The organism is Bradyrhizobium sp. Mp27 (assembly GCF_029953005.1).
Lineage (GTDB): Bacteria > Pseudomonadota > Alphaproteobacteria > Rhizobiales > Xanthobacteraceae > Bradyrhizobium > Bradyrhizobium barranii.
Genome location: NZ_JASAUS010000034.1, coordinates 1 through 56,818 on the forward strand (window position 1 = coordinate 1; position 56,818 = coordinate 56,818).

Here is a 56,818-nt window from a genome sequence, read left to right on the forward strand (position 1 = left end):
AGCACGCCTCAAGCACCTTGCGATCTTTCCTCGAAAGGTGGACTTCTCTTGCTTCGGGTATCATCCCGACCTTGAATCACGACTCACGTTCCAAGAAAAGTGGGTACTAGCGAGGATTTCATGGACGACACGAGCACGGCTTCACGACACATCGCATCGCGACAAAGCACAGATGTCGACACGCTTGGGCTCGCAACCGCTGCAGCAGCGATTCGCAACGGCGACATTACCTCGGAGGCCTACACCGCGGCGCTTTTACAGCGCGCCCGAGCGCTTGCTGAGCTGAACGCCTTCATCACCATCGACGAGGCCGGGGTGCTGGCGGCCGCGAGGGCCGCAGACAAATCGCGTGCGGCCGGATCGGCGGCCCCGCTTCTTGGCGTGCCGCTTGGAGTGAAGGACAGTTATTTGACGAAAGGGCTACCTACCAGCCTGGGCGTTGAAGGTCTCGCTCGCTTCGTGCCGCGCGAAGATGCCGACGCTGTCCGGGCCATTAAGGGGGCGGGCGCTTTGGTCTTCGGCAAGAACAACCTCGTCGAGATGTCGTACGGCTTGACCGGTCATAACGCACGTTACGGCCAGGTGAAGAATCCGCACGCACGAGATCGCGTGTCGGGCGGCTCCTCGAGCGGCTCCGCCGCATCCGTGGCCGCTGGCCTCGTTCCCGCGTCCTTGGGCGGTGACACCGTCGGGTCCATCCGGGTACCCGCATCGTTCTGCGGGGTCGTGGGATTTAAGCCAACCACCGGGCGTTGGCCGCGCTACGGCGTTGCGCCGATCTCCCATACGCTCGACACGACGGGCGCATTCGCGCGTAGCGTTGAGGACTGCATTCTGGTGGATCAGGTCGTGACCGGCGAACAGGCAGCGGAGTCCTCCGACGGCGGCTACGGCCTGAAGGGTGTCAGGCTGGCCTTCGCGCCGCGACAGTTTCTGGATCTGGTGGATTCAGAAGTCGAGACCCGCTTCCGCGAGGTGGTTCGGCGCTTGCAGGACGCCGGCGCCGAGGTCGTTGAAGTAGACCTTGGCGACGATTTCAATTCCCTCGTCCAAACCGCAACATGGGGCATCTTCGCTCATGAGACGATGGGCGAAATTTCAGAGTTTCTTCGCCGCCATGACATTCCGACCACGTTCGAGGCCATTTACGAGGGCCTTAAGCCCCAACTTCGGCAGGCGTGGGGGCACATCGTACTGCCGGGTGGCGCAGGTGCTACCTCGGCAGAGGCCTATCAGACTGCGCTCGACGTGAGCCGGCCGGAAATCCAGCGCCGGCTCAACATGGCGTTCGTCTCTCATGGAGCGCTGGTCATTCTGCAACCGACCACGCCCTGCACGGCGCCTTTGATCGACGAGCAGGCGACCGTCCATATCGCGGGGCAGGAGGTTAGCTACCTCGCTTTGGCGAACCACACCGTGTCGGCAAGCAGCGTGGGGTTGCCCGGTGTCAGCCTTCCTGTTGGCTTGTCTCGCGCGGGGCTGCCGATCGGGCTTGAGCTGGATGCCCCCTTAGGGAGCGACCGGGGGCTTCTAAGCCTTGCCCGCGGCATCGAGGGCATCTTGGGCGCAGAGTCGAGTGCGATCTAACGTCGTGATCGACCAGCATCGGTTTTCAGTCGGTTTGGCAGCGATAATGTCGATCCAGTGGCCCAGCAACTTGATCGCGACTTCCAAGCTTTGCTGGAAGCGGCCGCAGCGTAAGGGCCGCGGGATATTGGTGGAGAGGAGAGAAGATGCGCTTCGAGAAAGGTCATAAGGCGGCGACGCGACGGCACATCATCGATGTGGCGTCGAAGTGCATGCGCCGGAACGGCATCTCCGCCACCGGGATCGCCGGGACCATGGACGAGGCCGGCCTGACCAAAGGCGCATTCTCTCCGCACTTCGAATCCAAAGACGCGCTCGTTCGCGAGGCGCTGGCGAGCGCGCTCGACGACCAGCAACATCGCCTCGATGAGGATCAGCGGAGAGGCCTGGACCTTGAGGGCGCGATCCGGAGCTACCTGAACCGCGCTCACCTCGAAGACCCGACGGGCGGATGCCCCTCGGCGGCGTTGCTCCCCGAAATCGCCCGACAGCCCCTGTCCACCAGGAAAGATTACGAGAAGGGGCTGCGAAGCTACGTTGCGACATTGGCCGCACTGCTCCTGACGCAGATGCATCAGCGAGCCGCCGCCGCGCGACCGCCATCTTCGGTCTCTTGGTGGGCACCCTTCAGTTCGCGCGGGCCGTGCCCAACGCTGCGCAGGCGGAGCAGATCCTGGAAGGCGGCGTTGAGGCCGCCTTGCACTTGGCACGAGCTCCCTCTCGCTAGATTAGGAAGCCGGGAGAGGCAGTCCCTCGAGGTCCGCTTCACCAAACAGAGCAGACACGGCGTCGCATTGTCCGCCCCGAGCAGCGAAGGGCGTCGCCGGCTCCGAGCGCAACGATTGGGCGATCTGATTCGCGCATTCAATCGCGCTTTGATGCTGCGTTGGTTTTGCTTCATGATGATTGGCAGGCCGCCAGTGCGGCTCAATAAGGGGGGTGTTGAAATGAGGAAGTTTTCGCTTGTATTGCTGTCGACAGTCGCTCTCGGCCCGATCACAGCCCAGGCTGCGGATCTGGCGCCGGTCCGTATGTCGTCGAAGGCTCCCGCTCAGGTGGGCAACTGGACGGGATTCTATATCGGCGGCAACGTTGGTTATGGCTGGGGCAGCTACGATGCGTCGAACGCCACTGGGACAATCGTGAACTCGAATGGCGGTTCGGGCATCTATGCCTTCAACCCCGTATCCGGCAACGGTAATGGCGTCACCGCCGGTATCCAAGCCGGCTACAACTGGCAGATTGAACAGACGGTGCTCGGCATTGAGGCTGATTGGCAGTATCTCAATTCAAAGGCCAGCACCGGCAACTCGGCTATTGCTGTTCCCGTCTTCATCGGCGGCAATTTCAGCGGCAGCACTTCCGTCAGCACCGATTGGTATGCGACCTTCCGTGGCCGAGTGGGTTATGCGTTTGGGCCGGCGTTGCTTTACGCGACTGGCGGTATTGCGTTGGCCGATACCAAGGTCAATGCGAACGCTACGGGCAGTATCGTCACTGCCCTCTTCCCGCCAACCCTGGGACCGCTGGGCTCCATGAGCGCTTCTGACAGCGCCGTCCTGATCGGCTACGCGGTTGGCGGCGGTTTCGAATATGCTCTGGGGGCAGGGTGGTCGGTCAAGGGCGAGTATCTGCACATGGGCTTCGGCACGAAAGGCTACAACTTGACCGGCTCGCTTCAATCGCCGGCCGGGTTGACGGGCGTCATCGCGACTCACGTCGATATCAAGCCGAGCTTCGACATCGCGCGCGTTGGTGTGAACTATCGCTTCTGATCAGCGGATCTGAAGACGTGAAGAAAGGGAGGCTTCAGGTCTCCCTTTCTCGCAATCGCAGGCCTTAGGCGTGCCTACTCGTCATCCTCGTCTTCGTCCTCATCCTCGTCGTGATCTTCCACTTCCAGGCGGTCGAGCGCGGCCAGCGGCAGCGTCTCGCGGAACAGATCGCCTTCCGAGCCCATCCAGAGGCAGAGGATGTCGTCGCCTTTCACCTCTGCGACGGTCAGCGGCTGGCCGCCGGATTTCAGCATCACGACGTCGCCGGTTTTCAGTTCCATGGATGGTCCTTTCGGGGTTGATCGACGAGAGGGGAGGCTAGCAAGCCGTCATGACAGGCCGATCACGGGCTATGGGACCCGTGAATTCGCCGCGGCTTGCGCAGACTGCCGAAACGTCGATGGCAGAGGTTCGAGTGGGGGATCGCTCGAGGTCACCAGGGGCTATTCCGTCCCAGGCCCGGCGATGATGGCATCATGCGCCTGTTTTGCCCGACGCGTCAAATGATTTCGTAAAATCAGCAATGAATTGCGTTTGCGGCAAGCTGTTGAAATTGCAGCAGCCGGCTACTGTGCATGGGGTTGTTTTCGATGTTTTGTTTTCGCCTGGGTTACGGCTGGTCCGGCACGAGTTCGGTCAGCGAGCGGATGATGCGGTCGGGCTTGACGGCCGAGCCTTTGGGCAGGCCGTCGCCATGCACGTCGATCCAGATCGAGTAGATGCCGAGGCGCTGCGGCGTCACGACTTCCCATTCCAGATTGTCGCCGATCATCCAGGTGTCTTTCGCGGTGACGCCGAGCGCCTCCATCGCGTGCAGATAGGCGCGCTCCTCGGGCTTGCCGAAACCGTGCTCGCCCTCGATCTGGATGTGATCGAAGCGATGAGTCAGCTCGAAGCGCTCGACCTTGGCGCGCTGCATGTCGGCGGCGCCGTTGGTGACCAGCGCGAGTTTGACGCCGCGTGCCTTGAACGCGTCGATCGCATCATGCGCGCCGGGGAACACGAAGATCGCTTCTTCGCGATAGGTCGTGAAGCGGTTGGCGAGGCGATCGGCGAGATCGTCGGAGAGGGCGCGGTGGCCGTCGGCGGCGAGCGCGGCGAAGCCGCCCCGCACCGTGAGCCGCCGCGCCTCGCCAAGCTTCATCCGCCACGCGGCTTCCGCGTTCGCCCAGAAGTTTCGTGCGAAGGCCAAAACTGCGGTCGCGACCTGCTGCGGCGGCAGCGGCGCGAGCTCGTCGGCAAATTCTTCTGCGATCGTATTCCAGGCGATCTCGGGCCGGCCGTAGGCCGACAGGATGGTGTCGTCCATGTCGATCAGCATGGCGCGCGGTAGCGGAGGCATCGCGGTGCTCATGGCCATTTCACCTCCGGCGGCAGCGACGATAGGATGGAGTCCACGTTGCCGCCGGTCTTGAGCCCGAAGATCGTGCCGCGGTCGTAGAGCAGGTTGAATTCGACATAGCGTCCGCGCCGGATCAATTGCTCCTCGCGATCCTCAGCGGTCCAGGCGCTCGCGAAATTGCGCCTGACGATGTCAGGGTAGATTTTCTGGAAGGCGCGGCCGACATCCTGGGTGAAGGCGAGGTCGGCGTCCCAGTCGCCGCTGTCGTGCCAGTCGTAGAAGATGCCGCCGATGCCGCGCGCCTCTTTCCGGTGTGGCAGGTAGAAATACTCGTCGCACCATTTCTTGTACTTGTCGTAGTCGGCAACGCCGTTCGGGCCCGTGCAGGCCTCCTTCATCGCGGCGTGGAAGGCGAGCGTGTCGGGATCGTCCTGCGTGCGCCGGCGGTCGAGCACCGGCGTGAGATCGGCGCCGCCGCCGAACCAGGCTTTTGTGGTGACGACGAAGCGGGTGTTCATGTGCACGGCGGGCACGTGCGGATTGCGCAGATGCGCGATCAGCGAGATGCCGGAGGCCCAGAACTTGGGGTCGTCTGCCGCGCCCGGGATCTGGGCGCGAAACTCGGGCGCGAATTCGCCGTGCACCGTCGAGCAGTGCACGCCGACCTTCTCGAACAGGCGGCCGGACATCATCGACATCACGCCGCCGCCACCGGGCGCGCCGGTATGATCGGTGCGCTGCCAGGGCGTGCGTTTGAAGCGCCCGGCCGCGCCCGGATAAAGGCTTTCCGGCGCGTCATCCTCCAGCCGCTCGAAGCTCGCGCAGATGTCGTCGCGCAAAGCTTCGAACCAGGCGCGGGCGCGCGTCTTGCGGTCTTCGATTGTTGAGGCGTCCATGTCCAATTCCAAAACCGGTCTCGTAGGGTGGGCAAAGGCGCTCTTGCGCCGTGCCCACCATCTTCACTGTCGTCCTGATTGGTGGGCACGCTTCGCTTTGCCCACCCTACGAATTTCACCCCTGCGGACCGTAATAGGTGCAGCTCTCGTTGCAACTGTCGCGGTGGATGCTGACGCGGGTGAGCTTGCCGATATGCTGGAGCCGCTCCCAGACGAAGCGCGAGAGGTTTTCCAGCGTCGGTGTGCCCAGCGCCTCGATCTTGTTGAGGTATTTGTGGTCCAGCGTGAGCCGCACGTCCTCGATGGCGCGCTGGACGAGGCCGAGATCGACCACCATGCCGGTCGCAGGGTCGGGCGTGCCGCGCAACGTCACCTCGGCGCGGAAGGAGTGGCCGTGGATCTCCTCGCTCGCGGCGCCAAAGGTCGTTCCCGACAATGAGTGCGCCGCCTCGAAGCGGAACGATTTCGTCAATTCCCACATCTGTTCGAAAACCAATCCTATCTGATGCCGAGCGATTTATGCGTCTGCACGCTCAGCCGCCATTGCGGATGGCGAAGGCAATAGTCGATCGCACGCACGGTGTTTTGGGCAACCTCGGGTCCGTCCATCGGCTGCAGCGAGAAGCGTTCGAAGGCGAGGCTCTCGAAGGTCTCGGGGGCGGCGAGGGCCTGCGGATAGACCAGCTTCAGCTCGTGGCCGCGGCGCTGGACGAGCTCGCTGCCGCCTTTGGGGCTGACACAGATCCAGTCGAGCCCCTCAGGCGCCGCAATCGTGCCATTGGTCTCGACGCCGATCTCGAAGCCGCGGGCGTGGAGGGCGTCGATCAGCGCGGCGTCGACCTGGAGCAGCGGCTCGCCGCCGGTGAGCACCACGTAGCGGTTGTTGTCGGTGGCAGCCGTCCATTGAGCGGCAATGGTGTCGGCGAGTTCCGCGGCCGAGGCATAGCGGCCGCCGAGCGTGCCGTCGGTGCCGACGAAGTCGGTGTCGCAGAATTTGCAGGTCGCGGCCTCGCGGTCGGCCTCGCGGCCGCTCCAGAGGTTGCAGCCGGCAAAACGGCAGAACACGGACGCGCGGCCGGCATGGGCGCCTTCGCCTTGCAGGGTCAGGAAGATTTCCTTGACCGCGTAACTCAATGATCTCTCCTCAACATATCAAACTTGCGGGTTCCGGAGCTGCCGCAGCGCCTCGCCTGCGGCCATCGCCGCGGTCATGGCGACATTGAGCGACCGCAGCCCCGCCGTGATCGGGATTACCAGCCGCGCATCCGCAGCCTCGACCACCGCGTCGGTGACGCCGGCGCTCTCGCGCCCGAATAGCAGGATGTCCGACGTCTGGTAATGAAAATCGCGGTAATCAGTGGCGGCCTTGGTGGTGAACAGCAGCAGGCGGTAGCCCTGTGTCGCACGCCAGTCCTCGAATTTCGACCAGGAGTCGTGGCGGGTCACGCTGACATGATCGAGGTAGTCCATTCCCGCCCGGCGGAACAAGCGGTCGGAGAACGGGAAGCCTGCCGGCTCGATGATGTGGGCGGCCATGCCCAGGCAGGCACAGAGCCTGAGAATCGTGCCGGTGTTCTGGGCAATGTCGGGTTGGAAAAGCGCGATCTGCATGGGCTGTATCGGGGTCGGTGCGGGCCGGAAATGTCTCAATAAAACATCGCTGGCCGCGGAATTCGTGCATTGCACGCCCCCACGCCGTTAGCGGGCTTGCGCTCGCCCGGCAAGGGTGCCAATAGAACGATTCTGGACTGCTGTTTTCGCCCTGTTTCGGTGGGGACAAGTGAAGTTCTGCCGCCGCGGGGGGCCGCGGGCGCCGGCATACTGTTTTGGGGACCTTGGGGGCTCCCGGAACGGTTCCGCCGGCAGCATAAGAAGAAAGGGTTGGAATCGTGACGACAGCGTCTTCGGCGGACCATCCGACACGCCGTGATTTCTTATTCGTTGCAACGGGGGCAGCTGCAGCAGTAGGGGGCGCAGCTGCGCTCTGGCCCTTCATCTCTCAAATGAATCCCGATGCGTCGACCATCGCCGCCGGTGCGCCGATCGAGGTCGATCTCAGCCCGATCGCCGAGGGGCAGGACATCAAGGTGTTCTGGCGCGGCAAGCCGATCTACGTCAGCCACCGCACCAAGAAGCAGATCGACGAGGCGCGCGCCGTCAACGTGGCGAGCCTGCCCGATCCGCAGTCCGACGAGGCCCGGGTCAAGCCGGGCCACGAGCAGTGGCTGGTCGTGATCGGCATCTGCACCCATCTCGGCTGCATTCCGATCGCTCATGAGGGCAATTACGACGGGTTCTTCTGCCCCTGCCATGGTTCGCAGTACGATTCGTCCGGCCGCATCCGCCAGGGGCCCGCGCCCGCGAACCTGCCGGTGCCGCCGTACCAGTTCGTTTCCGACACCAAAATCCAGATCGGCTGAGCTTCGGGCCTTCGCCCGAAGCTTCGCGCCGTCTCGTCGTTATATTTCCTCAGGATCGCATCATGAGCGGACCATCCGACTACCAGCCGAGCAATCCGGCCCTGCAATGGATCGAGCGACGTCTGCCGATCATCGGTCTCGTCCATTCCTCCTTCGTCGTCTATCCCACCCCGCGCAACCTGAACTACTGGTGGACCTTCGGCGCCATCCTCTCCTTCATGCTGGGGATGCAGATCCTGACCGGTGTTGTCCTGGCGATGCACTACACGCCGCATGCCGATCTCGCCTTCAAGTCGGTCGAGCTGATCGTCCGTGACGTCAATTACGGCTGGCTGCTGCGCAACATGCATGCCTGCGGCGCGTCGATGTTCTTCTTCGCGGTCTACGTCCACATGCTGCGCGGCCTCTATTACGGCTCCTACAAGGAGCCGCGCGAGGTGCTCTGGATCCTCGGCGTCATCATCTACCTCCTGATGATGGCGACCGGCTTCATGGGCTACGTGCTGCCGTGGGGCCAGATGAGCTTCTGGGGCGCCACCGTCATCACCAATCTGTTCTCCGCCATTCCCTATGTCGGCGAGAGCATCGTGACGCTGCTGTGGGGCGGCTATTCGGTCGGCAACCCGACGCTGAACCGCTTCTTCTCGCTGCACTATCTGCTGCCGTTCCTGATCGCGGGCGTCGTCGTGCTCCACGTCTGGGCGTTGCATGTCGCCGGCCAGAACAATCCTGACGGCGTCGAGCCGAAGACGGAAAAGGACACGGTGCCGTTCACGCCGCACGCGACCATCAAGGACGGGTTCGGTGTCGCCTGCTTCCTGCTGCTCTACGCCTGGTTCATCTTCTACATGCCGAACTATCTCGGCGACGCCGACAACTACATCCCGGCGAACCCGGGCGTGACGCCGCCGCACATCGTGCCGGAATGGTATTACCTGCCGTTCTACGCGATCCTGCGTTCGATCCCGAACAAGCTCGCGGGCGTGATCGGGATGTTCTCGGCGATCATCATCCTGTGCTTCCTGCCCTGGCTCGATGCCGCCAAGACCAGGTCGTCGAAGTACCGGCCGCTGGCCAAGCAGTTCTTCTGGATCTTCGTCGCGGTCTGCATCCTGCTCGGCTATCTCGGCGCGCAGCCGCCGGAAGGCATCTACGTGATCGCCGGCCGGGTCCTGACGGTCTGCTATTTCGCCTATTTCCTGATTGTGCTGCCGCTGCTCTCGCGCATCGAGACGCCGCGGCCGGTGCCGAACTCGATCTCGGAGGCGATCCTGGCCAAGGGCGGCAAGGCGGTGGCCTCGGTCGCCATCGCGCTCGTTGCTGCCGGCGCGCTGTTCCTCGGCAGCCTTCAGGACGCTCGCGCCTCCGAAGGCAGCGAGAGGCCGCCGGGCAACAAATGGTCGTTCTCCGGCCCTTTCGGTAAGTACGACCGCGGCGCGCTCCAGCGCGGCCTGAAGGTCTACAAGGAGGTCTGCTCGAGCTGCCATGGCCTGTCCTACATCGCCTTCCGCAACCTCGCGGAAGCCGGCGGCCCCGGCTATTCGGTGGCGCAGGCAGCGGCGTTTGCGTCCGACTACAAGGTCAAGGACGGCCCGAACGATGCGGGCGACATGTTCGAGCGCCCGGGCCGGCCGGCGGACTATTTCCCCTCGCCATTCCCGAACGAGCAGGCGGCCCGTGCGGCGAACGGCGGTGCGGCGCCGCCCGATTTGTCGCTGATCACCAAGGCGCGCTCCTACGGCCGCGGCTTCCCCTGGTTCATCTTCGACTTCTTCACCCAGTACCAGGAGCAGGGCCCGGACTATGTCGCAGCGGTGCTCCAGGGCTTTGAGGACAAGGTGCCTGAGGGCGTCACCATCCCGGAAGGCTCCTACTACAACAAGTACTTCCCGGGTCACGCCATCAAGATGCCGAAGCCGCTCAGCGACGGCCAGGTGACCTATGACGACGGCTCGCCGACCACGGTCGCGCAATATTCCAAGGACGTCACCACGTTCCTGATGTGGACCGCCGAACCCCACATGGAAGCTCGCAAGCGCCTCGGCTTCCAGGTGTTCGTGTTCCTGATCATCTTCGCGGGCCTGATGTACTTCACCAAGAAGAAGGTCTGGTCCGACTCCCACTGAGCGGATCGAGACGAAAATGAAGAAGTCCCCGTAAGGGGGCTTTTTTGTTGCCCGTGTCGCGGACGCGCTGCAGCTTGCGACGCTGCTGCGCAGAGCCGGGACCCAGCATGCTTGTGGCTGGGCCCCGGATCAGCAACGCACCACGCGAAGGGCGGCGCGTTGCATTGCATCCGGGGCACAAGAGTGTGTTGTTTGGCGCGATTGCTTATCGCCCTCACACCCGCCAAAATAGTTTCAACCGCTCCCCCAGAAACTCATCGGAGGACACCATGGGAACCGCCATCACCTTCAAGCGCCCGGACGGCAAGGACGCCTCGGGCTATCTCGCCAACGCCGCGCGCGGCAACGCGCCGGGCGTGGTCGTGATCCAGGAATGGTGGGGCCTGTCGGACCAGATCAAGGGCCTGTGCGACCGCTTTGCGCTCGCCGGTTTCGATGCGCTGGCGCCCGATCTCTACAAGGGCAAGGTGGTACCGTATCACGACATGGACGCCGCCGGCAAAGAGATGAACTCGCTCGACTTCATGGACGCCACCACGCAGACCGTGCGCGGCGCCACGCAATATCTGTCGCGCAACGGCGCCAAGGTCGGGCTGACAGGCTTCTGCCTCGGCGGCGCCGTCACCATCATCGGCGCGACCAAGATTCCGGAGCTCGCGGCCGGCGTCGTGTTCTACGGCATCCCGCCGGAGCAGGCGGCCAAGCCCGCGGACGTCAAGATCCCGCTCCAGGCCCATTTCGCCAACAAGGACGACTGGTGCACGCCGCAACTGGTCGATGCCTTTGAAAACGGCATGAAGGCCGCCGGCAAGTCGCTCGAGCTGTTCCGCTATGACGCCGAACACGCCTTCGTCAACGAGCAGCGCCAGGCCGTGCACGACCGCGAAGCCGCCGAGCTCGCCTGGGGCAGGGCTACGGAGTTTTTCAGGAAGCATCTCGGCTGATCGCCTGGAGCTCGGACGGCGCCCGCCCACCCTTGACGCCGTCCCCGCGCCATGGTGAGTATCCGCCCCATGAGCACCGCCGTCCGCCCAGCCCGTCTTTGGTGGCGCACCTCCTAAAGAGGTGGCCGGTGCGATTTCATTTCTCAAAATCGTCGAAGGTCGCCACGCAGTGCGGCGGCCTGATCGTTTGTCCTGTGTGGCGTTTCCTCGGCAAGTTTCGTAAGAGGACGACATGAACAGGACAGTCTTTGCCCTCCCGGCCCGAAGCGACTACGTGACCCGCGGCGGTCTCGCGATCACGCGCGTGGCGGAGCAGTTCACCGGCGGCGCCAACAGGCTCGACGATCTCATCAACCTGCTCGACCGCCGCCGCGGCGTGGTGCTGTCCTCGGGCACGACCGTGCCCGGCCGCTACGAGAGCTTTGACCTCGGTTTCTCCGACCCGCCGCTCAAGCTTGAGACCACAGGCGTCAATTTCAAGCTGGAAGCGCTCAATGAACGCGGGCAGGTGCTGATCGCCTTCCTCGCAGACGTGCTGCGCGAGCCCTGCGTCGTGATCTCCGAGACGAGCGCCACGCGGCTTGCCGGCCACATCATCCGCGGCGATGCGCCGGTCGAGGAAGACCAGCGCACGCGGCGCGCCAGCGTGATGTCGCTGGTGCGCGATCTCGTCGCCGCCTTCTCCGCCAACGATGACGGGCTGCTCGGCCTGTTCGGCGCTTTCGCCTACGATCTCGTGTTCCAGATCGAGGACCTCGTGCAGAAGCGCGCACGCGAACAGGACCAGCGCGACATCGTGCTCTACGTCCCCGATCGCCTGCTCGCCTACGACCGCGCGACCGGCCGCGGCGTGGTGCTGAGCTACGATTTTGCGTGGAAGGGCAAGTCCACCGAAGGCCTGCCGCGCGAGACCGTCGAGAGCCCGTACCTCAAGACGCCGCGCCAGGGCTTTGCCGATCACGCGCCCGGCGAATATCAGGCCACCGTCGAGACCGCGCGCGCGGCTTTCGCGCGCGGCGATCTGTTTGAGGCCGTGCCCGGGCAACTCTTCGCCGAGCCCTGCGATCGCTCGCCGGCGGAAGTGTTCCAGCGCCTCTGCGTCATCAACCCGTCGCCCTACGGCGCCCTGATGAATCTCGGCGAGGGCGAGTTCCTCGTCTCCGCCTCGCCGGAAATGTTCGTGCGCTCCGACGGGCGCCGCGTCGAGACCTGCCCGATCTCGGGCACGATCGCGCGCGGCACCGATGCGATCGGCGATGCCGAGCAGATCCGCCAGCTCCTGAACTCGGAGAAGGACGAGTTCGAGCTCAACATGTGCACCGACGTCGATCGCAACGACAAGGCGCGCGTCTGCGTGCCCGGCACGATCAAGGTCTTGGCGCGCCGCCAGATCGAGACCTACTCAAAACTGTTCCACACCGTCGATCACGTCGAGGGTATGCTGCGTCCCGGCTTCGACGCGCTCGATGCCTTCCTCACCCATGCCTGGGCGGTGACGGTGACTGGCGCGCCAAAACTCTGGGCGATGCAGTTCGTCGAGGATCACGAACGCTCGCCGCGGCGCTGGTATGCCGGCGCGATCGGCGCGGTGAATTTCGACGGCAGCATCAACACCGGCCTCACCATCCGCACCATCCGCATGAAGGATGGTCTGGCCGAGGTGCGCGTCGGCGCGACCTGCCTGTTCGATTCCGATCCTGCGGCCGAAGACCGCGAGTGCCAGGTCAAGGCCGCAGCCCTGTTCCAGGCGCTGCGCGGCGATCCGCCAAAGCCGCTGTCGGCCTTCGCGCCCGATGCGACCGGCTCGGGCAAGCAGGTGCTGCTGATCGATCACGACGACAGCTTCGTGCACATGCTGGCCGATTATTTCCGCCAGGTCGGCGCCGACGTCACCGTGGTCCGCCATGTGCATGCGCTCGACATGCTCAAGCGGAAGAGGTGGGATTTGCTGGTGCTGTCGCCCGGACCAGGCAGGCCCGAAGATTTCGGGATCAAGAAGACCATCGATGCGGCGCTGGAGAAGAAGCTGCCGGTGTTCGGCGTCTGTCTCGGCGTGCAGGCGATCGGCGAATATTTCGGCGGCGAGCTCGGCCAGCTCACCCATCCCGCGCACGGCCGGCCCTCGCGGGTGCAGGTCCGGGGCGGACGCCTGATGCGCAATTTGCCGAACGAGATCGTCATCGGCCGCTATCACTCGCTCTATGTCGAGCGCGACAGCATGCCCGAGGTGCTTGATGTCACCGCCAGCACCGAGGACGGCGTCGCCATGGCGCTCGAGCACAAGACGCTGCCGGTTGCCGGCGTGCAGTTCCACCCGGAATCGCTGATGTCGCTCAGCGGCGAGGTGGGTTTGAAGATTGTCGAGAATGCGTTCCGGCTGGATGCACCGGTTAATTGAGAGGCACGAATGACCTTTGACCACGATTTGAAGGCGAGCGTCCGCACCATCGTCGACTATCCCAAGCCGGGGATCATGTTCCGCGACATCACGACCCTGCTCGCCGATGCGCGCGCGTTCCGCCGCGCGGTCGACGAGCTCGTCAATCCCTGGGCCGGCAACAAGATCGACAAGGTCGCCGGCATGGAGGCGCGCGGCTTCATCATCGGCGGCGCGGTGGCGCATCAGCTCTCGGCCGGCTTCGTGCCGATCCGGAAAAAAGGCAAGCTGCCGCACACCACCGTGCGCATTGCCTACTCGCTCGAATACGGCATCGACGAGATGGAGATGCATGTCGACGCGATCCAGCCCGGCGAGCGCGTCATCCTGGTCGACGATCTCATCGCCACCGGCGGCACCGCGGAAGGCGCGGTGAAGCTCCTCCGCCAAATCGGCGCCAATGTCGTCGCCGCCTGCTTCATCGTCGATCTGCCCGATCTCGGCGGTGCCGCCAAGCTGCGCGCGATGGACGTGCCCGTGCGAACGCTGATGACGTTCGAAGGGCATTGAGCTCCGTCGGCGCCCCGGCGATCGTCAGATCGCCTCGGCCTTCAATGCGGACCGCCAATGCAGCATGCGCTCCTTCAGGAGCGCGTTCCTGACGTAGTCCGTTTCCTCATCTTCCAGCCGCTCGCATTCGCCGAACGTCAGGCCCGCCTCGCCATGCGCGTTCCAGGCGGCCTGGAGGGTACGGCAGGTGTGGCTGCCCTGGCGGAGCGAGAACCAGATGCGGTTCTGGATGGTCTGCAGGTTCGGCGCCTGGCCGACCCAGGCCTCGCCCGATACCGCACAGCGGACGACGTAGATGCCCGCAATGGTCTTGCGCTCCTTGTAGGCGGCGATGGCTGCCTTCCGGTCGATGCTCACGGTGGGGCCTTGCTGAGAGGGATACCGATCTCCGCCTCAATAGGCGCGGCCAAGCCCGCAGTCAATAATGCCCGGGTAAAATTATCGCCTCAGGAGCTTTGCAGGATCAGGCTGAGCTCGAGCTCGCGGAAGGCGAGGTAGTTCCGCCGGGTCCACTGGTGCAGCTCGGTGGAGGTGTCCTTCTCCTGGCGCAGATAGCCGGTGAAGGAGAAGTTGAGCCGGTCGATATAGGTCTTGAGGAAGCCGGGCAGTGCGGGCAGGCGGAACAGCCGCCCGGTCGCCATCGCGGCCGGCAGCTCGCCGCGCACGACGTGCTCATTGTCCACCGTGATCAGGTTCATCCGGGGGATCTGCCCGCGCAGCATTTCGTGGGCCCGGGCCGAGACGCGATCGGTATCGGCGACGAACAGGATCATCGGCGCGACGTGGCGACGCGCGGCCTCCTTGAACAGGCCGATCTCGTCGCTCATCTTGAAGAACTCGTCGAAGGCGTGGAAGCCGAGGTCGATCACCTTGGCCATGCCGTCATCGACGATGACGCGGTCCATCAGCTGCATCTTGCCGTAGGTGTCGATCACATCAGCCGTTTCGGTGACCTTCGGCAGATAGTCGAGCAGCGACGGCTCCTTCAGATTGACGTCGAAGGCCGCGACGTCGCCGTTCTTGAGCAGCAGAAATTCGCTCAAAAGCCGCGCCAGCAGCGTCTTGCCGACCTGCGGGCGGGGCGAGCAGATGATGTAAAGGGGCGTCGCGGGCATCGGCAGCTATATCAGGCGAACTCACCGCCCAATCCAGCCGTATCAGCCCGGGCTCTGCAACTATTTTTCGCTGTTGCGGGTGGCGGGTTTCGAGCCGACGATGTCGGTCAGCCGGATCCGGTCGAACTCGCTCCAGACATTCGCCAGCCAGTGGCGGACATAGCCGCGCAGCACGAAGGAATAGTTCGCCGCCTCGTCGTTGATGCCCTTGTTGGCGACGAATTTCAGGAACGGGACGGAGGACACCTCGACCTGCTCATAGGCCATTTCGTTGAGCTTGGGGATGGTCAGCTCGGTCGCGTCCTTGATGCGGTGGAAGTAGGAATTGTAGGTCGCCTGATCCCACTGGAAGAACTGGGTGTCGTTGATGAAGTTCTTCACCAGGAAATATTTTGCGCCGCCCATGTAGCCCGCGGTCTCGGCGATTTCGTCGAGCGACGCGATCGAGGGGCCGAGGATGTGGAACACCGCGAAGGTGATCTGGCCGGCCTTGGCGGCGTCGAGGAAGCCGATGTCGCGCAGCGAGGCCAGCGCCGGCGAGAGCAGGCCCGCGCGGACGTCGATCACCGTCACCGACGGGCTCGCCGCGTTGAGCGTGTCGAAGATCTTCATCTGGTCCGAGGTCGTCATCATGTCGACGATCTCGGTGATCTCGGGGTGGAAGCGCTTCAGGGTTCCGCGCGGCGACTCCGTGTCGAAGGCGCGCGTCGGTACGTTGTTGGCGGAAAAATAATCGAGCAAGGTGCGCGACACCGTGGTCTTGCCCACCCCGCCCTTGTCCGCGCCCACCACAACCACTGCCGGCTTTGCCATTGCTGTCCCCTAACGCGCCCTCCGATTGCGCCTTGCAATCGGTCGGGCCCCAAATCGATGTCCCAAGGATGTCCCAAGTCTGCTGTTGGGCGCGAACATGGCAGAAACAAGGGAGAATTCAAATCCTCGGCCTCTGGTTGTGGCAATTTCCGAGGTTTTTCCCAATCGCAACGTAACCCTTCGCAAGTCGCTTAAAATCGCGCCTTTAACGACGGCCCCATGGACCCATCGGATTGCCGGCTGCAGTTCCGGAGGGAGCGGGCACGGGCGGCGGACCGGCCGAGCCGCCTGCATCGTCCCAAGGCCCCTGGCGCAACGGCGGCGGGCCGTCCTGGCGCTCCACCTGCGCCTCAGGCTCGTCCGCCTCGTCGGGCGGCGGCAGCGGGCCGGGATCATGGCCGCCGGCGAACTTGACCAGCGCGTCGACCCGGGACTGCACCGAGGGATGGGTCGCGAACAAATCGGCAAAGCCCTCGCGCGGATTGTCGACGCAGAACTCCATCACCGCCGAGGTCGCGCCCGGCAGCTCGCCGCGGTTCTCGATCTTGCGCAGCGCCGAGATCATGGCGTCCGGATTTTTCGTCAGCTCGACGGAGCCTGCGTCGGCGAGATATTCGCGCGAACGCGACAGCGCGAGCTTCACCACCTGCGACAACAGCCACGCCACCACGATCAGCACGACCGCGATGATGATCACGATCACCGCGCCGCCGCCGGAGCTCTTGCTGTCGCTAGACGAAGAGGACGATCGCGACGATGAGGACGAGCCCGACGACCACGAGCCGCCGGAGCCGGAGCTCCAGTTGAAGCTCGTGAACAGGCGGAAGAACAACTCGCCGAAGAAGCCGACCACGCCGGCGATGATGACGGCGACGACCATCAGCTGGACGTCGCCGTTCTTGATGTGGGTCAGCTCGTGGCCCAGCACCGCCTCGATCTCCTTGTCATCAAGCGCATTGAGGAGACCCGTGGTCACGGTGATCGAATATTGCCGCGGATTGAGGCCGGTCGCGAACGCGTTCAGCGCCGGGCTCTCCATGATCTTCAGCTTCGGCATCGTGATGCCGCGCGAGATGCAGAGGTTTTCGAGCAGATTGTAGAGCCGCGGCTCTTCCTGCCGGGTGACGTCGTGGCCGCCGGTCACGGCATCGATCATCGACTGGTGGAAGAAATAGGCGATGACGATCCAGACGGCCGCCGCGATCGTCGCGAAGGGGGCGGCTTTGAGCAGGTCGGCGAAGGCGCGGCTCAGATAGTAGGCGACAGTGCCATTGCTGTTGATGACGACTTCCGCGACCAGCGCGCCGGCATAAACCAGCACGTAGACCAGCATGAACAGGCCGGCGAGCAGCAGCATCGAACGAAACTTGTTCGAGGCGATGTGCGTGTAGAGACCATACGCGGCCATGACGCGATGCCCTGCCGGCCTATCGGCTCAACTCAGAACTTCACCTGCGGAGTGGCCTCGACTTCGGTGCGGCTGGCGCCGAGATCGAAGAAGTCCTTCTTGGTGAAGCCGAACATGCCGGCGAACAAGGCGGCGGGCATCTGCTGGATGCCGGTGTTGTATTCCTGGACCGCGTTGTTGAAGAAGCGGCGGCTCGCCGCGATCTTGTTCTCAAGGTCGGAGAGTTCGCTAGCGAGCTGCTGGAAGTTGGCGTTGGCCTTGAGGTCCGGATAGGCCTCTGACAGCGCGATCAGCCGGCCGAGCGCGCCGGAGAGCTGGTTCTCGGCGGCAGATACCTGCGCCGGCCCCTGCGCCGACATCGCCGAGTTGCGCGCCTTGATGACATCGTCGAGTGTGCCACGCTCGTGCGAGGCATAGCCCTTCACCGTCTCGACCAGGTTCGGGATCAGATCGTGGCGCTGCTTGAGCTGCACGTCGATGTCGGCAAATGCTTGGCCGACGCGCTGGCCCAGCGCCACCAGCCGGTTGTAGGCGCTGAACGCCAGGAACACGAGGACGACGATGACGCCGAGAACGATCCAGCCGGTCGACATGGAGAACTCCTGAAGGGGGAAGAAGGCGGGCGCAGCCTAGACCAAATTGGCGCAGGACGAGAGCCCGGCGCAGAGGAAGGTAAGACTTGGTCGAATGGGGAACCATCCGAGTTCAAGGCAAAAGCGGCCGACGAAGTTAACTTTCGGCAATGACCGCGTCGCCCCAGCGCCAGCGCCGGGCGTTTGCATAGCCGGCCTTGTCGCGTCGCGGGACCTTGGTGATGGCGAGGTCGCCCTCCGTGCAAAGCTTCGCTGTGATCTCGGCCTTGCCGACATCCGGCGGCGCCAGCACGCGCGCGGCACGTGTTGCGGGCGCTGTCCGGGTCAGGGCGACATAGATGAAGCGCTCGTCTTCGAACGGCACCTCCGCGCCCTTGATCTGCCGGTGCGCTTGCGAGCGCGGCAGGCGCTGGCTGAAATGGCACCAGTCGGGTGCCGTGAGCGGGCAGGGCTTTTCGTGCGGGCAGGGCGCGGCGACATAGGCACCTAGCGCGATCAGCTGCTGGCGCAGCGCGAGGATGCGCGCGTAGCCGGCCGGTGTGCCGGGCTCGATCACCACCAGCGCGTGGCGCGCTTTCGCCCACATCGTTTCCGCCAGCTTGCGCTGATCGGTCTCGCTGAGCTCGCCGACGACGTAGCTCGCAACGACGAGATCGGCTTGCGAGACCTCGGCGAGGTTGGCACCGGCGTCGCCCGGCAGATAGCGGCAATCAGCGAGCCGCGTGCTGTCATGCGCCAGTTCGAGCGCGAGACGGCTGAGCGTGGCGTTGGCGTCGAGCAGGGTGAAATCTTGCAGCGACGGAAACGCCTCCGCAGCGGCCCAGCTGGCGGTGCCCGGACCTGCGCCAACGTCGAGCAGCGTTTCAGGCGCGAAGTCCGGCGCCATCTCGGTCAGCGCATTCAGGCTGGCCGCCACGGCCGCATAGGTTGCCGGCATCCGCGCCAGCGCATAGGCGAGCGCGTCGGCCTCCGACTTGATGGTGCCGGAGGTGCCGCCTGCGCGATAGGTGGTCGAGATCTTTTGCGAGCGCTGTGCGGCGTCGGTGCGCGAAAAGCCCAGGAGCTTGCCGTCGAGGGCGGCTTTCAGTTCGGCGGGGAGGGTGGGAACTATCATCATCCGCAGTCATGCCCCGCGAAGGCGGGGCATCCAGTATTCCGAGACAGCGCCGTTACACCGAGACGGCGCGGCGTACTGGATCATCCGCTCCAGTGCGCGATTTGCGCACAAGGCGGATGATGACGTCAATGGGTGCGGAACGACCGCTGCCTCACGCCACGTTCTGGTCGAGGATGTCCACAGCCTCTGACAGGCTCACCGACACCAGTTGCGAGACGCCGCGCTCGGCCATGGTGACGCCGAACAGCCGGTTCATCCGCGCCATCGTGATCGGGTTGTGCGTGATGATGATGAAGCGGGTATCGGTCGAGCCGGTCATCTCGTGCAGCAGGTTGCAGTAGCGCTCGACGTTGTGGTCGTCGAGCGGTGCGTCGACTTCGTCCAGCACGCAGATCGGCGAGGGGTTGGTGAGGAACACCGCGAAGATCAGCGCCATCGCGGTCAGCGCCTGCTCGCCGCCCGAGAGCAGCGACAGCGTCTGCGGCTTCTTGCCCGGCGGTTTTGCGATGATCTCGAGGCCGGCTTCGAGCGGATCGTCGCTCTCGATCAGGTGCAACGCCGCTTCGCCGCCGCCGAACAGCTCGACGAACAGGCGCTTGAAGTGGTTGTTGACGACCTCGAACGAGGTCAGGAGGCGCTCGCGCGCTTCCTTGTTGAGGCTCTGGATGCCCTGGCGCAGCCGCTTGATGGCTTCGACGAGGTCGTCGCGCTCGGTGACGAGGCTGGTGTGCTGGGTCTCGACCTCGCGCAGCTCTTCCTCGGCGCGCAGGTTGACGGCACCGAGGCGCTCGCGGTCGCGGCGCATCTTTTCGAGGTCTTCCTCGATGTCGTGCAGCGGCGGCAGCTCGGCGCCGGGCTCGATCTCGGCGAGGCCAGCAACGGCTTGCGGCTCGACCTCCAGCATGTCGCGGATCTCGCGCTCGATGTCTTCGAGCCGGCGCCGTGCGCCTTCCATGCGTTCCTCGGCGCGCGCGGTGGCCTCGCGGGAGCTCGACAGCGCTTCGAGTGTCAGCTTGGCGACGCGATCGGTTTCGGCCATCGCGGTCTCGGCCGAGGCGAGCGCGTCGGCGGCCATGCGGCGGTCGTTTTCCGCGTATTCGATCTCGGTGATCAGCGCGCTGCGCTTCTCGGCGAACACGGCGGGCGCGTTTTCGAGATCGCTGCGCTCGATCGAGACCTCGGTGATGCGGGTCTGGATGGTGTCGATGTGAGAGGCCGCACTCTCCTTGCGGTTCTGCCACTCGGTGCGCTCGGCGAGGATCGCCTGCACGCGGCGATCGGCGAGTTCCGCCTCGCGCGCCAGCGCCTGCGCCTCGGCGCGGACCTGGGCGGCCATGCGACGATGGCCTTCGATGTCGCTGCGGACAGCGGCGAGACGGGTCTCGGTGTCCTCGCTCGACGGCAGCTCGGTGATGCCGGCCTCGGCATATTCGTACGCGGCCTCGGCCTCGGCGCGGTCGGCGGCGAGACGGCTATGGGCTTCCGACAGCGTCGCCTTGCGCGCGGCGCGGCGGCTGATCTCGCGTTCGGCGGTGGCATGGCGCTCGCGCGCGACGTTCACCTCGCGCTGCGCGGCGCGCCAGGCCTCGCGGCTCGCACCTTCGGTGCTGGCGGCCATCTGCAGCTCGGATTCGGCGTTCTCCAGCGCCTGACGCTTGATCTGCGCGTCGATGCGGGCCTGCTCCAGCTCGTTCTCGATGTCGACGAGGCGGGCGCGCTCGGCGAGGCGCCGTGCCGCACCGGTCGGGGCGTGGGCCGCGGCGACAAAGCCGTCCCAGCGCCAGACGTCGCCTTCGGGCGAGACCAGCCGCTGGCCGGTCTTGAGCTGCGAGACCAGCTCGGCGCCGCGCTCGCGCGGCACCACGCCGATCTGCGCCAGGCGGCGCGCCAGCTCGGCGGGTGCCTGAACGTGGCTCGCCAGCGGCACGACGCCCTCGGGCAGCTCCGGATCGCCGTCGGTGACGCCGGCATTGGTCCAGCGCATCGGCGCGGACGGATCGACCGGCGCATCGAGATCGTCGCCGAGCGCGGCACCGATCGCCTTCTCAAAGCCCTTGTCGACGGTGATGCCGTCGATGATCGGTGGCCACAGATTCTTGGTCTCGCCGTTGACGATCTTGGAGATCGTGCGCGCTTCGGTATCGAGGCGCTGCACGCGTTTGTCGGCTTCGACGAGCGGCGACCGCGAGGATTCCAGCGTCTGCCGCGCGGCAACGTGGGCGGCTTCGCTTGCCTGGGCCGCGGCTTCCGAAGCAGCCAGCGTCTGCTCGGCGGTCTCGACCGTTGCGGTCAGCTCGTCGAGATCGCCGAAGCCGCCGGTCTCGTCGGCAAGCTTCTGCTCCTCGGCCGTGACATTCGAAATCTCCTGGTCGAGCCGGGCGAGCTTGTCGCGGTGGGTGCGGACATTGGCCTCGAGCTGGTTGCGCTTGGCGGTGAGGTCGGCAAGCGCCGTGGTGAGCTCGGCGAACTGCTGCTCGGTTTCGGTCAGCACCGCCTCGGCTTCGCCGACGCGCTCGTCGACACCGGAGCGCTTCTCGACCCGCGACTTGATCTCTTCCTTCAGCTCGGCGTCTTCGGTGTCGAGCCGCTGCAGCGCGACGTCGGCGTCCATGGTCTGCTGCTGGGCGCGGGAGATGTCGCCCTCGAACTGGGCGAGGCGCCGCTCGAGCTCGGCGACACGCTCCTTGGCGCGCTCTTCCTCGCGGTCGAGCAGTTCGCGCGCATTGGTCAGGCGCTGCAGCCCGGCCGCGGCGCGCGCTTCGGCATCGCGCAGCGCCGGCATTTCGGCAGCGCGGATCGCCTGGATGCGGGCGGCTTCGGCCTGATGCTGGGTGCGTTCGGCCATCTCGCGAACCGCGAGATCGTGGGTCTGGCCGGATTCGTTGACATCGGCATGCGCGCCGATCCAGCGCAGGTGGAACAGCGTGGCTTCCGCCTTGCGGACCTTGGCCGCGACCTCGCGATAGCGCACGGCCTGGCGGGCCTGCTTCTTCAGGCCTTCCATCTGGCCGGCGAGCTGGCCGATCACGTCCTCGACGCGGGTGAGGTTGGTTTCGGCGGCCTTCAGCCGCAATTCGGCCTCGTGGCGGCGGGCGTGCAGGCCGGCGACGCCGGCAGCATCTTCCAGCACGCGGCGGCGCTGCTCGGGCTTGGCCTGGATGATCTCGCCGATCTTGCCCTGGTGGACGAGGGCGGGCGAGCGCGCACCGGTGGCGGCGTCCGCGAACAGGATCTGCACGTCGCGGGCGCGGACGTCGCGGCCGTTGATGCGATAGACCGAGCCGGCCTCGCGCTCGATGCGGCGGGAGATTTCGAGCAGCTGGCTGTCGTTCATCGCCGCCGGCGCGGTGCGATCGGTGTTGTCGATCGTCATCGTCACTTCGGCGTGGTTGCGCGCAGGACGGTTGCCGGAGCCGGCGAAGATCACCGCGTCCATGTCGGCCGCGCGCAGCGATTTGTACGAGGTCTCGCCCATCGCCCAGCGCAGCGCCTCGACCAGATTCGACTTGCCGCAGCCGTTGGGTCCGACCACGCCGGTCAGGCCGGGCTCGATGACGAAGTCGGTGGCCTCAACGAAGGACTTGAAGCCGTGAAGGCGCAGGCGGGTGATTTTCATAAGCACGCATCTCTGTTGGCAGGCGCGAATCCCCCTGCCGGGACAATACCATGGAAGGCAATGTCACTCTCTGGGTGAGTCGCGCGAGGCGCCTCATGCGGTCGGACAATGGCCGCGGTGCGCCGCGAGGGCAACCGGCGAAAGCCGCTTTTCCCAAGGGATTTATGCCGGGAAAGATACGGCTTTGGAGATGCGAATCAGGCGTTGAGCGGGGAAAATCAGCTCTTCAGCAGCGGATTGATCTTCTTGGCGAATTCATCGAACGAGGCTTCGCCCTTGATCTTCTCGCCGTTGATGAAGAAGGTCGGCGTCGAATCCACCTTCAGAACGTCGCTGGCGTATTTCTGGTCGGCGGCGATCTTGTCGAGCAGCGCCTGGTCCTTCAGGCAGGCCTCGACCTGCTGCTGAGTGAGGCCGGCCTGCTTGCCGATCCGCGTCAGCGTCTCAGTGGTGTTCTTCAGCACCCAATCGTTCTGCTGGCGGAACAGCATGTCGGTGACCGCGAAATATTTCGACGCGTCGTCCTTGGCGATGCAGCGCGACAGCATCGAGCCGGCGGCGGCTTTGATGTCGAGCGGGAACTCGCGGAAGATGTAACGCACCTTGCCGGTGTCGATGTATTCCGACTTGATCTTGGGGAACACCTGCTCGTTGAACGCCGCACAATGCGGGCAGGTCATCGAGGCATATTCGGTGATGGTGACGGGGGCGTCCTTGGGGCCGAGTGCCATGTCGGGCAGGGACACGGGCTTGGCCACATCGGCGGCCGACTGCGCCATGGCCTCGGAGATGAACCGCAGCGGCGACAGCCCGGCGAGCGCGGCAAGACCGGTCAGCGACAGCATCGTGTTGAAGGCGCGGCGGGTGATGATCAAGGTCGGCTCCCGGATTGGTGTGGTCTCGCCCCAAGGGTCCTATTGAGTTCCCGTTCAGGCGGCCTGTCGCTAGCTTGAAACGTAGTTCGAGGCAATGGCGAGCGACAGGGACGGGTCCAGATTACCGGCGGAATGAGGCTCAATTTCGCTTGATGGCGGCCCCGAGCCGCGCCAGCGCTGTCTTCAATTCTTCATCTTCGATGTCCCCCAGGCTCTCCGCCACCTTGGCCACCGATTTGGGATCCGGCGGACCGGGCCGGACCGGCGGCCGGGCGCGCGACAGGGGGGCCTGGCGGAAGGCGAGCTTGCCGACCGCGCTCCAGCCGAAGAAGCGATTGACCCGCTCCAGGATCACGTCGGCGGAGTGCTGGATCTCCAGCGCCATCGGCCCCTCGACCCGCAGCACCAGGGTCGCCGGCTCCTGCGGCTGGCCCTCGACCGGCCGCGGCCATTGCATCTTCAAAGGCTCGGCATGGGCCGCAATCTCCGGCCCGGCAATCTGCGCCCACCGGGTCACCAGCTCGCGCGCGGCAAATCCCTGCTTGGCATAGGCCTCGGCAAAGACGTCGTTGAGCAGGAGCGACAGCGGCTTGGCGCTGATGGGACCGGGTCTGGGAGGGAATTTGGACATGGACCCTTATAGCACTTCGGAGGACAGGCCCCACCATTGAGGAGCGGTCCGCGAAGAAAGACGTGGATGCCCGCGACGAGCGCGGGCAGGACGTGGAGAGGCCGGCGCGTTGCCGCTACAGTGAGAGCATGAGCCCCAGATCTGCCCTCAAGGCCAAGTCGGAACCCATTCAGCCGGAGGCATCGGCTCGCCCAACGCTGCTGCTCGCCTGGTACGACCGCCATCGCCGCCGTCTGCCATGGCGCGCGATGCGCGGCGAGACCTCGGACCCTTACCGGGTCTGGCTGTCGGAGATCATGCTCCAGCAGACCACCGTGAAAGCCGTCGGCCCCTATTTCGAAAAGTTCGTCGCGCGCTGGCCGGATGTCACGGCGCTGGGGCGGGCGTCGCAGGATGACGTGCTGCGGATGTGGGCCGGGCTCGGCTATTATTCCCGCGCGCGCAACCTCCATGCCTGCGCGGTGGCCGTGACGCGCGAGCACGGCGGCGTGTTTCCGGACACGGAAGAGGGGCTGCGCGCGCTGCCGGGGATCGGGCCCTATACGGCAGCCGCGATCGCTGCGATCGCGTTCGACCGCCGCACCATGCCGGTCGACGGCAACATCGAGCGCGTGGTGTCGCGCCTGTTCGCCGTCGAGGAGGAGCTGCCGCAGGCCAAGCCGCTGATCCAGCAACTGGCGGCGACGCTGCTTGCGGACGCTCGCGCCGGCGACGAGACGTCTCGCGCCGGCGACAGCGCGCAGGCGCTGATGGATCTGGGCGCCTCGATCTGCACGCCGAAGAAGCCGGCCTGCTCGCTCTGTCCGCTCAATGAGGATTGCACCGCGCGTGCGCGAGCGACGCAGGAAACGTTTCCGCGCAAGGCGCCGAAGAAGAGCGGAACGTTGCGGCGCGGGGCTGCCTTCGTCGTGACGCGCGGCGGCGAGCTGCTGGTCCGCTCGAGGCCCGAAAAAGGCCTCCTTGGCGGCATGACCGAGGTGCCGGGCTCGGACTGGCTGGCTGGTCAGGAAGACGCAACGGCGAAGCAGCAGGCGCCGGACCTGAAGGGGCTGTCGCGCTGGCAGCGCAAGGTGGGCGTCGTCACCCACGTCTTCACGCATTTTCCGCTGGAGCTGGTGGTCTACACGGCGAAGGCCGAAGCGCGCACGCGCGCGCCCGAGGGCATGCGCTGGGTGCCGATCGCGACCCTTGCCGGTGAAGCGCTGCCCAACGTCATGCGCAAGGTGATCGCGCACGCGCTCGATCCTTCAACGGCCCCACCTTCCTGACAGCACGCTGGCAGTAGCGCTACGCTATCACCGCCCGATACGGAGGCTGCCAATGGTCAAGACCGCACTCGACAACTTCAAGAGGCCGCCCTGCGCCGAGCTGCTCGGATGGCGCCTGCTCGATGCCCGTCCGGAGGAGGGCTGGATCAGGCTCGCCTTCGAGGGCAAGCCCGAGTTCTGCAATCCGGCGGGCTTCATCCAGGGCGGCATGCTCTCTGCCATGCTCGACGACACGATGGGGCCGGCCGTGCTGGTGATGAGCGAGGGCCGGCTCTACACCACCACGATCAGCATGACCGTGAATTTCCTCAGCCCCGCAAGGCCCGGCCCGATCATCGGCGAGGCCAGGGTGACGCAACTCGGCAAGACGATTGCGTTCGTCGAGGCGAAGCTGATGGCGGAAGACGGCACGCTGCTGGCGACGGCAACGGCGAGTGAACGGTTGTTGGAGGCGGCGAGGGTGGTGGGGAAATAGTCGAGCTGCGCATTCCTCTTCCCTTCTCCCCTTGCGGGAGAAGGTGGCGCGAAGCGCCGGATGAGGGGTATGTCTCCGCGAACTCAAAGGCGAGTTGGACTCGCGGAGACAGACCCCTCACCCGAGTGAGCCTGCGTCCACCGGCGTCGCTGCCCTCTCCCGCAAGGGGAGAGGGCGCATCAACGAGCATCTCGCTTGGAAGCCTCACGCTCTCGCGCGCGCACCCGCGCTCACGATCGGCGGCTTCGCATTCAGCGCCTCGACCTGGAACCCCGCGACGCGCTTGTAATTCGCGGCGATGTCTTCCAGCTCCTGCTGCGACAGCACGTCGGTGACGACGTCGTAGCCATCCGGCGCGCGCTCCTCGACGAGCTGCATCACCTGCTCGGGGCCATTCTTGCGGTTGAGCAGGACGAGATCGGTGGTCGCGGGCCTGCGCTCGGCCTCATAGGCGAGCAGTGCCGCTTGCGTCGGGCCATGCGCCAGGATCTCGCGCGTGATGGTGCGGGCATCGAGGATCGCCTGCGAGGCGCCGTTCGAGCCGATCGGGTACATCGGATGCGCGGCGTCGCCCATCAGCGTGACGCGGCCGAAGGTCCATTGCGACACCGGATCGCGGTCGACCAGCGGATATTCGTAGGCGTGCGGGCAGTTCTTGATCAGGCCGGGCACGTCGAGCCAGTCGAACTGCCAGCTCTCGAACCAGGGCAGAAACTCCTCCAGCCGCGCGGTGCGGTTATAGTCCTCGCGCCGCCACTGATAGGTCGGCGGCATGTGGCGCTCGGCAACCCAGTTGATCAGATGGTTGCCCGCCGCATCCGGCGCCTTCGAAATCGGATAGCAGACGAATTTCAGGATCTCGTGCCCGGCCATGATCATGGTGCGGCCGGTGAGGAAGGCTTTTGACGGCGTGACGCCGCGCCAGAGGATGCGGCCGTTCCAGATCGGCGGTCCCTCCTGCGGATAGAGCTTCTCTCGCACGGCGGAATGGATGCCGTCGGCGGCGATCAGGATCGCGCCGTCGTAGCTGCCGGCAGCTTTGCCGGTCGCCCTGTCGATGAAGTCGGCGCGCACGCCATTGTCCGTCTCGGTCCAGCCGGTCAGATGGTGGCTGGTCAGGATATTGTCGCGGCCGAGCCGCTCGATCGTGGTGTCGAGCAGGAGCTGCTGGAGGGTGCCGCGATGGATCGAGAATTGCGGCCATTTGTAGCCGGCTTCCAACCCGCGCGGCTCGCTCCAGATCGGCTTGCCGTGCTTGGAGAAATAGGCGAGCTCGCGGGTCCGCACGCCGCTTTCGTCCAGCCGGTCCATCAGCCCGAGCTCGATCAGCTCGCGCACCGCATGCGGCAGCACGTTGATGCCGACGCCGAGCGGCTTCAGTTCCGCGACGCTCTCGAACACTTTTACGGGAACGCCGATTCCGTGCAGGCTGAGCGCAAGCGTCAGCCCGCCGATGCCGCCACCGGCGATGAGTACGGTCATGACAAAACCTCTCCGATTGCAGGCGTCTTGGCACAGGCGGGCGGATGTGGGCAACTGCGAAGAGCAAAGCACGGAGAACAGCGTGCTATGGACCTGGCGGCCCGCAGCCGTTAGTTTCCAATTTTCCCATGAGGTCCGACATGCTCAAGCTCTACTACGCCACCGGCACCTGCGCGCTCGCCACCTACATGACACTTGAGGAAGCCGGCGCCGACTACACGGCTGAACGGCTGAGCTTCAAGGATAACCAGCAGAACAGCCCGGACTATCTCGCGATCAATCCGAAGGGCCGCGTGCCGGCGCTGGTGACCGATCGCGGCGTGCTGACCGAGACGCCTGCGATGCTGGCCTACATCGCGCAGACCTTCCCCAAGGCGAAGCTCGCCCCGCTCGACGATCCCTTCGACTTCGCCCAGGTGCAGTCGTTCAATTCCTATCTCTGCTCGACCGCGCACATCAACCATGCCCACAAGATGCGCGGCGCGCGCTGGGCGACGCAGGAGAGCTCGTTCGCCGACATGAAGGCGATGGTGCCGAAGACCATGGGCGCCTGCTTCTCCTTGATCGAGCAGAAGATGTTCAAAGGTCCCTGGGTGATGGGCGACCAGTTCACGATCTGCGATCCCTACCTCCACACGCTCTCGCTCTGGCTCGAGGGTGACAGCGTCGACATCAACGCCACGCCGAAGATCGCCGATCACTTCAAGCGCATGTCAGACCGCCCCGCCGTGCGCAAGGTGATGGACGCGCAGAAGGCGTAGGAACGGCGGCCACATATTCCCCTGTCGTCCCGGGCAAGCGTCAGCGCAGACCCGGGACCCATAACCACAGGGAGAAGTTGTGACACGAGCTGACAACCACGAGTCTTCGCCAAACCGCGCCCTGTGGTTATGGATCCCGGATCGGCGCTCCGCTTCGCTGCGCTTGTCCGGGACGACACCATTTGTTTTGAAGCTGCATCCTACCCAGCACGCCGTTCCTTCTTCTCCAATTCCCGTCCCGTCGCCAGCATCAGCCGTCGCAGCCAGATCGAGCCGGGGTCCATCTGTGCGCGGGTCGGATGGAACATGAACTGCTCGTCGATCCCGGGATCGAGCGGCGGCGTCACCGCGACGAGGCCGAGCTGCTTCGAGAGCGCCGCGATCAGCCGGCGCGGCACGAAGGCGACGAGGTCGGTGCGGGCGGCGACGTGCAGCGCTTCGAGATAGCCTGACACCACCAGCGAAATGTGCCGCTCGATGCCCTTGGTCCGCAGCCAGGTGTCGATGAGATCCTCCGGTTGGCCGCGGATGATCACGCCGACATGGCGTGCTGCCAGGAACGTCTCGCGCCGCTTCAGCTTCGCAGCCATGGGATGGCCGCGTCGCACCGCCAGCGCGTCGCTGTCGGTGTAGAGCAACTGGCGGTGAAAGCCCTTGAAGGCGTTGCCGATCGAAATCACGAGGTCGATGGTGCGGGCGAACTCGGCGTGAAAGATCGCAGGGCCCCGCCACGGTACGACGTCGATGCGGACGTTGGGTGCGGCCCGCGTCACTTTTTCCATCAAGGGCGGCATCAGCAGCTCGACCGCGAGATCCGGCATCATCAGGCGGAATTGCCGCTCGCTGCGCGCGGCGTCGAAGTCGTCGGGTATGAACAGCCCGCGCACCTGGTCGAGCGCCTGGGCCAGCGGCGCGCGGAGCGCTTGCGCCCGCGGCGTCAGCTCCATGCGCGCGCCGGTGCGCACCAGCAGCGGATCGGCGAAGATGTCGCGCAGGCGTTGCAACGCATGGCTCGCGGCCGGCTGCGACAGCCCGATCCGAAGCGCGGCCCGGCTGACATTGACCTCGCGCAGCAGCGCGTCGAGCGCGGTCAGGAGGTTGAGGTCAAGCGAATTCAAATTCATGAGGCGAATAGATATCATATCCACTATCGATTTGAAGAATTCTTATCTGGCAATGATGATCTCCGTGTTGCCACCAAACGGAGATGCCGCCATGAGCGCGAGCGCCAACAAGAAACTGATGCAGGATATCTTTGCCGCCGCCGCCAATCCCGATCCGGCCGCGCGCGACCGGGCCCTGTTCACCGCAAGCCTTGCCGACGATGCCAGATGGGTCGTGACCGGCCAGTATTCCTGGTCGCGCACCTTCACCGGCAAGGAGGCGATCCTCAACGATCTGCACGGTTATGTGCGCACCCGCTTGCGCGACCCGACCCGCACCGTAGCTCACCGTTTCATCGCCGATGGCGACGTCGTCGTGGTGGAAGCCAAGGGCGACAACGTCACGCCCGCAGGCGTTCGTTATGACAACGACTACTGCCTGGTGTTTCGCCTCGAGGACGGGAAGATCAAGGAGATCCGGGAATATTGCGACTCGACCCTGACCGAGAAGGCGCTCGGTCCGTTTCCGCAGACGCCCGTGAGGGCCGCGAGCTGACCGGATCGAGGACCATCTCGTCCGCCGACCGGTGTCGTCGGCCCCGGTCGGCGATGGTCGTGTCGATCTGGCGCAGGCTGGCAGGGATTGTCCGTATCAGGCGCGAGCGGTCCCGGGCGCGGTACCAGCTCGCCGCCATGAGCGACCGGGAGCTTCAGGACTGCGGCATGACCCGGGCGGAGATCGCGTACGAACTGAGGAGACCGGTGCGAGGGAGTTAGACAAACGGACGAGATCCAGGCGCGGCCTGCCTCCCATTTTATCGTAGCCGGCGGAACCTTCAGGTTCCGCCGGGCGTTTGCTCGGTTCGGAGGCAATCGCGCCCCCGGCATTGCACGCGTTTGGGAAATTTCATGCTGGCTGGGGTTTCGGACGTTTCAACACAGGTGGGTCGCAGCTTTTCCGGACTCCGCGAACGATTGAGAGATGCGACTGCGAATGCGCACCGGGAGCTCGATGCGCAGCTTTCGTCGTTCGACCTCACAGTCCTGTCCGGTTACTGCCGCTTCCTGCAAGCCAGCGCCGGCGCACTTCTTCCGCTCGAAGCTGCGCTTGTGCAGGCTGGCGTCGTCAAGATGTTTCCAGATTGGCTGGAGCGGGCGCGTGGCGCCGCGATCGCGGCCGATCTCGCGCAGCTCGGCAGCGCCGCGCAATCCACCGTGTCCGTGCCGCCGCTGACGCGCAGTGGCATGCTCGGCACGTTGTATGTTCTGGAGGGCTCCCGTCTCGGCGCAAAGTTTCTGCTGAAGGCGGTCGCGGATGCGGCCGATCCGCGCATCGGCGAGGCCACCGCCTATCTCAGTCATGGCGCGGGCAAACGGCTCTGGCAGAGCTTTCTGGCGAAGCTTCAAAACGAAGAGGCATGCGACCCGGACGAGGCGATCGAGTCGGCACGTGTCGCTTTCGCGGCCTTCGAGCAGGCGGCGGACCGCGCATGAACGAGGCGGTCAATCTCACCAATTGCGATCGCGAGCCGATCCACATCCCCGGCAGCGTCCAGCCGTTCGGCTTCCTGCTCACGGTCCTGTCGGATTTCACGATCTGCATGGCCTCCGACAATGTCGGCAGCTTTCTGGGGACTGACGTCGCCGACCTGCTCCAGCAGCCGCTGTCGCGCGTCATCTCGGAAGCCGCCGTCGAGACCATTCGCAGCCGCGTCGATCATCTCAGCGGCCCCGATACGACCGAGCGCATGTTCGGTGTCGAGCTCCAGCCCGGCAAGCCGCCTTACGATCTCTCCATCCACTTCTCCGGCGCCTATCTGCTCATCGAGGCGGAGCCCAGCGTGAACGAACCCGGCGTCAATTCCGGCGAGCTCGTCCGCCTGATGCTGGAGCGGATCCGCAAGACCCGCGGCATGACCGAGCTCGCCCGCGAGGCGGCACGCCAGCTCAAGGTCCTGACCGGCTTCGACCGCGTCATGGTCTATCAGTTTCACCCGGACGGATCAGGCGAAGTGATCGCTGAAGCTGCGGAAGCCGGCCTCGAACGGTTCCTCGGCCTGCACTATCCGGCCTCCGACATCCCCAAGCAGGCCCGCATCCTTTATCAGCGCAACTGGCTGCGCATCATCGCCGACATCAATTCGAAACCAGCCGCGTTGTTTTCGACGGCCACGCACAATGCGGGGCTGCTCGATCTCTCCATGAGCGTGCTGCGCTCGGTCTCGCCGATCCACATCGAATATCTGCGCAACATGGGCGTCGGGGCCTCGATGTCGGTGTCGATCCTGCGCGACGGCAAACTGTGGGGCCTGTTCGCCTGCCATCATTATTCGCCGCGCTACATCTCGTTCGAGAAGCGCACCGCGTCCGAGCTGTTCGGGCAGATGTTCTCCTGGATCGTGGAGGGGCGCGAGCGCGAGGGCCATGTCGCCTATGAGATGCGCGCTCACCAGGTGCAGGAGCGGTTGATCGAGACCGCGGCCTCGCATGAGCACAGCCGGCGCGCGATCGTGGACTTCCTCGGCGACTATCGCGGGATGATCGATTGCGACGGCGTGGCGGTGTGGTCCGACAACAAGATCACGCTTCAGGGCCAGACGCCGACCGAGGACGAGGTGAAGGAGCTGGTCGCCTTCATCAACCGGACCTCGCCGGGACGGATTTTCGCAAGTGCCGAGATTGCCAAGGTCTATGCCGCCGGCCAGTCCTTTCGCGACCGCGCGGCCGGATTTCTCGCCATTCCGATCTCGCGGACCCCGCGCGATTGCCTGATCTTCTTCCGGCGCGAGGTCGTGCGCTCGGTGAACTGGGCCGGCGCGCCTGACAAGGTCTATGACGAGGGACCGAACGGACCGCGGCTGACGCCGCGCAAGAGCTTTGAGCTCTGGCAGGAAACGGTGGCGGGCCAGTCGAAGCCGTGGTCCACGGCCGACATCCGCATCGCCGAGAGCCTGCGCGTCACGCTGCTCGAAGTCATCCTGCAACTGTCCGACCTTGCCGCCCGCGAGCGTCGCGGCGCGCAGGAGCGGCAGGAGCTGATGATCGCCGAGCTCAATCACCGCGTCCGCAACATTTTGAGCCTCGTCCGCGCGCTGGTCGCGCAGAGCAAGGACACGGCCACTTCGGTCGAGGAGTTCGCCGGCGTGCTCGGCGGCCGCATCCAGGCCTTGGCCCGTGCCCACGATCAGATCACCAATTTGAACTGGGCGCCGGTTGCGCTGCGCTCGCTGGTCGAGTCCGAGGCCGGCGCCTATCTCGGCGCGCGCGCCGGCCGCGTGAAGATGGGCGGGCCCGACGTCGCGCTCGATCCCAAGGCGTTCGCGACGCTGGCGCTGGTCGTGCACGAGATGATGACCAATTCCGCCAAATACGGCGCGCTCGCGGATTCCACCGGCCAGGTCGAGGTGGTCTGGCGGCTCGATCCGAATTCGAGCCTCGAGATCGAGTGGAAGGAGAGCGGCGGGCCGCCGGTGCAGCCGCCGTCGCGCCGCGGCTTCGGCACCACCATCATCGAGCGCTCGGTGCCGTTCGACCTCGAGGGCGAAGCCGAAATCCGCTTCGACCTGCTGGGCGTCCAGGCCAAATTCGTCATCCCGCCCAATTTCGTCGAACTGGTCCCATCAATCGCAGGAGCCGCCATGCGCGTCGAGGAGCAGCAACCCGCCCGTCCGCGAATTTCCGAGACGGCACTGATCGTCGAGGACAATCTGATCATCGCCATGGCGGCGGAAGTCATCCTGCTCGATCTCGGTGCCCGCCATGTCGATACTGCGGCGAGCGTCGACCAGGCGTTGCGCGCGATCGAGCGCACGCGTCCGGGTTTCGCGCTGCTCGATCTCAACCTCGGCAACGAGAGCAGCATCAAGGTTGCGCAGAAGCTGAAGGAGATCGGCGTGCCCTTCATGTTCGCGACCGGCTATGGCGAGCGCGCGCCGATCCCGGAAGAGCTGGCGTCCGCGCCGGTGGTCCAGAAGCCCTACACGCTGGAAGTCGTCGAGAACGCGCTCGGCAAATTGCAGGGGACGGTCGCCCAATAGACATCCATCCCGGCGACGCGTGCAGCGCTCTGCAAGCGGCTGCGGGCTTTGCGCTGAAACCTGCGCAACTGCCGATAAAATCAGCAGGTCTTGGGCGGGCCGGCGCACATATGCGCGAAAAATCGGAAGGTTCAATTAACGAGTGTCCCTCATTGTACCGCGGTGCAGCGTGGGTGCCGAAAGCGACTCGCGGCTGCCGGGGGTGGCCGTGACGATTGCCGGGGTCGTTCGTCCGCCCGAATTCACATGCACCTGGGTGGACAGTGGGAATGCCGAACTTTCGTTTGCGGATCAGGGGGCGCCTGTACGCAGGCTTCATGGCCTTGGTGGCGGTTGGTCTCGTGATGGCGGTGGTCGCCATCTGGAATTTGCGGTCCGTGCAGGACCAGGTCGCAAAGGCTTCGGCGTTTTCGGACAGCACGGCGCGGGTCCTGGAGGTCTCGACCCATCTTCAGGCGATCCAGCGCGCCAATCTGCGCTACATCTACGACGCCAGCGAGCCCGCAATGAAGGAGGCCGCAGAGCGGGAGACCGCGGCGACCGAGCTGTTGAAGGTCGGGGCGCAGGGGACGCTCTCCGAGGAGCGGCGGAGGCTCTACAACGATCTGATCGCCGACATCGCGAAAATGCGAAGCCTGCGTGACAATCTCGGCGACGCCGTCAATGAGGCGCGGACCGGCAAGGCGACGCTGCTGCCGAGCGGTGACGAGCTGACTGTCAAGATGGGCAAGCTGGTCGATGTGGCGCGCGCAGCCGTCGACGAAGACACCGGGGCGCTCGTCGCGGACCTCGAATCCAGGCTCCTTCTGGTCCAGATCGCGAACTGGCGTTTCCTGGCCCTGCGCGACAGCAAGGGGCCCGCCAACTTCAGAACCAATGTGGACAGGGCGTCGCAGCGCCTCTCGGCGCTCGAGAAGAGCCCGCAGGCGGCGGAATTGCGAACCACGCTCGCGCCGGTGAAGACCTCGCTCGGAATCTACAAATCCGCGTTCGAGACGACGTCGGCCGCGATGCTCCAGGCCGACGAGATCTACCACAAGAGCCTCGCGCCCCTCATCGTCGACAGCATCGCCAAGCTCAAGGTCGCGGAAACTGCCTTGAAGAAGGACTACAAGGAGTCGCGCAGCCAGGCCGAAGCCGTGATTGACGGCACGACCACCGTGCAGGCGATCGCGGGCTGCCTTGCCACCCTGTTCGGATTGATCGTCGCCTTCCTGATCGCCCGCAGCATCGTCGGTCCCTTGACGTCGATGACGCGCGCGATGGGATTGCTGGCCGGCGGCAATCTCGAGGTCGAGATTCCCGGGCGCGGCAAGGCCGACGAGATCGGCGACATGGCCAAGGCGATCGAGGTGTTCAAGACCAACATGATCGACACCGAACGGCTGCGCACGGAGCAGACCGAGACCGAGGCGCGGCAGGCGGAGAGCCGCAAGGCCGACATGGTCCGGCTCGCCGACCAGTTCGAGCAGGCGGTCGGCGAGATCGTCGACACCGTGTCGTCGGCATCAAACGAGCTGGAGGCGTCGGCCGGCACGCTGACGGCGACCGCGACGCGCGCGCAGAATCTGTCGACCGAGGTGGCGTCGGCGTCACAGGAGGCCACGGCCAATGTGCAGGCGGTGGCGTCCGCGACCGAGCAGCTGTCCTCGTCGGTCACCGAGATCGCCCGCCAGGTGCAGGAATCCGCCCGGATCGCCAACGAGGCCGTCGGGCAGGCAAGCAGGACCAATGAGCGCGTCGGCGAGCTGTCCAAGGCGGCCGCCCGCATCGGCGACGTGGTCGAGCTGATCAGCACGATCGCCGGCCAGACCAACCTCCTGGCGCTGAACGCCACCATCGAGGCCGCGCGCGCCGGCGAGGCCGGCCGCGGCTTTGCGGTGGTCGCCTCCGAGGTCAAGGCGCTGGCCGAGCAGACCGCGAAGGCGACCGGCGAGATCGGCCAGCAGATTTCGAGCATCCAGGCCGCGACCGAGCAGTCGGTCGGCTCGATCCGGGAGATCAGCGGCACGATCGAGCGGCTGTCGGAAATCTCGTCGGCGGTTGCCGCCGCCGTGGAAGAGCAGGGCGCGGCGACGCAGGACATCTCCCGCAACGTCCAGCAGGCCGCCCATGGCACGCAGCGCGTCTCGATTAATATCGGCGACGTCCAGCGCGGCGCGTCCGAGACCGGCTCGGCCTCCTCGCAGGTGCTCTCGGCGGCGCGCTCGCTGTCTTCAGACAGCAACCGGCTGAAGCAGGAAGTCACGAAGTTCCTGAACTCGGTCCACGCTGCCTGACCGGCGCAGACCCGCACAAGCAAAGGTCCACGCGCATGCGCGTGGACCTGCCATGGCGGCGCGATGGGATGAGGATATCGATCGCGCGCGCCACCGTTTGATGTCCGGAATACGGTGGTGCCTTCGTCGGCTTCTCCGTATTCGACACCGGTAAAATACAGCCGCAATTAACAATTGTTCCGCATTGTACGGCAGCGCAGCGCGATTCTCGCAGGCGTGGTTGCAATGATCAGTCGTTGCAATCACGCCAAGGTCGTCGGCTGCTTCTGCTTTTCTGCTGCAATGGGTGGACAGTGATGCCGAGCTTGCGTTTGAGAATTCGGGGGCGTCTCTACGCCGGATTTTCGGTTCTCGTGGTCGTTGGTTTGATCATGGCTGCGGTTGCGGTCTGGAATTTGTGGGCCGTCCAGGGCCAGATGGCACGGCTCTCCGCGCTCTCGGACAACACCGCCCGCGTCCAGGAAATCTCGATCAACCTCCAGGCGCTGCGGCGTGCCAATCTGCGTTACATCTATGACGCCAACGAGCCGGCCTTCAAGGAGGCTGCGGAGCGGGAGGCGGCGACGGCGGAGCTGTTGAGGGCCGCGGCCAAGTCGACGATCTCCGAGGAGCGGCTCAAGATCTACAATGGCCTCGTCGGCGACGTCGAAAAGATGAAGTCCATGCGCGAGCGCATGGGCGCTGCCGTCAACGAAACGACGAAAGGCAAGGCCATTCTGCTTGCCGGTGGCGACGAGCTCACCGCTAACACCGGCAAGCTGGTCGACGCCGCGAGCGCGACCGGCGACACCAGCGTGACCGCCCCCGTCGCCGATCTCGAATCCAGGATCCTCCTGGTTCGCGTCTCAAACTGGCGCTTCCTCGCCGTCCGGGACGCAAAGGGGCCGGCGACCTTCAGGACCAATGTCGATCGGGCGCAGCAAGCACTCAAGTCACTTGAGGGGGCCGGTCTGCCGGACGAGGTCAAGGCTGCATTCGGGCCGATCAAGAGCTCGCTTTCGACCTACAAGGGGGCTTTTGAAACGACCTCCGCCGCAATCCTGCAGGCCGATGAAATCTACCGCAACGAGATCGCCCCTCTGATCAGCGATAGCGTCGACAAGCTCAAGGTGGCGGAAACCGGATTGAAGGCCGACTACCAGAAGTCGCGCGCGGCCGCCGATGGCGTCATTGCCAGCACGACCTGGATTCAGGAAGTCGCCGGCGGCCTTGCGATCCTGTTCGGCGGCCTCGTCGCCTTCCTGATCGCGCGCAGCATCGTCGGACCGCTGACCACGATGACGCGCGCGATGGGAGCCCTCGCCGGTGGCGATCTCAAGGTCGAGATCCCCGGCCGCGGCAATCGCGACGAGATCGGCGACATGGCCAAGGCGATCCAGGTGTTCAAGGAGAGCATGGTCGAGACCGACCGCCTGCGCCACGAGCAGGTCGAGGTCGAGGCGCGGCAGGCGGAGAGCCGCAAGGCCGACATGCGAAACCTGGCCAATCAGTTCGAACGCGCCGTCGGCGAGATCGTCGACACCGTGTCGTCGGCATCAAACGAGCTCGAGGCTTCCGCGGGCACCCTGACCACGACGGCCACGCGCGCCCAGGATCTGTCGACGGAAGTCGCCAGCGCCTCCCAGGAGGCCTCGGCCAATGTGCAGGCCGTTGCCTCGGCGACCGAGGAGCTGTCCTCCTCGGTCTCGGAGATCGCCCGCCAGGTGCAGGAATCTGCCCGCATCGCCAGCGAGGCCGTCGGGCAGGCAACGCGGACCAACGAACGGGTCGGTGAGCTCTCCAAGGCCGCCGCCCGCATCGGCGACGTGGTCGAACTGATCAGCACGATTGCCGGCCAGACCAATCTGCTGGCACTGAACGCGACGATCGAGGCGGCGCGTGCGGGCGAGGCCGGCCGCGGCTTTGCCGTGGTCGCCTCCGAGGTCAAGGCGCTGGCCGAGCAGACCGCGAAGGCCACGGGCGAGATCGCCCAGCAGGTCTCCGGCATCCAGGCCGCGACGGAGGAGTCGGTCGGCTCGATCCGGGAGATCAGCGGCACCATCGAACGGTTGTCGGAGATCTCGTCGACGGTTGCGGCGGCCGTGGAAGAGCAGGGCGCGGCCACACAGGAAATCTCCCGCAACGTCCAGCAGGCCGCTCACGGCACGCAGCGCGTGTCGACCAATATCGGCGACGTGCAGCGCGGGGCCTCCGAGACCGGCTCGGCCTCCTCGCAGGTGCTCTCGGCGGCGCGCTCGCTGTCTTCGGACAGCAACCGGCTGAAGCAGGAAGTCGCAAAATTCCTGAACTCGGTCCACGCCGCCTGAGCCGCAAACGCAAAAGGCCACGCGCATGCGCGTGGCCTCCAAAAGCTGCGTCGCGCGATCAGGCGACCTTCGTCGTCATGTGCTTGAACATGTTGGCGCGCGCCTCATCGTCCATCTCGGCCTTGAAGGTGAACTTGTCCTTCAGGGCAATCGCACGCGCTGCCGCCGGCCGCGCCGAGATCTCGTCGACCAGCCGCTTCACGTTCGGGTAGCGCGCAAAGGCATCGTCGCCGAGCTTGAACGGCACCATCCGCGCCCAGCCCCACAGCGCCATGTCGACGATCGAATAGCTGTCGCCGACCATATAGCTGCGGCCTTTGAGGTGCGCGTCGAGAATCTTGTAGTGGCGATCGGTCTCGTACTGGTAGCGGTTATGCGCGTAATCGTGGTTCTGGTCCTTCGGCGCAAAATGCTTGAAGTGCACGGCCTGGCCCGAATACGGCCCCACGCCGGTGGCAATGAACATCAGCCATGACAGCGTCTCGCCGCGGACGTTGGCAGCGGGAAGGAACTTGCCGGTCTTCTCGGCGAGGTAGAGCAGGATGGCGTTCGAGTCGAACACGATGGTGCCGTTGTCGTCGATCGCCGGCACCTTGCCGTTCGGATTGATCTTCAGATAGTCCGGCGCGAACTGTTCGCCCGTGCGGGTGTCGATCTTGACCGGCTCGAAGGCCAGTCCGGCTTCTTCGAGGAACAGCGCGACCTTGGTCGGGTTCGGCGATCCGTTGAAATAGAATTTGAGCATGTTTGTCTCCCCGATTCCCTTCTTAGAGAATAAATGCAGCGTCGCGGCCTTCTGTGCCTGAACATGGCCTGGGAGAGCAACCGTTGAGTTTGCCGGGCGGTGTCTGCGCGGTACGCAGATCAGCCGGGCGTAACAAAGGCCGATCGCCGCCGTAATGGCGGTTCAAGTCCGGCTGAGCCGTTCCCGCAGGAATTCGATGAAGCGCTGCGTCTTGGCTGGCAGCAGGCGCGTCTCGGTGACTGCGTAGACGGTGACGGGCGAGCCCTGCCATTGCGGCATGATGCGACGCAGCCGGCCATCCGCCACTTCGTCGGCCACGATCTCTTGCGGCAGAAAGGCGATGCCCATGTCGAGCGTTGCGAGGCGGCGGATCAGTCCCACGTTGTTGAGCCGAAAACGGCCGCCGACGTCGGTCTGCTCCATCTGCGCGCCCCTGTGTAACGTCCACGCACTCACCTTCGTCATGCACAGGCATTGATGATGGGTAAGGTCCGCAGGTTCATGCGGCTCGCCGTTGATGTCGAGATAACGCGGCGAGGCGTAGAGATATCCCGGCATGCGGGCGAGCGGCCGCGCGATCATGTGGGACGGCTCGGATTCTCCGACGCGGATCGCCAGATCGAACGGCTCCGATACCAGATCGACACGTCGCGGCGTCAGGTCGAATTCGAAATCGATGTCGGGATATTGCCGCGCGAATGCGGCGATCAACGGTGCGAGATAGGTGTTCGCGAAATCCACCGGCAGCGAGACGCGGAGCATGCCGCTCGGCTGCGCCAGCATCCCGTCCAGTTGCTCGTGCGCCAGGCGCGCCTCGTCCACGATGCGCTTGCAGCGCTCGAAGTAGATCTGGCCGGCTTCGGTCAATTCGATCTTGCGGGTCGTCCGGTTCAACAGGCGAAGCCCGATCTCCTTCTCCAACAGATCGATCCGGCGCGACAGCGTCGAATTGGGCATGTCGAGGGTCTTGGCGGCGCGACGGAAGCTGCGGGCCTTCGCGACCTCCACGAACAGCGCCATATCGTTCAACAGTGCCATTTAATTATTCCATCAATGGATCAATCAGTTCCATTTTACGGCATTTATTCCATTGAGTGGAAGGTCCATCTGCCCTTTGCTGACATTGCAGGGCAAGCCATCCATGAAACGCGCAGAACTCGACAAGAACCTGAAGGTGAATCCGCCGGCGCTCGAAGGCCTCAGGCTCGCTGGATTGAATGTAGCGGTGATCGGCGGCACCGGCGGCATCGGCCGGGCGTTCAGCCGCCAATTGGCGGCCAAGGGGGCGCGTGTCCTCGTTGTCGGCCAGACATTCCGCGATCAGAACGTGCCGGGCATCGCATTCATGCAGGCCGATCTGAGCCTGATGCGGGACGCCCGGCGGATCGGCCGTGAGCTTCCCGCCGAGACGCTCGACATCGTCGTCTTCACGACCGGCATCATGGCGGGGCCCAGGCGTGAGGTGACGGCGGAAGGCATCGAACGCGATCTTGCCGTCAGCTATCTGAGCCGCTTCGTCATCCTGAACGCGATCGCCTCTCGTCTTGGAAAGGACAGGGCCACGGCCACATTCAAGCCCCGGATATTCGTCATGGGATTCCCCGGGACGGAGCAGAGGGCCGATGTCGCCGATCTGAATTCGGAGCGGAGCTACAAGCGGTTCGCAGCCCACTCGAACACCGTGGCGGGCAACGAAGTGCTCGTTCTCGAGGCCGCCACGCGCTTTGTCGATGTCGATGTGTTCGGCCTCAATCCAGGCTTCGTGAAGACCGATATCCGCGCCAATCTGCTCGGGTCGCGTGCGCTCGTCTCGCTGATCAACTGGCTGACCAGCTTCATGATGGTCGAGCCGGACACCTATGCCGAGCGACTGGTGCCGCTCCTGGTGTCGCCCGATCTCAACGGCCGCAGCGGTGTCATGTTCAACAACAAGGCTGAGGCGATCCTGCCGAGCCCTTCGTCTGTGGAGCGATCCTACGCGACGGCGCTCATGGATGCCTCCGATCGATTGATCGCCCGTCTGGCGCCGTGAGGCCGCGCCTCGACGCTCAACTGGAATAGAGCAGGCCGACGACGGCGATGACGATCATCCCGGCGCCGACAGCGTCCAGCCGCATCGCGAGCCGCGTGGCGGCGTGCATGCTGGAGGCCCGCGTCTTGCGCTCCGATCCGCGCGCGTAGCCGTGCACGATGACGTCGTGATTGAAATTGTCGTGGGCCTCGTTGCTGCTGGCGAGCCCGACGCAGACCACCAGCACGCCGAAGATGGCGAGGCCGAAAAAGCCGAGCAGGGCGATCAGGAACATCGGAAACATGCCGAGCAGGAAGATCGGCAGCAGCGGCACCAGCAGCAAAGTCTCGGACTGTCGTCGCATGGGAGCCGGACCGGTCAGGACGGGGCTGATCGGGCAAATGTAGTCCTGGCTGTTGCGGCGTTCAAGGAGCCGTACGGTGGGCAAAGGCGCGAAGCGCCGTGCCCACCGCATCTCACGTGGCACTCAAGATGGTGGGCACGCTTCGCTTTGCCCACCCTACGGGACTACGAGATCGCGGGAAGTGGCTACTCCGCCCCCATCCCCGCACGGATCTCGGCGCGGAGCTCATCGATCAGCTTGAGACCCTTCTTGGTCTCGACATGCCAGAAGGTCCAGCCGTTGCAGGCTTGCGCGCCCTGCGCCACCGCGCCGATGCGGTGGATCGAGCCGACCTTGTCGCCCAGCATGATGGCGCCGTCGGCGCGCACCAGTGCGCCGAGCTTCTTCTTGGCGTCGAACAGCTTTGTGCCGGGCATGATCATGCCGCGCTCGATCAGCTCGGAGAACGCGACCCGCGGCGCCTCGCGCGCGGTCATGAACGGAGCGAGGCTTTCTTCCGGCAGCGGCTCGACCGCGGCGATGCGGGCTTCCGCTGCCTTCGCGTAGGTCTTGTCGCGCTCGAAGCCGATATAGGAACGGCCGAGACGCTTGGCGACCGCGCCGGTGGTGCCGGTGCCGTTGAAGGGATCGATCACGAGATCGCCGGGCTTGGACGACGACAGCAGCACGCGCGCGAGCAGGCCTTCCGGCTTCTGTGTCGGATGCACTTTCTTGCCGTCGGCGCCCTTGAGGCGCTCCTCGCCGGTGCAGAGCGGGATCAGCCAGTCGGACCGTGCCTGCACGTCCTCGTTGGCGGCCTTCAACGCTTCGTAGTTGAACGTGTAGCCCTTGGCCTTCTCGTCGCGCGCGGCCCAGATCATGGTCTCGTGCGCGTTGGTGAAGCGGCGGCCGCGGAAATTCGGCATCGGGTTCGACTTGCGCCAGACGATGTCGTTCAGGAGCCAGAAGCCGAGGTCCTGCATGATCGCGCCGACGCGGAAGATGTTGTGATAGGAGCCGATCACCCAGATCGTCGCCGACGGCTTCATCGCGCGGCGGGCGGCAAGCAGCCAGGCGCGGGTGAAATCGTCATAGGCGGAGAACGAATCGAACTTGTCCCAGTCGTCGTTGACGGCATCGACATGGGATTCGTCGGGGCGCTTCAGATCGCCCTTGAGCTGGAGATTGTAGGGCGGATCGGCGAACACGAGGTCGACCGAACCTGCCTGAAGCTTCGACATCTCGGCGACGCAATCACCGAGGATGATGCTGTGCGAAGCGGACTCAAAATTTGTGCGGGGCGCCCTTGCAGACGCCCCGCGACGCGACACTACCATGACTCAAGAACTCTGACTCAGGCGACGCTGTCGGCGACGCGGGACCAAACAACCGACTGACCGTTACAATGGAGCGGCAAAGTAAAAATCGACTTAACCCGCCGCTTTGGTGAGCAGCCCTCGCATCGCGCATTGTGCGCGTTTCGCTCTGCGCATTCGTCGTGTTTTCCAGTGTATTTCGTATTTCTTCGCGTTGCGGGAGCGGTCAGGTCGCCAAATTTCTCTCGGAAAAAATTGCACGACCCCGGAAAAAATTGCTGGCATCGGCATGCTGTCGCACTAGGCAATTTTTGCCGGCCACGATATTGATTAATGCAACGGAAATTTTACGTGTGTGGCACGTTGAGCTTTCGCGCTTTTGCGTCCAGGTTCTTGCGCCAACTGAAGGAAGCCCGCCATGCGTTACGATGACTTCCGCCGCAGCGACGACATCGAGGATCGCCGCGGCGACGGCGGCGGTATGGGCGGCGGCGGAGGCGGGTTCGGCCTGCCGATGGGCGGCGGCGGTCTGGGTATCGGCACCATCATCGTGCTCGGCCTGGTCGGCTATGCCTTCGGCATCGATCCGCGCATCCTGATCGGCGGCGCCGAGATCCTCACCGGCGGCGGCCAGGCGCCTTCCTACCAGACCGATCGTCAGTCGACCTCCGCCAAGCGCGGAGCGCCGACCGACGAGATGGGCAGCATGATCTCCGGCATCCTCGGCGAGATCGACGACCGCTGGAGCGAGATCTTCCAGGCCAGCGGCCAGTCCTACACCGGTCCGAAGGTGGTGCTGTTCCGCAACGTCACCAATGGCGGCCGTTGCGGCCGGGCAGAGTCGGCGATGGGGCCGTTCTACTGTCCGCCGGATCGTACCATCTTCCTCGACACCAGTTTCTTCCGCGAGGTCGAGACGCGCTTCCGCGGCTGCTCCGGCAAGTCCGCCTGCAACTTCACCACCGCCTACATCATCGCGCATGAGGCCGGCCATCACATCCAGAACCTGCTCGGCATCATTCCGCGCGTGACGCGGCTGCAGCAGCAGGCCGGCAGCAAGGCCGAGGCCAATGCGCTCCAGGTGAAGGTCGAATTGCAGGCCGATTGCCTGTCCGGCGTCTGGGTCAATCGCGAGTCGAAGAAGCGTCCGAACTTCCTCGAGCCCGGCGACATCGACGCCGCGTTGACCACGGCGAGCGCGATCGGTGACGACACGCTGCAACGCCAGGCCACGGGACGCGTCGTGCCCGATTCCTTCACGCACGGCTCGGCGGCGCAACGCAAGCAGTGGTTCATGACCGGCTACCAGCAAGGCACCGTCCAGGCCTGCAACACGTTCGGCAGCGGGTCGTAGTCGTCGAGGTCTTGCCCCGGACGCAGCGCAGCACGAAGTGATGCGCTGCAGAGCCGGGGCCCACAATGCCGGTTTCTCAGCTCTGGGTCCCGGCTCTGCGACGCAGCGCTGACGCGCTGCATCGCGTCCGGGACACGAGAGGAAGGACCAATGGCCTCGATCGACGAGTCGAAACAATTCATCCCGCTCAACATCGCGGTGCTCACCGTCTCTGACACGCGCGCGCTCGCCGACGACAAGTCCGGCCAGACGCTGGCCGACCGCCTCACCGCGGCGGGCCATCATCTCGCCGCGCGCGAAATCGTCACCGACGACGTCGAGGCGATCCGCGCTGTGATCCGCCGCTGGATTGCTGATACCGGCATCGACGTCGTCATCACCACCGGCGGCACCGGTTTTACCGGACGCGACGTCACGCCGGAGGCGATCGAGCCGTTGTTCGAGAAGCGCATGGACGGCTTCTCGATCGCCTTCCACATGCTGAGCCACGCCAAGATCGGGACGTCGACGATCCAGAGCCGCGCCACTGCCGGCGTCGCCGGCGCCACCTACATCTTCTGCCTGCCGGGCTCGCCCGGCGCCTGTCGCGACGGCTGGGACGGCATCCTCGCGGCCCAGCTCGACTACCGCACGCGTCCCTGCAATTTCGTCGAGATCATGCCGCGCCTGGACGAGCATCTGCGAAGGGCAAAGGCGCAGGGCGCGACGGTGTAGGTGCGGACGCCGAAGCTCTTTCTTCCCTTCCCCCCCTTGTGGGGGAAGGTGGCGCGAAGCGCCGGATGAGGGGTATCCATCCACACGGAGTACTCGGAGACATACCCCTCACCCAAGTGAGCTTGCATTTGCCAGCGTCGCTGCCCTCTCCCGCAAGGGGAGAGGGCACAGTCATGCGCATCGGGCCGGCTGCGCCAGTGACTAGCTCTTCCGCCGCAGCGAGCTCCACACCACGCGCCACATAGTCCGGCACGCTTCCGCGTGCAGCCGTCGTGCGCGGCGCTTGTAGAGATCGACGAGCTCTCCCGTGATGAGCGCGTGCCGCCGCATCAGAGATCGCGCTCCCAGGTTTCGCCGGTGAGGTTCTGGCCAAAACTGCGATGCGGCTCGGTGGCGGTCAGCTTGAAGCCGGCATCCTGATAGATTTTTCGCGCAGCGACCAAATTGCTCTGCGTCCACAGCGTCATCCGCCGATAACCGCAGGCCCGCGCGAAGGAAACGCATTCGGCGACCAGCCGCTGGCCCAGCCCCTGTCCGCGCGCGGCCGGATCGAGCAGCAACAGGCGCAGCTTGGCGACGTCGTCGCTGGCCTTGACCAGAAACACCGAGCCGACCGGCCGGCCCTCGATGTCGGCGATCCAGCAGCGCTCGCGCGAGGCATCGTAGGAGGTCATGTATTTGGCGACGATCTCGGCCACCAGCGCCTCGAAGCCGGAGTCGAAACCGTATTCGCTGGCGTAGAGCGCGCCGTGGCTCTGCACCACCCAGCCCATGTCGCCCGGGCGAGGCTCGCGCAAGGTCGCGCGCGGGGATGGCCTGCGCGGCATGGCGAGCAGCCGCTCGATCGTCTCCATCGCGCCGGTGAGCTTGCTGCGCTCCTCATCCGGCAGCGGCCGCAGCATCGCGGCGACGTCGTCCTGGGACGAGCGTTCGAGCCTGGCGAAGGCCTGGCGGCCCTTCGCGGTCAGGCTCAGCTGAACCTGCCGGCGGTCGCTCGGGAGCGGCTTGCGCGCGATCAGGCCGCTTTCATCGAAGTTCTGCACGATGCGGCTGAGGTAGCCGGCGTCGAGCCCGAGTGCGATGCCGATCTCCTTGGCCGACTGCTCGCCACCATGGGCCAGCTCGTAGAGCACGCGCGCCTCGCTCAGCGAGAACGGGCTCTTCAGGAGCTGCTGGTCGAGCACGCCGAGCTTCTGGGTGTAGAAGCGGTTGAAGGCGCGAACCGCCTGGACCTGGTCGTCAGCGACCTGTTCGGTCGAAGAAGGGCCGGATGGCGAAGGGCTGGATGACGAAAGGGCTGATGGCATGGGTCACCTCGATACTTGCCATTGTCAAACAATTATTTGACTTTGGCAAGTATCAGATCGGGGACCTCAGCCGACCATGACGATCCGGCTGCGCAGCATGGTCCGGGACGAGCGGCCGAGCCGCCGGAGCAGCCGCGCCTCGGAACGGCGGGCCTGGGGCGGGTAGCCGCCGATCCGGTCGTAATGATCGCGGGCGATCAAAAGTCCCTGATCGCCGAGGGGGCCGACGAGCTTGCGCACCACGGCGCGGAGCATGTCGCGGAATCCGGTATCGGCGTAGGGCGAGCGCGCGTAGCGGAACACCGCCGCACGATCCCGGCCGCTGGTCGCGACAGCCTGGATGAATTGGGTGGTCTCCTCGATCCAGCCGGTTTCCAGCACCGCGCCGGCGGGGAGGAACATCAGCCACGGCGAACGGGCCTGGAGCGCGCCGGCGGCAAGCGCGGCGCCCTGGGAGGATCCCTCGAAGCCGATGAAACGGCAGCCTGCAACGTCCGCCACGCGCTCGATGACGCCGTTGCGGGTGCCGTCGACCAGCAGCACTTCGCGGATGACGCCAGCGGCGGCGCCGGGCACCAGCGCGGCGAGGGTTGCGACCGCCGTCTGCTCGACGCCCTCGGTCGGTATGATGACGCTCAGCATGATTGAGGCTTCGATGTCCGCACTTCGGGAGAAGCGTAGCTTGTTATGATGTTGTCATAAACACGCGGCGCTGCCGAGTGCAACTTTCCGGGGGTGCGCCGGCATTCGATGGTAAACTGCCAGAACCGTCGCATCCAAATGTGTTCCACGCGGGGTTTCGATGTTGCCGAATGTTTCGGCACAGGCGCGTCCTGACGGTATCGATCCGGAGTTCGGCCGCAATATTGCGCGGCACACAGGCTATTCGTGATCCTGCAGGAAGAGGATGCGATACGGACGAGCGCGGGACCAGACAATCGTGCAATTTACCGTGCCGATGAGGGCTTCGAATGAACGCCGATCAACTTGCCGTTAACATGCCGACAACGTCTCCCCGGCCGGACAGGGCGGCGCCGACCTTGCGGATCCGCGCCGTGATGCTGGGTGAGCGCATCAACGCCTCCGGCCTGGAGCTCGGCGCGCCGGTGTCCTCGACGCCGGCCGCCTTCCGCGTCCATGCCGGCCTCGTGGTCATCTTCCGCTACGGCGTCGTGGTGTTGATCGGCCTGCTTCCATCGGAAGAGAAGGTGCTGATCGACAGCCTGAAGCCGCGGGTGATTGGCGAGCTCAGTCCTCGTGAGGAAGAGACCGCGCAGGCGCAGTTGTGCAAGGACGAGAGCGCGGAGGCGATCCAGCCCGGCGGGCCGATCTGCCTCGCCAAGTTCTCCGACGACCGGCTGCTGCTGATTGCGGATGCGCTCGCCAAGAGCACCTCGCTCGCCCGCGACGAGCGGCGTGTCGCCGCGGTCTTCGACGTGATCGAGCCCTTCGCGCGCAAGCTCGCCGAGCAGGGGCGCACCCCGCCCCGGCGCAAGAACATCCTGCAACTGATCGGCAATGCGCTTCTGGTCCAGCAGCGCGTCGCCGGCCGTGTCGCGGTGGCCGAGAAACCGGACGTGCTCTGGGAGAAGCCAGAGCTCGACCGCCTCTATGCCCGTCTCGAAGACGAGTACGAATTGAAGGAGCGCCTCGACACGCTCGAGCGCAAGCTCACCGCTGTGTCGGAAACCGCCAACGCGCTCACCGACATCATCGACACCCAGCGCTCGCTGCGCCTCGAAATCGCAGTGGTGGTGCTGATCGTGATCGAGGTCGTGATAGGGTGCATCCAGATCTTGTCGGGCACGCATTAGATCGGCTTGAGATCGGCTTGCACGCCACTGTGCGGGCGGCGCGAAAGGGGAACCGTCGTTCATGTAGATGAACGTTGATCCAAATCAAAGGCGCGAAGCTCCAGCGCACGAGACTCCGATCGGACCCGCGGTCAACGCGATGTACAGCTGTCCGCGGCTTCCTCCCTCGAAGAAGGAGTACGCTGATGTTGCGTCAAGCTCTCATCGCTTCGGCAGCCGCAGCTATGCTGCTTGTCGCCTTCACTCCCGATGACGCATCTGCCCGCGGCGGTCGCGGCGGCGGCATGCGCGCTGGAGGTTTCCATGGCGGTGCCGTGCGAGCAGGAGGCTACCACGGGGGCGCGGTCGCGGCGCGTGGATACCGGGGCGGTGCCGTCGCCGTGCGCGGCGGGCGTTATGGCTATCGGGGCGCTTATGCAGGGTATCGTGGATATCGTTATGGCGTAGGTGCGGCGGCAGTGGGGGCCGCAGCGATCGGCGCAGCTGCGACGGGGGCCTACTACCGCAGCGGCTGCGGCTACGATGCTTACGGAAACTATGTTTGCCCGGGCGGGTACTCTCCGTACTGAGCGGAGCGACGTAGTTGGCCCATGGTGCTCGAAGCGATGGCGAAATCGTTTGCTTTGCGCGCCATGGTCCTTTCAACAGTGGCGCAGCAGCGCTGCGACAAGTTATGGCGCGCTGAAATTCTCCCATTGGAGAAGGGAAAGATGCAGCGGTCGTCCGGGCTTTCATTTCGCTCGCAGCACGGCCGCGCAATGCCGAGCGATCGTCAGCTCCTCATTCGTCGGAATGACGAAGACATCAACAGCGCTATCGCCGCTGCTGATGCGCTCGCGCGCCTCGCCATTCGCAGCCGCATCGATGCGCACGCCGAGCCACCCAAGCCGCCCGCCGATGGCGCTGCGGATCTCCTTGGCATGTTCGCCGATGCCGCCGGTGAAGACGAGACAGTTCAGTCCCCCAAGCGAGGTCGCCATCACCGCGATCTCCTGCGCCGCGCGGAAGACGAAAAGATCGACCGCCTCGCGTGCCGCTGCCTCGCCGCTCGCAAGCAGCGTCCGCATGTCGGCGGAGATCCCGGAGACGCCGAGCAAGCCTGACTCGTGATAGAGCAGGTGCTGGACATCCTCGACCGGCATCCTCTCGTGCTGTTGCAGATAGAGCAGCACGCCGGGATCGATCGTGCCGCAGCGCGTACCCATCACGAGGCCATCGAGCGGCGTCAGCCCCATCGTGGTGTCGACGCTGCGGCCATCGCGCAAGGCGCACAGGCTGGCGCCATTGCCGAGATGCGCGATGACGGTTCGCTTGGCAACGAGCTGCGGCGCGATTTTCGCGAGGCGCCCCGCGACATATTCGAACGAGAGGCCGTGAAAGCCGTAGCGCCGGATACCGCGCTCTTCATAGCGCCGCGGGAGCGCGAAGCGGCTCGCGGGTGGCGCAATGCTGTGATGAAAGGCGGTGTCGAAACAGGCGATCTGCGCCAGGTCGGGCTTTATTGCCCTGATGATGCGGACCGGTTCAAGGCACCGCGGCTGGTGCAGCGGCGCCAGTGGCGTCAGTGCGTCCAGCTTTGCGTAGACGTCGTCAGTCAGCTCAACCGGGGCCGAATAATCCGGCCCGCCGTGAACGATGCGGTGACCGACGGCGCGCAGGCGATGGTCGGCAAAACGCTCCTCGATGAAGCCGAGCACGTCCGCGAACAGATGGCCGCTGTCCGCATCGGATGCTTCCCTCTGTGTCTCGAACAGGTCTCCGCCCGCGGGGCTTTTCACCACGAGCCGCGGCTTCGCCTCGTGCTCGTCGAGCAGGCCCTTGCAGAGCAGGGCAGGCTCGTCCGCCGCGATGTCGAAGAGGCCGAACTTGATGCTCGACGAGCCCGAGTTGAGGACGAGGACCGACGCCGTCATGACGTCAACCCGTCTTGCCCGGCCAGACCCAGTCGCGGATTTCAGGCATGTCCTCGCCGTGTTCGCGCACATAGTGCGAATGTTCGATCAGCTTGTCGCGGAACCGCTGTTGCACCTGCGCGGCCCTGGTCGCCAGACCCGGCACGCGCGCGATCGCCTCGATCGCGAGGTGATAGCGGTCGAGCCCGTTGAGCACGACCATGTCGAACGGCGTCGTCGTGGTGCCTTCCTCGGCAAAGCCGCGCACATGCATTCCGGCATGGTTGGTGCGGTTATAGGTCAGCCGGTGGATCAGATAGGGATAGCCGTGATAGGCGAAGATCACGGGCTTGTCTGATGTGAACAGGCTGTCGAAGTCACGGTCGGGCAGGCCGTGCGGGTGTTGGTCCTTCGGCTGCAGCGTCATGAGGTCGACGACGTTGACGACGCGGATCTTCAGGTCGGGCAGCGCCTTGCGCAGCAGATCGACGGCGGCGAGCGTCTCCAATGTCGGCACGTCGCCGGCGCAGGCCATCACCACGTCGGGCTCGCCATCCGCATCCTCCGTGCCGGCCCAGGTCCAGATGCCGATGCCGGCATCGCAATGCGTGGCGGCCTCCTGCATCGACAGCCATTGCGGCGCCGGCTGCTTGCCGGCGACGATGACGTTGATGCGGTCATAGGTGCGCAGGCAGTGATCGGCGATCCACAACAGCGTGTTGGCGTCGGGCGGGAAGTAGATGCGGACGATGTCGGCCTTCTTGTTGGCGACGAGATCGACGAAGCCGGGATCCTGATGGCTGAAGCCGTTATGGTCCTGCCGCCAGACATGCGAGGTTAGGAGATAGTTCAGCGAGGCGATCGGTCGCCGCCAGGGCAGATGTCGCGTCACCTTCAGCCATTTGGCGTGCTGGTTGAACATGGAATCGACGATGTGGATGAAGGCCTCGTAGCAGGAGAACAAGCCGTGCCGTCCCGTGAGCAGATAGCCCTCAAGCCAGCCCTGGCAGAGATGCTCGCTCAGAACCTCCATCACCCGGCCGTCCTGTGCGAGATGGACGTCGTAAGGCTCCGTCGGCTCCATCCAGACCCGTTCGGTCGCCTCGAACACGGCATCGAGCCGGTTTGACGCGGTCTCGTCCGGGCCCATGATGCGGAAGTTGCGCGCCTCGGCGTTGAGGCGGATGACGTCGCGCAGGAATTTGCCGAGCTCGCGCGTTGCTTCGCCGGTGACGCCGCCGGGCTGCGGCACGTCCAAGGCAAAACTGCGGAAGTCCGGCAGCTTCAGTTCCTTCTTCAACAGCCCGCCATTGGCGTGCGGATTGGCGCCCATGCGCCTGTTACCTTCGGGCGCGAGAGCCTGGAGCTCGGGAATGAGCGCGCCGCTGCCGTCGAACAGCTTTTCGGGCTCGTAGCTGCGCATCCAGTCTTCGAGGATTTTCAGATGCGCCGGGTTCTCGCGACAGCTCGCAACGGGAACCTGATGCGCGCGCCAAAAACCCTCGACCTTCTTGCCGTCGACCTCCTTCGGGCCGGTCCAGCCCTTCGGGCTGCGCAGCACGATCATCGGCCAGCGCGGCCGCTCGACGCTCTTGCGGCCGTCGCGGGCATGCTGCTGGATCGAGCGGATGCTGGCGAGCGCGACGTCGAGCGCGTCCGCCATGGCCTGGTGCATCAATTTGGGGTCGTCACCCTCGACGAACAGCGGCTCGTGGCCGAACCCGCGGAACAGGTCGCGGATCTCCGCGTCGCGCATCCGTCCGAGCACGGTCGGGTTCGCGATCTTGTAGCCGTTGAGATGCAGGATCGGCAGCACGGCGCCGTCATGGGCGGGATTGAGGAACTTGTTCGAGTGCCAGGACGCCGCGAGCGGGCCGGTCTCCGCCTCGCCATCGCCGACGACGCAGGCGACGATCAGGTCGGGATTGTCGAATGCGGCGCCATAGGCGTGCACCAGCGCGTAGCCGAGCTCGCCGCCTTCGTGGATCGAGCCCGGCGTTTCCGGCGCCGCGTGGCTCGGAATGCCGCCGGGGAAGGAGAACTGCCTGAAAAGTTTTCGTAATCCGTCCGTATCGCGCGCGACGTCAGGATAGATCTCGCTATAGCTGCCTTCGAGATAGGTGTTGGCCACCATGCCCGGGCCGCCATGGCCGGGACCGCAGATATAGAGCACGCTGACATCGAGCGCGCGGATGACGCGGTTGAGATGGGCGTAGATGAAGTTCAAACCGGGCGTCGTGCCCCAATGGCCGAGCAAGCGCGGCTTGATGTGCTCCGGCCGCAACGGCTCGCGCAGCAGCGGATTGTCGAGCAGATAGATTTGCCCGACGGAGAGGTAGTTCGCGGCGCGCCAATAGCGATCGAGCAGATCGAGGTCGCTGCTCCCTGAGGCCGATTGTCGTTGATTTGTCATGTTCCTGCTGACCTTCACCCAGCGATCGTCACCAACTTTGTTCCGGCGCGATTGATCCCTGTCCGGCATCGAACAGGATCGCCGCGACGGGTGTGTTGCGTGAGGTCAAGGGACCGCGCCCGAAATTTGGGCGGCTACTGTGCATGGGGTTGTTTTTCAGTTTTTCGTTTGTGTTCTTGATTTGTTCCTTTTGCGTGCTATCTTGGCTTCATGAGTCCAGCATCCTCTCATGCTCTCAAGCACCCGCCGGTCACGGCGCCCTCCGAGCCGGCGGGTGCGGACTCTGATTTTCCCGAACTGGCGGTCGCCATCGACAAGCAGCGCAGGCGAGGGCGGGGCGCCCAGTCCAATGCCAGCGGCCGCTTCGAGGCCGAGGCCCGCGTCGCCTTCGACGATGGCTGGCAGAGCCTGGAGGAGCTGCCGCCGTTCAAGACCACCGTCGGCGTCGACACCTCGCGCAAGGTGATCACCCGCAACGAATCCCCCGATATCGGCTTCGACCGCTCGATCAATCCCTATCGCGGCTGCGAGCACGGCTGTGTCTATTGCTTCGCGCGGCCGACGCACGCCTATCTCGGCCTGTCGCCGGGACTCGACTTCGAGTCAAAGCTGTTTGCCAAGCCAGATGCGCCGGCGCTGCTCGAGAAGGAGCTGGCCGCGACCGGCTACGAGCCGCGGATGATCGCGATCGGGACCAATACCGATCCGTATCAGCCGATCGAGCGCGAGCGCAAAATCATGCGCGGCATTCTCGAAGTGCTGGAGCGCGCCGGCCATCCCGTCGGCATCGTCACCAAGTCGGCGCTGGTGGTGCGCGACATCGACATTCTCGCGCGGATGGCCAAGCGCAACCTCGCCAAGGTCGCGATCTCGGTCACCTCGCTCGATCCGAAACTGGCGCGCACCATGGAGCCGCGCGCGGCGACGCCGCCGAAGCGGCTGGAGGCGCTGAAGCAGCTCTCGGAGGCCGGTATTCCCACCACCGTGATGGTCGCGCCGATGATCCCCGCGCTGAACGATTCCGAGATCGAGCGCATTCTCGATGCCGCCGCCCATGCCGGCGTCAAGGAAGCCTCCTACGTGCTGCTGCGCCTGCCGCTGGAGGTTCGCGATCTCTTCCGCGAATGGCTGATGGCCAATTATCCGGACCGCTACCGCCACGTCTTCACCCTGATCCGCGACATGCGCGGCGGCCGCGATTACGACGCGAAATGGGGCGAGCGGATGAAGGGCACCGGACCGATGGCCTGGACCATCGGCCGTCGCTTCGAGATCGCCTGCGACAGGCTTGGGCTGAACAAGCGGCGCTCCAAGCTGACGACGGATCACTTTGCGAGGCCGAAGCGGAACGGCGATCAGCTCAGCCTGTTCTGATCGGGAAACGGAAGAGGCGTAGCATGAGTCAGGAACTTGCCGCGCCGGTGCCGCGGCTCACCGTCATCACACTGGGTGTGAGCGACATTCGTGCCAGCATCGCCTTCTATGACGCGCTGGGCTTCGCGCGTCGGCTGAAGGCGACCGGCGAGGTCGTCGCCTTCTACGATACCGGCGGCCCGGTGCTGGCCCTGTTTCACTGGGATAAACTCGCGGCCGACGCCAAGTTACCGGACAATCCGAGGCCCGCGACCTTCCGCGGCATCACGCTCGCCTGGAACTGCGCCACGCGCGACGAGGTCGATGCGGTTCTGGCCTTCGCCGTCGGCAAGGGCGCCGCGCTGCTGAAAGCGGCGCATGAGACCGACTACGGCGGTTATTCCGGCTATTTCGCCGACCCCGACGGCCATCCCTGGGAAGTCGTGGTCGCGCCAAGCATCGAGGTCGGAGAGGACCGGCGGGTGCATCTGGCCGAGTAGGCGGCTGGTCTGAATAACGGGAATTGTCCGGGGTTCCCGGTTGCGCCGGCCGGGCCGCTTGCGCACGATCCCGGCCATGATTCGGGACAAGTCGACCAGGAAGCCGGCCAAAGACGCGCCAGAGAAGGGCGCGTCGAAGAAGGATGCCGCCAAGAAGGCAGCGCCCGTGAAGGCGGCCAAGGGGGCGGCCGTTAAGGCCCCGGCCGGCAGGCAGGGCGCCATCATCGCCGTCGCATCGCCAAGCTTCCGCCGTGAGCGCGCGCTGATCAAGCGCGGCATCTGGCCGGTTGCCGGCTGCGACGAGGCCGGCCGTGGGCCGCTCGCCGGACCCGTGGTCGCGGCCGCCGTGATTCTCGATCCCGACCGCATTCCCCGTGGCATCGACGATTCCAAGCGCCTGACGGCCGAGGAGCGGGAAAGACTGTTCGACAAGATCTGCGCCACCGCGCAGGTCTCGGTCGCCGTCGCCTCGCGCTCCCGGATCGACCGCGACAACATCCTGCGTGCCTCGCTGTGGGCGCTGAAGCGCGCCGTGGTGGCGCTGCCCGACGCGCCACGTCATGTGTTTGTCGACGGCCGCGATCGGCTCGATACCGCCTGCGACTGCGAGGCCGTGATCGGCGGCGACGGCATTGTCCTGTCGATCGCCGCAGCCTCGATCATCGCCAAGGTGACGCGCGACCGGCTGATGTGCGCACTGGCGCAGGACTGCCCCGGCTATGGCTTCGAGCAGCACAAGGGCTACGCCGTCCCGGATCACCTCGATGCGCTCGACCGCCTCGGTCCCACCATCCACCACCGCAGCTTCTTCGCCCCCGTCGCCGCCGCCCGCGCCAAGCACATGCCCTGGACCGTCGAGCCGGTGCGGGACCTGTTTGCGGTGACCGAGGTCGAGGTGCAGGTGGAAGCAAGCGTTGAAATTGATGCGTCAGCAGGCCTCTAGGGCAGACGGTCGTTGCCACAACGCGCAGCGCCGTTTATCAAAACAGATGTGAGCGAATAGGGCCGGCTGGACGGGTTGGCTGCATCTTTCGGACGTTGCATGCGGTTTACCTCCCTGGTCATCGAGCTCATTCGCGCCCGGCCGCGGCTGATCGTGTGGATCGTCGTGCTGCTCCAGGCCGCGATGTGGCTGTTCGTGGCGCTGGTGTTCTATCGCAGCCCGCCCGGCACGCTCGCGACCCTGCTCGCGTTCGGCCGCGAGTACCAGGTCGGTACCGATCTGGGCCCGCCCTTGCCGATCTGGCTCGCCGACATCGCCTACCGCGCCGCGGGCGGCCACATGTTCGGCGTCTATGTCCTCGCCCAGCTCTGCGAGGTCGCGACCTTCATCGCGCTCTATCATCTCTCCCGCGCCGTGGTCGGCTCACAGCAGGCGGTGCTCGCCGTGCTGCTGACCATGACGGTGCTGGCCTTCTCCTCGCCGGCGCTCGACTTTGGCCCGCTGGTGCTGGCACGGCCGCTCTGGGCGCTTCTTCTTTTGCATTCCTGGCAGATCATCGGCCAGCGCCGCGGCAATGCCTGGTTCGCCTGGTCGATCGAAGCGGGCCTCCTGCTGCTGACGACGCCCGCGGCGATCTTCCTTCTCCTCCTGCTCGTCGTCTTCGCGATCTCGACCGCCGGCGGACGCCGGACGCTGCGCGCGCTCGATCCGCTGTTCGCGCTGATCGTCGTCGCCGTGCTGGCGCTGCCCTATGCGATCTGGCTGATGCGCGCCGAGACGCTTGTCATGCCGACCCTGCCTGAGGTCGCCGAGCTGAACGCCCGCGCGCTGCACGCGGCCTGGCTGCTCGGCGGGCTCGTGCTCGGCGCGGCGGCGGTCCCGGCGCTGACCTTTCTCAATAGCGGCCTGTTCGTCACCAAGGGCGAGGAAGCGCCGATCATCTACCGGCCGCCGGTCGAGCCGCTCGCGCACAATTTCGTCTATTTCTTCGCGCTGGCACCTGCGCTCGGCGCGGTCCTGATCTCCGGCGTGCTCGGGCTCGATGCCGTCGTCGGCGGCGCCGGCGTCGTGCTGGTCATGTCGGGACTCGCCGTGGTCGTGACGGCCGGCGACCTCATCGCGATGCGCCGCGCGCGGGTGCTGCGGACCGTGTGGGCTGCCGCCGTCGTGGCGCCCGCAGCCGGCGTCGTATTCGCCGTGCTGTTCCTGCCCTTGACCGGCGCCAACGAGATTGCGACCTCGATGCCGGCGCGCGCGATCTCGGATTTCTTCGACGAGAGCTTTGCCCGCCGCACCAATCATCGCCTGCGCGCGGTCGCCGGCGAGACCCAGCTCGCGAGCCTGATCACGCTGCATTCCGGCCGGCCGCATCTCTTCATCGATGCCCAGCCCGCGCGCACGCCGTGGATCAATCAGGCCAAGTTCAGCGAGACCGGCGGCGTCGTGGTCTGGCGCGCCTCCGACACCGCCGGCACCCCGCCGCCGGAAATCCTCGCGCGCTTTCCCGGCATCGTTCCGGAAGTGCCGCGCGCGTTTGAATGGCTGGTGACCGGCCGCCAGCAGCTGCTGCGCATCGGCTGGGCCATCGTGCGGCCGAAGGGGACGTAGATCGGTCTCGTGCCCCGGACGCTGCGCAACGCCATAAGCGCGTTTACGCGCGTCTTCGACGCGCCATGGCGGTGCGCTGCAGAGCCGGGGCCCATCGCGCCGCATCGTACTGTGTTGCTTTCTGGGTCCCGGCTCTGCGGAGCGTCACTGCGTGCCGCACCGCGTCCGGGACACGAGAGCATTATCCCGCCAGCACCTTCGCGATCGCGCGCAGATCCTGCCAGGCCAGCCGCTTGTACGATGGCGAGCGCAAGAGATAGGCCGGATGGAACGTCGGCAGTGCGCGGATGGTGCGCCCTCCCGTCTCGTAGTCGAACCAGCGGCCGCGGGTGCGCATGATGCCCTCGCGCGTCGACAGCAGCGTCTGCGTCGAGGGATTGCCGAGCGTCACCAGCACGTCAGGATTCACCAGCTCGATCTGGCGCTGGATGAAGGGCAGGCAGATCTGCGTCTCCTGCGGCGTCGGCGTGCGGTTGCCGGGCGGCCGCCAGGGAATCACGTTGGCGATGTAGGCGGTGGTGCGGTTGAGGCCGATCGCGCCGATCATGAGGTCGAGCAGTTTGCCGCTGCGCCCGACGAAGGGCAGCCC

General features: G+C 65.3%; 51 protein-coding genes (1 of these 51 cut by a window edge). 24 read left to right on the top strand and 27 right to left on the bottom strand.

The features are described from left to right. Positions 1-120: 120 nt before the first annotated feature. Positions 121-1,587 (top strand): amidase family protein, encoded by a 1,467-nt coding sequence (locus QJT78_RS18880; RefSeq protein ID WP_028153660.1) that lies wholly within the window; start codon positions 121-123, stop codon positions 1,585-1,587. A 146-nt stretch (positions 1,588-1,733) separates the two neighbouring features. Continuing rightward, positions 1,734-3,362, top strand: coding sequence for an outer membrane beta-barrel protein (locus QJT78_RS18885; RefSeq protein WP_240537590.1), 1,629 nt, complete (start codon positions 1,734-1,736; stop codon positions 3,360-3,362). Between the two features lie 74 nt (positions 3,363-3,436). Here QJT78_RS18885 and QJT78_RS18890 read toward each other — a convergent pair whose 3' ends face one another. The 6 genes from QJT78_RS18890 to QJT78_RS18915 all read right to left on the bottom strand — a co-directional run bounded on the left by QJT78_RS18890 (position 3,437) and on the right by QJT78_RS18915 (position 7,211). Next, positions 3,437-3,643, bottom strand: a complete 207-nt coding sequence (locus QJT78_RS18890) for a DUF2158 domain-containing protein (RefSeq protein ID WP_028153663.1) — start codon at positions 3,641-3,643, stop codon at positions 3,437-3,439. 329 nt (positions 3,644-3,972) lie between these two features. After that, entirely contained in the window at positions 3,973-4,722 is a 750-nt protein-coding gene (locus tag QJT78_RS18895) for an HAD family hydrolase (protein ID WP_028153664.1), read from the bottom strand. Further along, positions 4,713-5,600: an oxygen-dependent coproporphyrinogen oxidase gene (gene hemF, locus QJT78_RS18900; RefSeq protein WP_038943440.1), complete on the bottom strand. Its 888-nt coding sequence runs from the start codon at positions 5,598-5,600 to the stop codon at positions 4,713-4,715. The genes QJT78_RS18895 and hemF overlap by 10 nt, the downstream gene beginning before the upstream one ends. A gap of 115 nt (positions 5,601-5,715) precedes the next feature. Continuing rightward, positions 5,716-6,081: a 6-carboxytetrahydropterin synthase gene (locus QJT78_RS18905; protein ID WP_028153666.1), complete on the bottom strand. Its 366-nt coding sequence runs from the start codon at positions 6,079-6,081 to the stop codon at positions 5,716-5,718. A 17-nt stretch (positions 6,082-6,098) separates the two neighbouring features. Beyond that, positions 6,099-6,734 carry a 7-carboxy-7-deazaguanine synthase gene (queE, locus tag QJT78_RS18910; RefSeq protein WP_028153667.1) on the bottom strand — a complete coding sequence of 212 codons (636 nt, stop codon included), beginning with the start codon at positions 6,732-6,734 and terminating at the stop codon, positions 6,099-6,101. An 18-nt stretch (positions 6,735-6,752) separates the two neighbouring features. Beyond that, positions 6,753-7,211, bottom strand: a complete 459-nt coding sequence (locus tag QJT78_RS18915) for a tRNA (cytidine(34)-2'-O)-methyltransferase (RefSeq protein ID WP_014497389.1) — start codon at positions 7,209-7,211, stop codon at positions 6,753-6,755. A gap of 278 nt (positions 7,212-7,489) precedes the next feature. Here QJT78_RS18915 and petA point away from each other — a divergent pair, with 278 nt between their 5' ends. The 5 genes from petA to QJT78_RS18940 all read left to right on the top strand — a co-directional run bounded on the left by petA (position 7,490) and on the right by QJT78_RS18940 (position 14,037). Further along, positions 7,490-8,020, top strand: coding sequence for a ubiquinol-cytochrome c reductase iron-sulfur subunit (petA, locus tag QJT78_RS18920; protein ID WP_028153668.1), 531 nt, complete (start codon positions 7,490-7,492; stop codon positions 8,018-8,020). Between the two features lie 62 nt (positions 8,021-8,082). Beyond that, positions 8,083-10,146 (top strand): cytochrome b/c1, encoded by a 2,064-nt coding sequence (gene fbcH, locus QJT78_RS18925; RefSeq protein ID WP_038943443.1) that lies wholly within the window; start codon positions 8,083-8,085, stop codon positions 10,144-10,146. 269 nt (positions 10,147-10,415) lie between these two features. After that, positions 10,416-11,090: a dienelactone hydrolase family protein gene (locus QJT78_RS18930; RefSeq protein WP_028153670.1), complete on the top strand. Its 675-nt coding sequence runs from the start codon at positions 10,416-10,418 to the stop codon at positions 11,088-11,090. A gap of 232 nt (positions 11,091-11,322) precedes the next feature. Next, positions 11,323-13,488 (top strand): anthranilate synthase component I, encoded by a 2,166-nt coding sequence (locus QJT78_RS18935; protein ID WP_028153671.1) that lies wholly within the window; start codon positions 11,323-11,325, stop codon positions 13,486-13,488. Positions 13,489-13,497: 9 nt separating this feature from the next. Next, on the top strand, positions 13,498-14,037 hold the full coding sequence (locus QJT78_RS18940; RefSeq protein WP_038943444.1) for an adenine phosphoribosyltransferase: 540 nt from the start codon (positions 13,498-13,500) through the stop codon (positions 14,035-14,037). Between the two features lie 24 nt (positions 14,038-14,061). Here the strand turns inward: QJT78_RS18940 and QJT78_RS18945 are convergent, their stop codons facing one another. From QJT78_RS18945 to QJT78_RS18985, 9 genes are all read right to left on the bottom strand, one after another. Then, positions 14,062-14,394 carry a GIY-YIG nuclease family protein gene (locus QJT78_RS18945; RefSeq protein ID WP_038943446.1) on the bottom strand — a complete coding sequence of 111 codons (333 nt, stop codon included), beginning with the start codon at positions 14,392-14,394 and terminating at the stop codon, positions 14,062-14,064. Positions 14,395-14,483: 89 nt separating this feature from the next. Beyond that, on the bottom strand, positions 14,484-15,152 hold the full coding sequence (locus tag QJT78_RS18950) for a hypothetical protein (protein ID WP_038943447.1): 669 nt from the start codon (positions 15,150-15,152) through the stop codon (positions 14,484-14,486). A gap of 60 nt (positions 15,153-15,212) precedes the next feature. Next, positions 15,213-15,965, bottom strand: coding sequence for a hypothetical protein (locus QJT78_RS18955; protein WP_028150713.1), 753 nt, complete (start codon positions 15,963-15,965; stop codon positions 15,213-15,215). 205 nt (positions 15,966-16,170) lie between these two features. Beyond that, a complete protein-coding gene (locus tag QJT78_RS18960) occupies positions 16,171-17,373 on the bottom strand; it encodes a M48 family metalloprotease (protein WP_028150714.1) in 1,203 nt (400 codons plus the stop codon). Between the two features lie 32 nt (positions 17,374-17,405). After that, positions 17,406-17,966, bottom strand: a complete 561-nt coding sequence (locus QJT78_RS18965; RefSeq protein ID WP_014497379.1) for a LemA family protein — start codon at positions 17,964-17,966, stop codon at positions 17,406-17,408. A gap of 136 nt (positions 17,967-18,102) precedes the next feature. Next, positions 18,103-19,083, bottom strand: coding sequence for a small ribosomal subunit Rsm22 family protein (locus QJT78_RS18970; protein ID WP_028150715.1), 981 nt, complete (start codon positions 19,081-19,083; stop codon positions 18,103-18,105). 151 nt (positions 19,084-19,234) lie between these two features. Further along, the gene (gene smc, locus QJT78_RS18975; protein ID WP_028150716.1) at positions 19,235-22,699 is read right to left on the bottom strand and encodes a chromosome segregation protein SMC; all 3,465 of its coding nucleotides are present in this window, start codon (positions 22,697-22,699) and stop codon (positions 19,235-19,237) included. Between the two features lie 218 nt (positions 22,700-22,917). Continuing rightward, on the bottom strand, positions 22,918-23,574 hold the full coding sequence (locus QJT78_RS18980; RefSeq protein WP_028150717.1) for a DsbA family protein: 657 nt from the start codon (positions 23,572-23,574) through the stop codon (positions 22,918-22,920). A gap of 139 nt (positions 23,575-23,713) precedes the next feature. Continuing rightward, complete coding sequence (locus QJT78_RS18985) at positions 23,714-24,205, bottom strand: DciA family protein (RefSeq protein ID WP_028150718.1); 492 nt, start codon at positions 24,203-24,205, stop codon at positions 23,714-23,716. A gap of 128 nt (positions 24,206-24,333) precedes the next feature. Here QJT78_RS18985 and mutY point away from each other — a divergent pair, with 128 nt between their 5' ends. After that, a complete protein-coding gene (mutY, locus tag QJT78_RS18990; RefSeq protein ID WP_028150719.1) occupies positions 24,334-25,473 on the top strand; it encodes an A/G-specific adenine glycosylase in 1,140 nt (379 codons plus the stop codon). A gap of 52 nt (positions 25,474-25,525) precedes the next feature. Continuing rightward, positions 25,526-25,948, top strand: coding sequence for a PaaI family thioesterase (locus QJT78_RS18995; protein WP_028150720.1), 423 nt, complete (start codon positions 25,526-25,528; stop codon positions 25,946-25,948). Positions 25,949-26,152: 204 nt separating this feature from the next. On the opposite strand, the gene QJT78_RS19000 is transcribed toward QJT78_RS18995, so the two are convergent. Further along, on the bottom strand, positions 26,153-27,430 hold the full coding sequence (locus QJT78_RS19000; RefSeq protein ID WP_028150721.1) for a flavin-dependent oxidoreductase: 1,278 nt from the start codon (positions 27,428-27,430) through the stop codon (positions 26,153-26,155). Between the two features lie 140 nt (positions 27,431-27,570). On the opposite strand from QJT78_RS19000, the gene QJT78_RS19005 reads away from it, so the two are divergent. Next, the gene (locus QJT78_RS19005) at positions 27,571-28,191 is read left to right on the top strand and encodes a glutathione S-transferase family protein (protein WP_038943450.1); all 621 of its coding nucleotides are present in this window, start codon (positions 27,571-27,573) and stop codon (positions 28,189-28,191) included. A gap of 200 nt (positions 28,192-28,391) precedes the next feature. Here QJT78_RS19005 and QJT78_RS19010 read toward each other — a convergent pair whose 3' ends face one another. Further along, entirely contained in the window at positions 28,392-29,315 is a 924-nt protein-coding gene (locus tag QJT78_RS19010; protein WP_028150723.1) for a LysR family transcriptional regulator, read from the bottom strand. A gap of 91 nt (positions 29,316-29,406) precedes the next feature. On the opposite strand from QJT78_RS19010, the gene QJT78_RS19015 reads away from it, so the two are divergent. From QJT78_RS19015 to QJT78_RS19040, 6 genes are all read left to right on the top strand, one after another. Continuing rightward, positions 29,407-29,850, top strand: a complete 444-nt coding sequence (locus tag QJT78_RS19015; protein WP_028150724.1) for a nuclear transport factor 2 family protein — start codon at positions 29,407-29,409, stop codon at positions 29,848-29,850. Positions 29,851-29,903: 53 nt separating this feature from the next. Beyond that, the gene (locus tag QJT78_RS19020) at positions 29,904-30,071 is read left to right on the top strand and encodes a DUF1127 domain-containing protein (protein WP_080586594.1); all 168 of its coding nucleotides are present in this window, start codon (positions 29,904-29,906) and stop codon (positions 30,069-30,071) included. 198 nt (positions 30,072-30,269) lie between these two features. Further along, the gene (locus tag QJT78_RS19025; protein ID WP_240537591.1) at positions 30,270-30,788 is read left to right on the top strand and encodes a biliverdin-producing heme oxygenase; all 519 of its coding nucleotides are present in this window, start codon (positions 30,270-30,272) and stop codon (positions 30,786-30,788) included. Continuing rightward, a complete protein-coding gene (locus QJT78_RS19030; RefSeq protein WP_212490930.1) occupies positions 30,785-33,331 on the top strand; it encodes an HWE histidine kinase domain-containing protein in 2,547 nt (848 codons plus the stop codon). The genes QJT78_RS19025 and QJT78_RS19030 overlap by 4 nt, the downstream gene beginning before the upstream one ends. A gap of 269 nt (positions 33,332-33,600) precedes the next feature. Continuing rightward, entirely contained in the window at positions 33,601-35,610 is a 2,010-nt protein-coding gene (locus tag QJT78_RS19035) for a methyl-accepting chemotaxis protein (RefSeq protein WP_028150726.1), read from the top strand. A gap of 296 nt (positions 35,611-35,906) precedes the next feature. Next, a complete protein-coding gene (locus QJT78_RS19040) occupies positions 35,907-37,916 on the top strand; it encodes a HAMP domain-containing methyl-accepting chemotaxis protein (RefSeq protein ID WP_038943455.1) in 2,010 nt (669 codons plus the stop codon). Positions 37,917-37,974: 58 nt separating this feature from the next. Here QJT78_RS19040 and QJT78_RS19045 read toward each other — a convergent pair whose 3' ends face one another. Both QJT78_RS19045 and QJT78_RS19050 read right to left on the bottom strand, forming a co-directional pair. Then, positions 37,975-38,661: a glutathione S-transferase family protein gene (locus QJT78_RS19045; RefSeq protein WP_028150727.1), complete on the bottom strand. Its 687-nt coding sequence runs from the start codon at positions 38,659-38,661 to the stop codon at positions 37,975-37,977. A gap of 162 nt (positions 38,662-38,823) precedes the next feature. After that, complete coding sequence (locus QJT78_RS19050) at positions 38,824-39,699, bottom strand: LysR family transcriptional regulator (protein WP_028150728.1); 876 nt, start codon at positions 39,697-39,699, stop codon at positions 38,824-38,826. Between the two features lie 103 nt (positions 39,700-39,802). On the opposite strand from QJT78_RS19050, the gene QJT78_RS19055 reads away from it, so the two are divergent. Further along, complete coding sequence (locus QJT78_RS19055) at positions 39,803-40,693, top strand: SDR family NAD(P)-dependent oxidoreductase (protein ID WP_028150729.1); 891 nt, start codon at positions 39,803-39,805, stop codon at positions 40,691-40,693. A gap of 16 nt (positions 40,694-40,709) precedes the next feature. Here the strand turns inward: QJT78_RS19055 and QJT78_RS19060 are convergent, their stop codons facing one another. Together QJT78_RS19060 and QJT78_RS19065 are read right to left on the bottom strand one after the other, a co-directional pair. Continuing rightward, positions 40,710-41,036: a hypothetical protein gene (locus tag QJT78_RS19060; RefSeq protein ID WP_028150730.1), complete on the bottom strand. Its 327-nt coding sequence runs from the start codon at positions 41,034-41,036 to the stop codon at positions 40,710-40,712. A 185-nt stretch (positions 41,037-41,221) separates the two neighbouring features. After that, the gene (locus QJT78_RS19065) at positions 41,222-42,352 is read right to left on the bottom strand and encodes a site-specific DNA-methyltransferase (protein WP_028150731.1); all 1,131 of its coding nucleotides are present in this window, start codon (positions 42,350-42,352) and stop codon (positions 41,222-41,224) included. Between the two features lie 397 nt (positions 42,353-42,749). Between QJT78_RS19065 and QJT78_RS19070 the strand changes: the two genes are divergently transcribed. Next, positions 42,750-43,685 carry a neutral zinc metallopeptidase gene (locus QJT78_RS19070; protein WP_028150732.1) on the top strand — a complete coding sequence of 312 codons (936 nt, stop codon included), beginning with the start codon at positions 42,750-42,752 and terminating at the stop codon, positions 43,683-43,685. A 150-nt stretch (positions 43,686-43,835) separates the two neighbouring features. Further along, entirely contained in the window at positions 43,836-44,399 is a 564-nt protein-coding gene (moaB, locus tag QJT78_RS19075) for a molybdenum cofactor biosynthesis protein B (RefSeq protein WP_014497360.1), read from the top strand. 201 nt (positions 44,400-44,600) lie between these two features. Here moaB and QJT78_RS19080 read toward each other — a convergent pair whose 3' ends face one another. From QJT78_RS19080 to QJT78_RS19090, 3 genes are all read right to left on the bottom strand, one after another. After that, complete coding sequence (locus tag QJT78_RS19080) at positions 44,601-44,729, bottom strand: hypothetical protein (protein WP_272481406.1); 129 nt, start codon at positions 44,727-44,729, stop codon at positions 44,601-44,603. Continuing rightward, positions 44,729-45,706, bottom strand: coding sequence for a helix-turn-helix domain-containing GNAT family N-acetyltransferase (locus QJT78_RS19085; protein ID WP_028150733.1), 978 nt, complete (start codon positions 45,704-45,706; stop codon positions 44,729-44,731). The genes QJT78_RS19080 and QJT78_RS19085 overlap by 1 nt, the downstream gene beginning before the upstream one ends. 66 nt (positions 45,707-45,772) lie before the next feature. Next, positions 45,773-46,348, bottom strand: coding sequence for a glycosyl transferase (locus tag QJT78_RS19090; RefSeq protein WP_028150734.1), 576 nt, complete (start codon positions 46,346-46,348; stop codon positions 45,773-45,775). 329 nt (positions 46,349-46,677) lie between these two features. On the opposite strand from QJT78_RS19090, the gene QJT78_RS19095 reads away from it, so the two are divergent. Next, positions 46,678-47,520: an RMD1 family protein gene (locus QJT78_RS19095; RefSeq protein WP_028150735.1), complete on the top strand. Its 843-nt coding sequence runs from the start codon at positions 46,678-46,680 to the stop codon at positions 47,518-47,520. Between the two features lie 731 nt (positions 47,521-48,251). Here the strand turns inward: QJT78_RS19095 and QJT78_RS19105 are convergent. After that, complete coding sequence (locus QJT78_RS19105) at positions 48,252-49,433, bottom strand: acetate/propionate family kinase (RefSeq protein WP_028150737.1); 1,182 nt, start codon at positions 49,431-49,433, stop codon at positions 48,252-48,254. A gap of 4 nt (positions 49,434-49,437) precedes the next feature. Further along, positions 49,438-51,825, bottom strand: a complete 2,388-nt coding sequence (locus QJT78_RS19110; RefSeq protein ID WP_038943457.1) for a phosphoketolase family protein — start codon at positions 51,823-51,825, stop codon at positions 49,438-49,440. 210 nt (positions 51,826-52,035) lie between these two features. Between QJT78_RS19110 and QJT78_RS19115 the strand changes: the two genes are divergently transcribed. The 4 genes from QJT78_RS19115 to QJT78_RS19130 all read left to right on the top strand — a co-directional run bounded on the left by QJT78_RS19115 (position 52,036) and on the right by QJT78_RS19130 (position 56,229). After that, on the top strand, positions 52,036-53,199 hold the full coding sequence (locus tag QJT78_RS19115) for a PA0069 family radical SAM protein (RefSeq protein WP_028150739.1): 1,164 nt from the start codon (positions 52,036-52,038) through the stop codon (positions 53,197-53,199). 23 nt (positions 53,200-53,222) lie between these two features. Further along, positions 53,223-53,678, top strand: a complete 456-nt coding sequence (locus QJT78_RS19120) for a VOC family protein (RefSeq protein WP_038943460.1) — start codon at positions 53,223-53,225, stop codon at positions 53,676-53,678. A gap of 76 nt (positions 53,679-53,754) precedes the next feature. Further along, the gene (locus QJT78_RS19125) at positions 53,755-54,621 is read left to right on the top strand and encodes a ribonuclease HII (RefSeq protein ID WP_038943461.1); all 867 of its coding nucleotides are present in this window, start codon (positions 53,755-53,757) and stop codon (positions 54,619-54,621) included. Between the two features lie 99 nt (positions 54,622-54,720). Next, on the top strand, positions 54,721-56,229 hold the full coding sequence (locus tag QJT78_RS19130; protein WP_028150742.1) for a glycosyltransferase family 39 protein: 1,509 nt from the start codon (positions 54,721-54,723) through the stop codon (positions 56,227-56,229). A 181-nt stretch (positions 56,230-56,410) separates the two neighbouring features. On the opposite strand, the gene QJT78_RS19135 is transcribed toward QJT78_RS19130, so the two are convergent. Then, on the bottom strand, positions 56,411-56,818 hold the 3' portion of the coding sequence (locus QJT78_RS19135) for a uracil-DNA glycosylase (protein ID WP_028150743.1). Its footprint extends 399 nt past the window's final position; 408 of the gene's 807 nt are visible here — the last part of the coding sequence; its start codon lies beyond the right edge, outside the window; its stop codon occupies positions 56,411-56,413.

Coding starts and splice junctions, on each gene's coding strand:
- QJT78_RS18880 (WP_028153660.1), top strand. CDS start 121: ATGGACGACACGAGCACGGCTTCACGACACATCGCATCGCGACAAAGC.
- QJT78_RS18885 (WP_240537590.1), top strand. CDS start 1,734: ATGCGCTTCGAGAAAGGTCATAAGGCGGCGACGCGACGGCACATCATC.
- QJT78_RS18890 (WP_028153663.1), bottom strand. CDS start 3,643: ATGGAACTGAAAACCGGCGACGTCGTGATGCTGAAATCCGGCGGCCAG.
- QJT78_RS18895 (WP_028153664.1), bottom strand. CDS start 4,722: ATGGCCATGAGCACCGCGATGCCTCCGCTACCGCGCGCCATGCTGATC.
- hemF (WP_038943440.1), bottom strand. CDS start 5,600: ATGGACGCCTCAACAATCGAAGACCGCAAGACGCGCGCCCGCGCCTGG.
- QJT78_RS18905 (WP_028153666.1), bottom strand. CDS start 6,081: ATGTGGGAATTGACGAAATCGTTCCGCTTCGAGGCGGCGCACTCATTG.
- QJT78_RS18915 (WP_014497389.1), bottom strand. CDS start 7,211: ATGCAGATCGCGCTTTTCCAACCCGACATTGCCCAGAACACCGGCACG.
- fbcH (WP_038943443.1), top strand. CDS start 8,083: ATGAGCGGACCATCCGACTACCAGCCGAGCAATCCGGCCCTGCAATGG.
- QJT78_RS18930 (WP_028153670.1), top strand. CDS start 10,416: ATGGGAACCGCCATCACCTTCAAGCGCCCGGACGGCAAGGACGCCTCG.
- QJT78_RS18935 (WP_028153671.1), top strand. CDS start 11,323: ATGAACAGGACAGTCTTTGCCCTCCCGGCCCGAAGCGACTACGTGACC.
- QJT78_RS18940 (WP_038943444.1), top strand. CDS start 13,498: ATGACCTTTGACCACGATTTGAAGGCGAGCGTCCGCACCATCGTCGAC.
- QJT78_RS18950 (WP_038943447.1), bottom strand. CDS start 15,152: ATGCCCGCGACGCCCCTTTACATCATCTGCTCGCCCCGCCCGCAGGTC.
- QJT78_RS18955 (WP_028150713.1), bottom strand. CDS start 15,965: ATGGCAAAGCCGGCAGTGGTTGTGGTGGGCGCGGACAAGGGCGGGGTG.
- QJT78_RS18960 (WP_028150714.1), bottom strand. CDS start 17,373: ATGGCCGCGTATGGTCTCTACACGCACATCGCCTCGAACAAGTTTCGT.
- QJT78_RS18965 (WP_014497379.1), bottom strand. CDS start 17,966: ATGTCGACCGGCTGGATCGTTCTCGGCGTCATCGTCGTCCTCGTGTTC.
- QJT78_RS18970 (WP_028150715.1), bottom strand. CDS start 19,083: ATGATGATAGTTCCCACCCTCCCCGCCGAACTGAAAGCCGCCCTCGAC.
- smc (WP_028150716.1), bottom strand. CDS start 22,699: ATGAAAATCACCCGCCTGCGCCTTCACGGCTTCAAGTCCTTCGTTGAG.
- QJT78_RS18985 (WP_028150718.1), bottom strand. CDS start 24,205: ATGTCCAAATTCCCTCCCAGACCCGGTCCCATCAGCGCCAAGCCGCTG.
- mutY (WP_028150719.1), top strand. CDS start 24,334: ATGAGCCCCAGATCTGCCCTCAAGGCCAAGTCGGAACCCATTCAGCCG.
- QJT78_RS18995 (WP_028150720.1), top strand. CDS start 25,526: ATGGTCAAGACCGCACTCGACAACTTCAAGAGGCCGCCCTGCGCCGAG.
- QJT78_RS19000 (WP_028150721.1), bottom strand. CDS start 27,430: ATGACCGTACTCATCGCCGGTGGCGGCATCGGCGGGCTGACGCTTGCG.
- QJT78_RS19005 (WP_038943450.1), top strand. CDS start 27,571: ATGCTCAAGCTCTACTACGCCACCGGCACCTGCGCGCTCGCCACCTAC.
- QJT78_RS19010 (WP_028150723.1), bottom strand. CDS start 29,315: ATGAATTTGAATTCGCTTGACCTCAACCTCCTGACCGCGCTCGACGCG.
- QJT78_RS19015 (WP_028150724.1), top strand. CDS start 29,407: ATGAGCGCGAGCGCCAACAAGAAACTGATGCAGGATATCTTTGCCGCC.
- QJT78_RS19020 (WP_080586594.1), top strand. CDS start 29,904: ATGGTCGTGTCGATCTGGCGCAGGCTGGCAGGGATTGTCCGTATCAGG.
- QJT78_RS19030 (WP_212490930.1), top strand. CDS start 30,785: ATGAACGAGGCGGTCAATCTCACCAATTGCGATCGCGAGCCGATCCAC.
- QJT78_RS19035 (WP_028150726.1), top strand. CDS start 33,601: ATGCCGAACTTTCGTTTGCGGATCAGGGGGCGCCTGTACGCAGGCTTC.
- QJT78_RS19040 (WP_038943455.1), top strand. CDS start 35,907: ATGCCGAGCTTGCGTTTGAGAATTCGGGGGCGTCTCTACGCCGGATTT.
- QJT78_RS19045 (WP_028150727.1), bottom strand. CDS start 38,661: ATGCTCAAATTCTATTTCAACGGATCGCCGAACCCGACCAAGGTCGCG.
- QJT78_RS19050 (WP_028150728.1), bottom strand. CDS start 39,699: ATGGCACTGTTGAACGATATGGCGCTGTTCGTGGAGGTCGCGAAGGCC.
- QJT78_RS19055 (WP_028150729.1), top strand. CDS start 39,803: ATGAAACGCGCAGAACTCGACAAGAACCTGAAGGTGAATCCGCCGGCG.
- QJT78_RS19060 (WP_028150730.1), bottom strand. CDS start 41,036: ATGCGACGACAGTCCGAGACTTTGCTGCTGGTGCCGCTGCTGCCGATC.
- QJT78_RS19065 (WP_028150731.1), bottom strand. CDS start 42,352: ATGGTAGTGTCGCGTCGCGGGGCGTCTGCAAGGGCGCCCCGCACAAAT.
- QJT78_RS19070 (WP_028150732.1), top strand. CDS start 42,750: ATGCGTTACGATGACTTCCGCCGCAGCGACGACATCGAGGATCGCCGC.
- moaB (WP_014497360.1), top strand. CDS start 43,836: ATGGCCTCGATCGACGAGTCGAAACAATTCATCCCGCTCAACATCGCG.
- QJT78_RS19080 (WP_272481406.1), bottom strand. CDS start 44,729: ATGCGGCGGCACGCGCTCATCACGGGAGAGCTCGTCGATCTCTACAAG.
- QJT78_RS19085 (WP_028150733.1), bottom strand. CDS start 45,706: ATGCCATCAGCCCTTTCGTCATCCAGCCCTTCGCCATCCGGCCCTTCT.
- QJT78_RS19090 (WP_028150734.1), bottom strand. CDS start 46,348: ATGCTGAGCGTCATCATACCGACCGAGGGCGTCGAGCAGACGGCGGTC.
- QJT78_RS19095 (WP_028150735.1), top strand. CDS start 46,678: ATGAACGCCGATCAACTTGCCGTTAACATGCCGACAACGTCTCCCCGG.
- QJT78_RS19105 (WP_028150737.1), bottom strand. CDS start 49,433: ATGACGGCGTCGGTCCTCGTCCTCAACTCGGGCTCGTCGAGCATCAAG.
- QJT78_RS19110 (WP_038943457.1), bottom strand. CDS start 51,825: ATGACAAATCAACGACAATCGGCCTCAGGGAGCAGCGACCTCGATCTG.
- QJT78_RS19115 (WP_028150739.1), top strand. CDS start 52,036: ATGAGTCCAGCATCCTCTCATGCTCTCAAGCACCCGCCGGTCACGGCG.
- QJT78_RS19120 (WP_038943460.1), top strand. CDS start 53,223: ATGAGTCAGGAACTTGCCGCGCCGGTGCCGCGGCTCACCGTCATCACA.
- QJT78_RS19125 (WP_038943461.1), top strand. CDS start 53,755: ATGATTCGGGACAAGTCGACCAGGAAGCCGGCCAAAGACGCGCCAGAG.
- QJT78_RS19130 (WP_028150742.1), top strand. CDS start 54,721: ATGCGGTTTACCTCCCTGGTCATCGAGCTCATTCGCGCCCGGCCGCGG.